This window comes from Anaerococcus sp. HMSC065G05, from assembly GCF_001812365.1.
GTDB lineage: Bacteria > Bacillota > Clostridia > Tissierellales > Peptoniphilaceae > Anaerococcus > Anaerococcus vaginalis.
In genome coordinates, this window is the sequence record NZ_KV808688.1 from 18,385 (window position 1) to 61,690 (window position 43,306).

Consider the following 43,306-nt stretch of genomic DNA (forward strand, 5'->3'; position numbering starts at 1 on the left):
AAGTCTTATCTATAATCCATCTATAATATTAGCGGATGAACCAACAGGTAATTTGGACAGGAAAAATTCCAAGGAAATTATAGAAATTTTTAAATACTTCAATAGAAGCTTAAAACAGACGATTATCCTAATCACACATGACGAAGAAATAGCCTTGCAAGCAAATCGCATTGTTACAATAGTCGATGGAAAAATTGTAGGAGATGAAAGAAATGAATAAAAAGAATTTCCCTATTTTTATTTCCTTATTTATTGTAAGTCTGTTTTTCACTGTAATTTTTTATTACGGATATAGAAATATGAGAGCAAACTATGGTTATTACATGTCCTCAAGCTTTTATCATGGGGAGATTAAAGAAGAACTTTCAAATGAAGATGTTGAAAAGTTAAAATCCATTGAAGATATAGACTTGGTCGGAAAAATGTCTCTTAATCCTGATAATGGAAAACTTGCTGACGACTTAGTCGTTATAAACTACCAAGACCAAGCAATCAATAAGATGAGAGAGTATTCGAGACTTACCCACGGCAGATTTGCTGAAAAGGAAGACGAAATTGTACTATCTGAAAGCCTAGTAAAGAAAAATAAACTTAAAATAGGCGACAAACTAGAACTTGATTTGGGCAAAAGGTTTCTAAATGGCGAAGAGATAGGTCCCACAAGTGCAAATACTGACAGAGAAAAATTTGAGAGCCAAGGTTCTAAAAGCTTTACTTTAGTTGGTGTTTACGGAGATGTCTACAACAAGTACAGTAAACTGAATTTTGCTCTAGGGTTACAAGATAAAATGCCTATATTTAGAACATTTATAAAGTTTAATTCTTTCGAAGAAGCTTACAAAAATAAAGATAAGATGCAAAATGAAATAAACAAAATACTTGGTAAAGATGTTCATTTAGAATTTTCTAAAAGTCTTATAAACTATTATGGAGTAGAAAACGAACCCTTACAAAATATAATGAGCCAGGCTGTTCTTGTTCTATCAGTTCTTGGATGTATAGCAATCTTTGTATTTTTTATAAAAAATATATTTTGGGTTTGGGGACTAAGGAAGATTAGAGAGCTTTCTATTTATAAGTCTATAGGATCTACCAATGGACAAATTTATTTCTTACTTCTAAAGGAAGGACTTATTATAACTGCAATTCCAATACTTTTAGGACATACTGCAGGATTTTTCTTTATGTATTGTTTGTATAAAAACATAACAATAGGCGAAGGAGTAAGTGCCTTTGAAGTAATGAAATTTAATCCCTTATTAAGTTTGGCAATACTTGTAGTTTCCTTTGTGATTGTAGCACTAGCTATTAAATCCCCTGCGAAAAAGATTTCTAAAATAAACATTATAGACGGCATAAGAGGAAATATAGACTTTTCAAAGTCTAAGAAGAAAAGAGCAAAAGATTTTTGGAAGGAATTAAAACTCAACAACTTGGCATCAATAAAATCACAACGATATATTTCTGCAATAGGGATAATTATAATTTCGGTTTTTATAATTATCATAGGCATCTCAACATACTACAGAAATTTTTCGCATTACGATGCTGGCTATAATTTTTCCGTGGACTATTTTAGTGAAAATAACCAAGTCCCAAAAATATTAAAAGAAATTGTAGATAAAATTCCTAACGAAAAGTCTTATATTTCAAAAGATAAGTATGTTCAAGTAGAAAACAATAACGAATTCTCAAAAGAAGCAAAGGCAGTTGGATTAGATGAGGAAGCGAAAAAGAATATAAAAAAATATAAGGCAAAGGGTATGGATGGGTTTATCATCGCCTTAGAAGAAAAAGACTTAAAAGAACTTGGAGGAAAGAAGGGCGAATTTGTCCTCTACAATACAATTCAAGAAGATTCCTCTATTCCAATAGCAAAGGCAAAGAGAATTCCATATTTTGAAAACCCACAGACTTTAGACATTAACTTTGAAAATGATTATAATAAGACTATTAAAATTTCAAAGACTATAACAGATTTGGGAAAATATAAGTCGAGAACAATGCCCTTTGATGTAAAAGTTTATACAGATTTTGACACTTATTTTAAACTGATGGAAGAGTCCGGCGATGAAAAATATTCAGAGTATGCCTATACTTTAAATATGAAGGTAAAAGATTCTGATACCAAAGATGTAAAAGAATATGTAGAGGCCATGATTAGAAGTAAAATCTCACCAGAAGATCGCTTTAATATCACAACAGGTGAGCAGACCGCAAAAAATGAATATAATGATTTGAAAAGTCTAATAAAAATTGTAATAGGAATTGCATCAATCATCTTTGTACTAAATATCACCAATGGATACTCATCCATTAATTTAAGTCTCATGAGCAGAAAAAAAGAAATCGGAAGTCTCTACTCATGTGGTATGGATGTGGATGAGTTAAAGAGTATTTATCAAAAAGAATTTATTGGAGAGCAGGTAAAATCCTTTATAATTTCTATTATGGTGAGCTTAGGAGTTATGTTTATAATATCGATAATCGCTTCTGATTTAAGAATGAGTACTTTAATAAAATATTATGACTATAAAAGTTTCTTAGGATTCTCACTAGTCGTCTATGGTATTAATCTAATCATCTATCATTTTTCTTTAAAGAGAATTTTAGACAGACCGACTATAGATTTAATTCGAACAATATAATTTCAAAAAAAGAGGATTATATGAAGAAAAAATCAGTAATAAATTATATGTAGTCGGAATCGCAATTTTTGCTCTTTCTTACCTACTTCCAGTCGATATATTTGAAAGCTATACCAGTATAAGACCAACTGGACTCACATCAATGTTTGTCTGCCCAATTATTGGACTAATAGGTTTAATATTTGGGGTAAAGGAAAAGGACAGATTATTTATAGTGTTGAATATTATGTTAATCTTATTACTGCCTATAGCCATATTTGTAGGTCATCTATATAAGTAATATAACTAAAACAAGAAAATAATAACCTAAACAGCTCTTTTATGGGCTGCTTTTTCTGTGCTTAAGAATGATATAATAGATCATAAGATGAATACTAATTGGACATATTCCCACATACGAGTCTTTTGGAAAAATATCAAAATTCATCCTAACTGACAACTCAATCCATATCGAGTGCGTATGTCTGCTGTCAAAAGTAAAGAATTAAAACGAATAAATATCGAGAGTAGCGTATTTATGGGCTATTTTGAGACCAGGTAAAATCTCAGGAAAGTTTGTATTTCCAATAGAGCATTGAAGACTGCGTGTGTTATTATGTTTTTACTAAAGTTACAAATCGGAGTCTGTTTTACGTAGTTATTTTTGCCATTTAGGCTTAAATATAAATATTAATTTTAAGGAGAGTGCTTTTTGATCAAGTACAACACAATGGAGATTGTAGCGTAACCGGGAGGTTGCAGATACAGTCAAATACAACCTCCCGCAGGAATGCAGTTGAAGTTAACAACATTAAGGAGGAAATAAAGAATGAATAAAAATAACATTACAATACGTTTGGAGAAAAAAGAAGAATACCGTGAAGTAGAAAACCTTATAAGAGAATCATTTTGGAATGTGTACCGTCCAGGTTGTCTGGAGCATTTTGTTCTGAATCAATTGCGAAATAATTCTGACTTCATTGCAGAATTGGATTATGTGATGGAGCTTAATGGTAAGCTGATCGGACAGAACATTTTCATGAAAGCGGTGATTAAGGCTGATGATGGAAGGGATATTCCAATCGTAACCATGGGGCCTATCTGCATCACACCCGAGCTTAAGAGGAAGGGATATGGCAAGATATTGCTGGACTATTGTCTTGATAAGGCTTATAAGATGGGATTTGGTGCAGTATGCTTTGAAGGTAACGTTGACTTTTATGGAAAGAGTGGATTCACTTATGCTAGCAAATTCGGTATTCGTTATCATGGACTTCCAGAGGGTGAAGATACATCGTTCTTTCTTTGCAAGGAGTTGATTCCGGGTTATTTAGATGGCATAACTGGAGAGTATGAAACACCTGCAGGATATTTTGTAGATGAAGCAGAAGCTGAAGAGTTTGATAAGGGTTTTCCATAAAAAGAGAAACTTAAGCAACCGGGACAACTTTTCTAAACGAAAAAGATTTATGATGGTGGGGAGATAAAATCTCCCTGTCTAAAATCGGTAAATTCAAGTTTGCAAAGATGCAAACCTAGCATAACTTACCTATGAAAAGTGGAGATTTAGATAACTTGGCAATGACACATGGTATCAATGTTATTGTCTCAAGCCGTGTTGAGAGTTTAGTATTGATGTCAAAGGTTAAAGAAAAATAACTGCAAAATTTAAGTAGTACTAAGATTTTTAGGAAATCTGTAAAATTTGACATCGGGCTAATTGAAGGCTTCTTGGGAATTTACCCACGGATAGGTCAACCGAGAAATCGCTAGGGTTGAGTTTCTAGATAGATATCGATGAGTTGTGGCTGTGAGATAGATATTGCAGAAATTTCAAATTTGAGATGAAAAAATTATTATTAGAAAATATCAAACACATTTAAGAATTAAGAAAATATATTAAGGCAGGACTTTGTTCCTGCCTTTTTATCTTATCGTCTTTTTTTAATGGAACCTAGGAGGCCTCTTGCGATTTCACGACCAATGGTTCTCGTAATGGTGCCGAGCATGGAGTCGATGCCCTTATCGAAGTAAGTCTTTTGGCTTCGGTTGGATTTCTGTGCTTTTTCGAATTCTTTTTTTTTGAGCATCAAGTTCTTTCTGTCTTTCGGCGTCTATTTTTTCTTTTTCAGCTTCCGATTTTTCTTTTTCAATTCTTTCTAAAAGAATTTCGTAGGCGGATTCTCTGTCAATTGCTTCCTTGTACTTTGTATAAAGTGGAGAAGAATTAACCAAGACTCTATACTCCTCATCGGTTAGTGTTGAAAAGGATGAGTGGGGCGGAAGGATTAGTGCCTTGTCTGCCAAAGTTGGTGCACCACTTTCATCGGCAAATGAAACCAATGCTTCTCCGGTCCTAAGATTTATGATTTCTTCTTTTATATCCATGGATTCATCTTGTCTAAATGTGTCTGCAACAGCGTTTATCGCCTTTAGTTCCTTTGGAGAATAAGCTCTTAGTTGATGTACGATTCTGTTGGAAAGTTGTGATGAAACGGATTCTGGTATGTCGAGAGGATTTTGTGTGATGAAGAAGACGCCCACTCCTTTACTGCGCACGAGACGAACGACTTGGATAATCTTGTCTTGTAAAACTTTTGGCGTGTTGTTAAATAGTAAATGCGCTTCGTCAAAGAAAAATACAAGCTTAGGTTTGTCCAAATCTCCAAGTTCTGGGAAGTTTTCATAGATTTCTGAAAGCAAGTATAGGAGAAGCATGGAGTAGAGAAGTGGATTTGAGATCAATTTTGTAGCATTTAAAATATTTACAACACCCTTACCACTTGGATCTGTTCTAATAAAATCGCCGATGTCTATCGCAGGTTCTCCAAAGAATAAATCTCCGCCAGCATCTTCAATAAACAAAAGCTTTCTAGAAATTGCAGAGAGACTTTGACTAGCCACATTTCCGTAGGTCCTACTAATCTCGTCCTTATTTTCACCGACAAAATTTATCATCTGTTTAAGATCCTTTAAATCGATTAATAGAAGACCCTCACTGTCGGCAACTTTGAAAATAATATTTAAAACTCCAGCCTGCGTATTGTTTAGGTCTAAAATATTTGCGAGCATAAGAGGGCCCATCTCTGAAATAGTAACCCTAAGTGGAATTCCTTTTTCGCCGTAGATATCCCACATATTTACAGGATAATTTTTAAAATCAAAATTAGAGATACCAAGTTCCTCAAGCCTTGAATTTAATTTGTCATTCATCTTGCCAGGCATTGAAATATTTGCAAGATCGCCCTTCACATCCGCAAGAATGGTCGGAACTCCAGCGTCAGAGAGACCTTCCGTAAGCACCTTTAGAGTTACGGTTTTTCCAGTTCCAGTAGCGCCGCTGATTAGTCCGTGTCGATTTATTTTATTTAAAAGAATATAGTTTTCCGTATTCCCATTGCCAATCAAAATTTTGTCCATGAGAACCTCCTTTCATAACTAATTTCATTATAACATAACAAATTAATATATAGAGGAAAACCTGAACATAAATATATCCTGAAAAAGATGGAAAAGAGTTATTATTTATTCATTGAACAAGTAAAGAATTTCAAAATACAGGAAATGAAAATGAAAGATTACCTAGGTTAAGAAGATGGTAAAGAATATATAATTTCATCGTGAGCACGGAGTATTATAACTATTAATTAGCTTATAATCATTTATTTGTGCTAAAATAATTTTAGCCTCATCCAGATTCTCAATGCCAATCCTTCGGATAAGAGTATTTCAATTTGCTTGTTGTGGAATTGACGAGAAGATAATTTTCATTTAAAGAGGAAGAATTCAAGGTGACAAAAATGTTAAACATAAAAAACATGAGTAAAACTTATAATGTTGAAAAACTTACAGAAAATGATATTGAAACCATATACAGATTATGCCAAGGCAATAAGTTATATTATCGTTACTGCCAGGCAGAGATAAGTAGGGAACAAATCCTAAGTGACCTTTACCTAAAACCTGAAGGAGTAAATGAAGATAATAAATATTATTTAGGGTTTTTCGAAGATGAACTATTAGTTGCTGTTTTAGATATTTTAGATGCTTATCTAGACGAAGAAACTTGTTTTATTGGCTTTTTTATGGTAAATATTTTATACCAAGGTCAAGGTATCGGATCTGAAATAATTCAAAGTGTTCTAGCTTATGTTAAAAAAATAGGAAAAATAAAAGTTCGCCTAGGCATTGACAAAGGAAATCCTCAGTCAAAAGCTTTTTGGAAAAAGAATGGCTTTAAACTTATCAAAGAAGTAGAAAGTTTAGGCGGAACAATTCTACTTGCAGAAAAAATACTTTAGTAGGTATTAATTAATTTAGATAAATATATATTATTTTTTTATAGTACTAAGTTTATGTCAAGTCCATAATGTTGTGTAAAATTTACTAGCACAATATTATGGACTTTACTTTCTTATTATAATAAAAAATTAACAAAATATTAATAAAATCATAATATAGATTTAAAAACATTTTGAAATTATATTGTTTAGGAGGGGGAAATTAAAAATAGGGTTAAAATTTCTTTTAAAAGAAAAGTTTGTATCTGTAAATAATTTTGTGTGTCAACCTAAATCCTGAGATTGATGTGTACCCATAAAACTGGACACAAAATTATTTACAGCCCCTCTTCGGACTTCCTTAATTTTTTTATCCATTTTTTAAATCAAATTTATTCAGACCATACAAATATATAAAATCATATAAAATAAATGCATATAAATAGAAAAATTAGTTTAATCACAATAATCGCATTTTAAATTGTGATGTTTACAAGCTAAATTACGGACTTCACTAGGAAGTTTTCCTTTATATCTTTTGTAATAAATGGAAAATTTGCTATGGGATGTGTATCCAACAGATTCTGCAATTTCTTTTATAGGGAGATCCGTATTTAAGAGAAGAGTTTCAGCTACATTCATTCTTTTTCTTTGGGTGTATTCTGTAATACTTTGACCATATTTTTCTTTGAACAAATTTTTTAATTTTGTTCCGCTCATTTTAGATATTTTTTCAAGGGTTTCTTGATTTACATTCATAGCGAAATGATCATCCAAGAATCTTACTACATCTTCAAGTGCTTTATTATCATCAGATTCAATTTTATATTTTTTTCTATTTAAGTATGTGTCAATCACTATACTTATCCACTCATTTGCCTTTGCATTAAAGAAAAATTCTGCAGCGGGGGTATCCATCTTACAATTTAATATTTCCAGTGCCACTTTTTCTAAAGACTTTGTAAGTACAATTTGATTCGTTTCAAGTAAAGATGAATAAAATGATTCTGGGTTAATATTAATAGATGATAGATGTTTTTCTAAGAGCTCTCTTTTAAATCCAATAGATACAGCAAGATAATAGCAGTTCTCATGTAATAAAAATACAAAATCATCTCTTATATTATCAAAATCAAGAGTGCATAAGGAGTTTGCGGTCAAAGTTTGATAAGGACTAAATCTCTCCCCGTTTGCACTGACAATGTAACTTGAATAAATTGAAACATAGTCTGCCATACTATAGGTACTATTTTGTATAACTTCTTCTCTGATATAAAAATCATGGACATCAATAATAAATTCATCTCCTTCATAAAACCAATATAGACCATCTGCATAAGTTGAATCCTCTTTTTTCCAACAAAAAGTGTGCCCTGCACTTGAATACTTATTATTATTTTTACATTCATCTACTTTCATATAATCTTTTACAAAATCATAGTAACTCATAATTCACATATCCCTTTTAGACAATATTCCAATTAGCTTTATTAATTCAAAACTATTGTATTATTAATTATAGCCGATGTATAATAGAAAAGCAATGATAGTTATTATCAACTAAGAAAATTTATATCTAAAAGGAACATCAAAGAAAGGAGATATGATTATGAAGATTTACAAAAAACTATTTGCTTATGTACAGGATAAAAAATATCTTGGGGTTTTAGCTATAGTTTTTTCTGCTATATCTGCTGCACTTACAGTATATGGATATTATTTAATCTACAAATTTCTAGATAAGTTAATAATTAATTCAAATTTATCAGGTGCAGAGAGCTTAGCATTAAAATCTGTTATTACACTAACAAGTGGAGCGATATTTTATTTTGTTTCAGGAATGTTTTCTCACGTATTGGGATTTAGGCTTGAAACAAATTTAAGAAAAAGGGGGATTGATGGCTTAGAGAAAGCAAGTTTTAGGTTCTTTGATTTAAATCCATCTGGTCAAATAAGAAAGATCATAGATGATAATGCCGCACAAACACATCAGGTTGTAGCCCACATGATTCCAGATAGCTCTCAGGCAATAGTTACACCCGTGCTTATACTTGCACTTGGCTTTATAGTAAGTATAAGGGTTGGAATCACTTTACTTGCTCTTACAATAATCGGCGGATTAATTTTAGGGGCAATGATGGGCGAGCAAAAATTTATGAAGATATACCAAGAAGCCCTATCTAAACTAAGTGCTGAAACTGTTGAATACGTTAGAGGAATGCAAGTGGTAAAAATATTTAGAGCAAATGTGGAGTCATTTAAAAGCTTTTACAAGGCGATAAAAGATTATTCAAAGTATGCTTATGATTATTCACTATCTTGTAAAAAACCTTATGTTTTGTATCAATGGTTATTTTTTGGTTTAATTGCAATTTTAATTATTCCTATAGTTTATTTTATGACTAGCTTAGGCAGCGCCAAGGTGATTTTACTTGAGCTTATTATGATTTTATTCTTATCAGGAGTTCTATTTGTTTCATTTATGAGGATGATGTGGTACGCTATGTACATTTCTCAAGGCAATTATGCAGTAGATACTTTAGAGGCGCTTTACAAGGATATGCAAAAAGACAAATTAGTGCATGGTAATGTCAATAATTTTAAAAATTATAATATAGACTTTGACAATGTTAGCTTTGCTTACAATGATAAGGCTGTTATTGAAAATTTATCCTTTAAATTAGAAGAAGGAAAGTCCTATGCACTAGTCGGTTCATCTGGATCAGGCAAATCAACAGTAGCAAAACTAATATCAGGTTTTTACAATGTTAATGAAGGAAGGATAAAGATAGGTGGGATTCCAATATCTGAATATTCTGACGAAGCCTTAATTAAAGCTATCTCCTTTGTTTTTCAAGACTCAAAATTATTTAAGAAGAGCATTTATGACAATGTTGCTTTAGCGAATAAAGATGCGACAAGGAATGACGTTATGAGAGCTTTAAAATTAGCTGGATGTGATCTAATATTAGACAAATTCCCAGAAAGAGAAAATACTGTAATAGGTTCAAAAGGAGTTTATTTATCTGGCGGAGAAAAACAGAGAATTGCAATCGCCAGAGCAATTTTAAAGGATTCCAAAATTATTATTATGGACGAAGCCTCAGCATCTATTGACCCGGATAACGAGTATGAATTGCAAAAAGCTTTCAAAAATCTTATGAAAGATAAAACAGTTATCATGATTGCTCACAGGCTATCTACAATTAAAGATCTTGATGAAATACTTGTTATGGATGGCGGCAAAATTATAGAAAGAGGTTCTGACGAAGAATTAATGTCAAAAGATACAAGGTATAAGAGGCTACAAGAGATGTTTAACAGTGCGAATGAATGGAGGGTTTCAAATGAAAGAGTTTTATAAAAAAAGATTTGCTCTTACAGATAAAGGATCAAGAAATTTAAGTAAAGCAACACTGGCTTCATTTTTCATTTATTGTATAAACATGCTTCCAGCGATGTTACTAATGATTTTTGCTCAGGAAGTTTTGGAAAATATGGGTAAAAGCAAGGTATTTTATATAGTATTCTCAGTTTTAACTTTGATAGCAATGTATATTTTGCTTTCTGTAGAATACGATAAATTATATAGCACAACATATCAAGAAAGTGCGGATTTAAGAATAAGGACAGCAGAGAATTTGTCAAAACTACCTCTATCATACTTTTCTAAACATGATATTTCAGATCTATCGCAAACAATAATGTCTGATATTGAAGGTATAGAACATGCAATGAGCCATTCAATACCAAAAGTGGGCGGCATGGCACTCTTCTTCCCACTAATATCCATTATGATGCTAGTGGGCAATGTCAAGATGGGTTTAGCTGTAATTATTCCAACAATATTAAGCTTTATATTCATACCACTATCTAAAAAACATTCAGTTAAGGGACAAAAAAGATATTATGACGTCTTAAGAGAAAACTCAGAAAGCTTTCAAGAAAATATAGAGATGCAAATGGAGATTAAAGCATACGGCTTATCAGAGGAAATGAAAGAAAAACTGTATGAAAAAATGGATAAAAGTGAAAAAGTGCACTTAAAGACGGAATTAGTAAATATTTTAACTATGTCAATATCTTCAATATTTAGCTTTATTTCCCTTGCTGTAGTAATATTTGTTGGCGTAAATCTAATTATTAATAAAGAGATAAGTGCTCTCTACCTTGTAGGATATTTACTAGCAGCTATGAAGATAAAAGACTCTCTAGATGCATCTAAAGAAGGAATGATGGAGATATTTTATTTATCGCCAAAAATTGAAAGACTAAAAGAAATTCAAAATCAAGATTTACAAGAAGGCGATGACTATAATTTGAAAAAATTTGATATTGATCTAAAAAATGTTGAATTTACTTACAAGAAAGATGCAAAAGTTTTAAATGGTGTAAGCTTTAAAGCTAAGCAGGGAGAGGTCACTGCTTTAGTTGGAGCAAGTGGCTGCGGCAAAACAACTATCTTGAAACTTATATCAAGACTTTATGATTATGATGAGGGACAAATCTTAATCGATGGCAAAGATATAAAAGATATATCAACAGACTCTCTTTTTGAAAAGGTGTCAATAGTTTTCCAAGATGTGGTTCTCTTTAATCAAAGCGTCATGGAAAATATTAGACTTGGTAAGCAAGATGCAAGTGATGAAGAAGTAAAAAGAGCAGCAAAACTTGCAAACTGCACAGATTTTATAGAAAAAATGGATAAGGGTTTCGATACAGTTATCGGTGAAAACGGTGCTGAGCTATCAGGTGGAGAAAGACAAAGGTTATCAATAGCCAGAGCCTTCTTAAAAGATGCACCGATATTGATCTTAGATGAGATAGCAGCAAGTCTTGATGTTGACAACGAGAAAAAAATTCAAGAGTCTTTAAATAATTTGATTAAAGATAAAACAGTTGTCATCATTTCACATAGAATGAAATCCATAGAAAATGCTGACAAGATAGTAGTTCTTGAAAATGGAAAAGTAGAAAGCGAAGGCAAACATGAAGAGCTTTTACAAAAATCAAAAGTTTACAAAAATTTAATAGAAAAGACAAAAATGGCAGAAGAATTTATTTATTAGGAGGACTACAATGGATAATAAAAAATTAAAAGTGAAAGATTTAGTAAGTATCGGTGTTTTTGCTGTAATATATTTCGCCTTGATGTTTGGTGTTGGTATGATGGGAATGATTCCGATATTGTTTTTAATATACCCGACAGTATTAGCCATAGTTGCAGGAACTGTAGTTATGTTATTTATGACTAAGGTACAAAAACCATGGGCATTATTTATTTTCGGTATGATATCACCACTTGTGATGTTTGCAGCTGGTCATACCTACGTAGTTTTAGTTCTATCGCTTATAGTAATGATAATAGCAGAGTTAATTAGAAAGATTGGAAACTATAATTCATTTAAATACAATATGCTTTCTTATGCAATCTTCAGCACATGGATATGTAGCTCTTTAATGCAAATGCTTTTAGCAAAAGAAAAATATATGGAGATGTCTTTGATGATGATGGGAAAAGATTATGTTGATGTATTAGAAAAGTTAATAACTTATCCTCACATGGCTTTAGTAGCCTTAGGTGCTTTCTTAGGAGGAATTCTTGGAGCATATATAGGCAAGGCTCTATTGAAGAAACACTTTGAAAAAGCAGGCATTGTATAATGCCTACTTTTTCTTCAAATGCTCCCTTTAATCCAAATCCAATCAGTAAAATATTAGTAGTATTCCTTACAGGGTTAACAGTAATGAATGGAATAAATATCTGTTTTGAATTTGCGATTATTTGTATATTTTTAATATTGTTTTATTTGAATGGGTACAAAAAAACACTTTTTAAATGGATAGTTTTATGTTTAGTGCTATATTCTTTGCCTAATTTTATGACTCTATCTACATTAAACCCAATACTTAAAATGTTTTTAAGTATACCTATTGTCTTTAGAATGTTTTTATTGCCATTTATGGCAGCAAGCTTAATGATAAAGACCTCTGATGTAGGTACAATAATTTCATCGATGGATAAGCTTAAAATTTCAAAAAATCTTTCCATACCTATTGCAGTTATGTTTAGATTTTTCCCATCTTTTAAAGAGGAGAAGAAAAACATCAAAATGGCTATGAGAGTAAGGGGGATAAATTTTAAAAATCCAATCAAATATCTTGAATATGTTTCAGTGCCACTACTAATTATATCTTCGAACATAGCAGATGACATTGCAAAAGCGGCAGAAACAAAGGCAATAGAAAATCCAATTGCCAAGACCAGATATATCCGTGTAAAGATACAGCTAATTGATTTTGTTTATGTTTTAGCAGTTGCTGGACTTATTGTGGGAGGCTTAATATGGTAAAAATAAAAAATTTAAGTCTTGATTATGGCAAAGAGCATATATTAGATGATATATCACTATCCATAGCAGAGGGAGAGTGCGTGCTATTTACAGGAAAAAGCGGAAGCGGTAAGTCATCTTTAATAAACTCAATCAATGGATTAGCTGTAAGATATGATAATGCAGAGACAAAGGGCGAAATAATTATTGCTGGTAAAAATATAAAAGAGTTGGAGCTTTATCAAATCTCAATGATTGTCTCAACTGTTTTTCAAAATCCTAAGACATATTTCTTTAATGTTAATACGACATTAGAGTTATTATTTTATTTGGAAAATATAGGTCTTACAAGGGAAGAAATGGACAAGCGATTGAATGAAATGCTTGAAATTTTTCCAATAAAAAATCTTCTTGATAGAGATATATTTAGACTTTCAGGAGGAGAAAAGCAAATCCTATGTATCGCAGCTTGTTATATAGCTGGTACGAAAATAATTGTCATGGATGAACCCTCATCGAATTTAGATATTAAAAGCATAGACGTCTTGACAAATATGCTTAAAATACTAAAAAACAAGGGCATAAGCATAATTATAGCAGAGCATAGAATTTATTACTTGATGGACATAATTGACTATGTATTTTTAATAGATAAAGGAAAGCTTAAAGAAGCTTATAGTAGAAGTGAATTTCTAGAGTTAGATACAAGACAATTAAAGAACTTAGGTCTAAGGGGCAAAAAGCTTAGTAAGTTAGAAGTTCCATATTTAAAAGATGGTGGAGAGTATCAGATAAAAGAGCTTAGCTACAAATTTACTGATGATGAGTGCTTGAGTATAAAAGACATCTCATTTAAGCTTGGAAATATTTATGGCATAATAGGATACAACGGACTAGGAAAATCAACGCTCTTAAGATGTTTAATAGGTCTTGAGAAAAAATCGAAAGAAGAAATTTATTTTAAAGGAGAGAAGCTATCTAAAAAAGGAAGACTCAAAAACTCTTCACTTGTTATGCAAGACGTAAATCATCAATTATTCACAGATGAAGTATTCAAAGAACTTAGTCTAGGAGTAAAGAATTTTGATGAAGAAAAGGCGAAAAGCATCTTAAAAGATTTAGGCCTGGACGAATTTATTGAAAGACACCCAATGAGCTTATCAGGAGGACAAAAGCAAAGACTTGCAATAGCGTCCATAATGTGTAAAGACTCTACTTTTGTTTACTATGATGAGCCAACTAGTGGCATGGATTATGCTAATATGATAAAAATATCTGAACTGATTAAAAAATATAGAAATAAAGATAAAATAATTTTTATTGTATCCCATGATATAGAATTTTTAAATGAAGTGGCAGATGAGATTTTTAAATTGTAAAAGAAAGTCGAGTCTGTAAATGATTAAATATTGTGTACAGTTTTATGGGTACAATTCAAAAAGCAAGTGCTATGTCAATTTTTTCTTAAGTTAATATGCACTTACTGTTCTTACTAATATACAAAATAAAGATATATAATGGAAAATATAAAAGAAAAAAGGATGTAGTTATGAGCTGTCCCACAATAAAAGTTAGACCTAAAAACTAACTTGAGAAGGTCGGTTTTTATGGCAAAATATAGCACAGAATTTAAAATGAAAGTAGTAAAAAAATATTAAGAATCTAGAAACTCATATAAATATTATATACCTAATAAAAATTTAATAAGAAGATGGATCAATGACTTTAAAAAGGGAATTAAAGCACTAAAATCTAAAAGAAAACAAAAATAACAAATTATATTCATCAGCAAAATTAACTATTGAAGAAGTTAATTTATTAAATGAAGAACAATTAAAAGAAAAGATAAAGAAATTATATTTAAACACATACTTATATATAACAGTGAAATATTAAGCTATAAAATATCAAAAAAACCAAAACTAAAGCTAATTCACCAATAAAATATAGAAAGAAGAATATAGAATAAAAAAATACTGTACCTATGGGTGGGAAAAGAAAACTAAATACTGAATATTGTACTAAGATAATTTACTTAATATTATGGACTCTATCTGAATATTTATCTACTAATAAATTATTTAAAAATTTAATAGGAATTTGGAAATAACTCTTGGATTTTAGGAATCAAAGGGTTATTTTTGATGATAATATTTAACGTTCAAAATTATTTGACAGTATAGTAAATTTAAGTTACAATAAAGAAAATAAGTTATGGAGGTGTATTTTGAAAGAAGTTCATGTTTTAAATTCATTAGAAGAAATTAATATTGTAAGCGATCCTTTAAGGCTTAAAATAATTATGACTTTAGGAACAAGTTCAAAAAATGCCCAAGATTTATCAGATGCTCTTGGGGTTAGTAGGTCAAAAATTCACTATCACTTAAAAATTTTAGAACAAAATAATATTATAGAAGTAGTTGATACGGAACTTATTAATGGAATAACTCAAAAATATTTTTTGCCAGTGGCCAAGGCTTTTATTCCTAATAGTGAAATATTTAATAAAAATTTAGAAGAGAAGGTATTTTCTTTTAAAATTTCTGGAAAATCTTATGAATCATTTGAAAATGAATTAAATGATTTAATAAAAAAATATAGTGAAGATGAAGATACACAAGAAAGTTTTCAAGTACAAATTTATAAATTATCTTAAAACCAGTAAGTTAATCCTTACTGGTAAAAAAATACACAACTGTCAAATAAATCAAAACGTTAAATATAAGGAGAATGTTAAAAATGATTAAAAATAAAGATTTTTATGTCCTGCTCTTGGGGCGACTAATAACAAATTTTGGAGATAGCCTATATGCGATTGCATCAACTCTTCTAGTTTACAAAATGAGTGGGTCTACAATTTATTCGGGCCTTACTCTTTTTCTTACCTCATCAACGGCGATTGTTCAATTACTATTAAGCCCAATTTTGGATAAAATTAATATGAAAAAGTTTTTGATTTTATCTCAATTTTTTCAAGCAATTTTGATTTTAATTATTCCATTTTTGTATAAATTTGGGAAATTAAATGTCTATCATATTATGGTAATAATGCCAATAATTTCATTGATTAATCAACTTGTTTATCCAGGTCAAATATCTCTACTTCCAAAAATTTTATCTGAAAAAGAACTTGTTACAGGAAATTCTTTGATGACTATGGCTTATCAAGGATCAAATGCAATTTTTGATACTTTTGCAGGTGTTATAATTTCACTGTGTGGTTTTATGACAGCTTTTTTTGCTGATTCCATAAGTTTTATTTTGACCGGGATTTTATTTTGTTTTTTATCAAAAAAACTTAGCTATTTCCAAAAAAGAGAAGAAAAATCAAAAGAAAATCTAATAAAAAATCACTTCAAATCTCTTAAAGATGGACTAAATTTGTTTAAAGATTCAAGAATTTTTGCCCTAGTTTTTGGAATAGTTTTTATTAACTTTTCTGCTACATCAATAAGTGCGGTTTTACCTGCTTTTGCAAAAAATGAAATATTTTATAGTTTAATGCTTGCAGGAATGGGAGCAGGTCTTTTACTTGGGTCTTTATTTGCAGGATTTCCAAAACTAAAAGAAATTTCTCTTGGAAAATTATATATTTATGGAATGATGATTGTAGCTTTAGCTTGGATACTTTTTTCTAATTTTCAAAATAATATAAAAGTAGGAGTAGTTTTGTATGGGCTTGGTTGGTTTGTTGTAGGAGTCGTAAATGTTTATGCTCAAACTATGGTTCAAATAATAGTTCCAAATGAAAAAATCGGCTCTGCTATGGGAGCTATGGTAGGAATTTCTACTTTTATGGCACCATTAGGAGCCTTATTAGGAGGCTATCTTGGAGAATATTTTTCAAGTTCAAAGGCTATATTTATTGGATCTTTTATTATATTTTTAGTAGCTATCTTTTGGGCTTTAAATAAAAATATTAGAAAATTGCCTTCAGTTAATGAATTTAACAAAGTTTTAGAAAAAATTAATTAAAAGCAAAGCCTTATTTTCATACTGATATAATGACATTCTATTTACTATGCGCGAATTTAATAATATAATGAATCAAAAGAGATAAGAACGTGGCTACAACTAATTTAAACAGAAGGACAGATAAATATAAAAAAAAGTAGCTTATAAAACTTACTAATAGGTTTAAAAATATCTAAAAATTTTCAAAAACAAGAAAAAATGAGTATGTACGGATAATTGGCTCTATGCTTTTTTGAATAGGGTGTGGAAGTAAATATGCCAATGAGAAGAAAAAAATAGAAAGTTAAGGAGAAGGTTATGTGGTTAATTTTTGGAATAGGTGCCATAATATTTGCAGTATTAAATGTGATTGCAACAATAAAAAATAAAAATGCACAAGGATATAGATTTTTGAGTTTGTCTTTAACAGCTTTAACAGTATGCGCATTATATTTTGATGGAGCTAGTCGTGTAATCAAAGAAGACTGGGCATCTCTTATGGACATTATGCCTACAATGAGCAAAGCATTATGGGTTCTAGTTATATTGTCTATAGCTATAAACTCTGTATCTATTTTAAAAAGAAATGACTAAAGGAAAATTGATTTTAAACCAATAATGATTTTACAAAAATAATATTTTGAAATTTTGGATTAACGATAAAAAATAAGGATAAAATATGAAAAAAATTATACTAGGATTGGTAACTGTTATATTAATATCTCTATTTAGTGGCTGTGGTCTAAAAAGAGATGAAGATAATCCTTTGTCAGGAAAAGATACTGACCAAAGAATTCTTATGTGTTTGAATAAAGCTTATCCAGAACATAATTTTAAAGTTGTCAAATCATTTGATAGACAAAAAAATGAGGGAATGTTTGAAGATGATAAGGGTATAAAGTTTAAGGTTAGGGATTTGATATATGATAATATATATCACTTTGCCTGCAATGATGAATACCTTGCTACGATTTTGAAAAAAGAAGATTTTTTTGATAAAGCAAAACAAATTATAGAAGATAAATACGGTCAAAAATTTATATATGATGAAAGCGTTATGGCTATAGAAATAATTTATGATGAGAATAACAAAATAACAATAGATAAGATAAGTCAAATGATTATTGAAGTTTTAAATATAGCAAAAATTCCAAAACTTATATATCCAGACAATCAAGAATTTTCAACAGGAGTTGTTAATTATTACACATTGCCAGCCCTAGGTGTTATTCAATGTTATCTTGAAAAAAATCAAATTGGAGAAACAGAATTATTTTATTTTTCTGATAGTTCTATTGATAAATCTTTGATTAAAGAAAAAATAGATAAATTGTATGAATCTGTGGATGAGTAAATAGAAGAATAACCTATATTTTAGATAGGAAACTGATAGAAAAGCTGTAAATAAAAAATATATTTGAAAGGAAGTATTTACAATGGGACTTGATGTATATGCTGGGACTTTAATTCGATATTATATGAATAATTGGAAAACTGTTATTCAACAATTTGCTGAAGATAATGGATTGAAATATGAAACTATAAGAGTTCAAGATGAAAATGGAGAAGATGACGAAGAGCTTTCTTTAGAAGAAACTAAAGAAATTGTTCTTGAATGGAAAGAAGCTATTGAAAAAGGTTTAGAAATAAATTCTAAATCGATATGGAATGAGGATTACGATACTACTCCTTATTATACAGACAAGCCAGATTGGGATGCCTTAAACGCATTATTAATTTACATTGCTTCAAAATATACTCACAAAGACTTGCCAAAAACAATGGAAAAAAATATTGATATTTATAAAGATCCTATTGTATCAGAATTTCTTCAAACAAAAGATTTTCGCCTATCCTTATTTGATGGAAATGGTTGGTGGCTACCTATTGATAGGGACATAATGTTTGATTATTATTTGCCAAATTCAGAAAAAAGTGTTTTAGCAACAAGCCGTTTGCTTCTTGATGAATTGAATGTATATAATTCTTTTGAATGGAAGGCTGATAGAGATACTATAATATCATGGAGCAAAACAGAAGGCTATCCTATCGATAAAATTTATAGCAAAGAAAATGGATTAGAAAAAGTTTATGAAAAGCAAATTTATAATACTGAGTCTTTAGCAAAATTTGCCTTTTCCATTTTGTGGCAAGCAGCAGAATTTTCGCTTGAACATGGAGTTGTTATAATTTTTGATTATTAGATTATAAATAAGTGTGTAAATTTATTTATGAATTAGATAATTCAATAAGCATTTTAAAAGATATGGCTTGCGGCGGATTTTCTGAAACAAAACTATGGATTAAACAAAATAAAAATTCCTTATATATTAATGTAGAAAATAATTTAAAAGCAAATTTAAAATTTAGACCTTATAAATCTATAGTTTTACAAAAAATATCAAAATAAAATTTTAAGAAGTACCATTCTAAATTCTTATAAAGACTTAGGAATGGTACTTTTTTTATAAGAAGATTTTTATTTTAAAATCTAGAAATATTTTTATGTTATTTTTAAAAATTAAAAATAAGCTTATAATTAAAATGATATTTTTCTATTTTCTTTTTCGAAAAAAGATGATAGAATATTTTTAATAATATATCTAATTATTCAACTAAAACAATCTGAGTTTTTAGATAAGTATTATTGAAAAATTTTTTTAAGGAGGTTTTTTATGAAAAAAACTAATTGGAAGGGACGTTTTTTTAGTCTTTTATTAGCTTTTGCATTGTTATTGCCAACAATATTATCTACAAGTGTAAAAGCGGCGCCTGAAAATGACAAAAATGATGGACAAATTAAGCATGTAACTGAAATTTCATTTACAATTTACAATTATGCAATAGGTAAAGATTCAAATTCTATCCAAGTTAATTGTCAAACTGATGGAGTAAGACCAACAAATTATGAAATTTTGGTATACGATAAGGACAAAGATGAATTTGTACAAGTTAAGGGAAAGTTGCAAAAAGATATTCAGTATAGGCTAAAAATCAATTTTTCGCCAAAAGATGGATATGATTTTGAAGGATTGACAAAAGAAAAAATCAAATTGGGGGCTATTGGTTCAGCTTTAAAGTATAAGGCGGATAAAAAAGAAGCATTATTTGATATGCCAACATTAACTGTAACTCCTGAATTTAAAACTTTAAAATTTGAAACTAACGGCGGAAGTACAATTAATTCAGTTGCAAAAACACAGGATAGTACAATTGAACTTGACCAATATAAACCTACGAAAGACGGTTTTACATTTGACGGCTGGTATAAGGATAAAGAATTAAAAGAAAAAATCACTCAAGTAAAACTTAGTGAAGATATGACAGTCTATGCTAAGTGGAAAGCAACTCAACTACCACCTGTTAAAATGTTTGCTTTGAATTTTATTACAAATGGAGGTTCAGCTCTAGATACAATTAAATTCCAAGAAGGAAAAGTAGTTGATTTAGAAAAATATGTATCAGAAAAAGAGGGATATATTTTTGATGGTTGGTATTTAGATGAAGAACTTACTAATAAGGCTAGTCAAATAAAAATTGAAAAAGATACATCGGTTTATGCTAAGTGGACAAAAAAAGAACAACCACCAAAACCTGTAAATTATTTTACCTTAACATTTGATACTGATAAAGCAGAAGAAATAAAACCAATAACAAAAGAAGAAAATTCAATAATTGATTTAAATCAATATTTGCCAAAAAAAGAAGGTTATATCTTTGATGGCTGGTATAAGGATAAAGAATTAAAAGAAAAAATTACCCAAGTAAAACTTACAAAAGATATGACAGTTTATGCTAAATGGATTGCAAAAATACCTCCTGTTGTTACTGAAGAATTTACAATTACAATAGATCCTAACGGAGGAAATTGGAATGGCGATACAAAAGCAAAAGTTATGAAAATTAAAAAAGGCGATTATATCACACTTCCACAAGCACCTAGCAAAAAAGGTTATACATTTTTGTATTGGAAAGGTTCAAACTACAAACCAGGAGATAAATATAAAGTAGAAAAAGATCATACTTTTGTAGCTCAATGGAAAAAGAATGAAATAAAAATTAATACAAACAATAATTCAAAAACAAAAGCAAAAAATTCTCCAAAAACAGGAGTTAATTCAATTGCTTTTATAAGTGTAATATTAATACTTATTTCAAGTTTAGGGATTTTTGTAATAGGAAAAAAACAAAAAATAAATAAATAATTATTTTAAAATAACAAAAATTTTTGGAGATAGGATGAAAATTCTATCTCTTTTTTTAAAGATTTTTTTATTGACAAAAATATTTTTCAAAAATTTAATCGTTCTAAAAAAAATACTTTTTATTATTCTTGAAATCAAATCAAAACTTAGTATAGTAAGATTAAGGTCAAAGATGGTCAGAAAATGATGGAGGTTTTATGAAATATCAAGATTATTACGAAATATTAGGTGTAGATAAAAAAGCAAATGCTGAAGAAATTAAGAAAGCTTATAGAAAGCTTGCAAAAAAATACCACCCTGACCTTCATCCTGATGATAAAGAAGCCAGCAAAAAATTTGCGAAAATAAATGAAGCTTACGAAGTTTTGTCTGATGAAAATAAGAGAAAACAATACGATATGTTTGGACAAAGTGGAAACTTTAGTCAAGGTCAAAATTTTGACCCATCTCAATATGGTTTTTCAGATATATTTTCAAATTTTGGAGCTGGAAATGGATCTTATACCTACACAAGTAGTACAGGAGGCTCCTCTGGATTTTCAGATTTTTTTGAAACTTTGTTTGGTGGAGGAAGATCATCTTCAAGAACTTCTTCAACAAATTTTGGAGGATTCGGTTCAAGCTTTAAAAATGGTTTTACCAAAAATAAAAAATCAAAAATTAAAGCCAAGGTTAATATATCACTAGATGAAGCAATGAGTGGCGTATCTAGAACGCTAAAAATTAAAGATAAAGAAACAAATTCTATTAAAGAAATAAATATAAATGTTCCAAGTGGAATGACAAGTGGCAAAAAATTAAAAATTGATGGTTCAAAATATAATTTGAATGCTGATATTTATGTGACAGTAGAGATTGAGGAAGATTCAACTTACAGGCTTGATGGTCTAGATATTATTAAAAAGGAAAGAATTTCTCCTTGGGATGCCTTTTTTGGCGAAAAAATTACTGTCGACAGTCCAAATGGAAAATTTAAAATAAATATTCCAGAAAAAATTGAAGCTGGAAACAAAATTAGGATTAAAGGTAAGGGCTATAAGGATTTAAAAGGAAAAATTGGAGATCTTTATATAGAAATTCTTATCGACAATCCAAAAAATTTAAGTGAAGATCAAATTGACCTATATAAAAAATTAAAGGAAATAAATTAGGGGGATATGATTATGGATTTTAACAAATTTACTCAAAAATCAACAGAAGCTATTAATGAAGCAAGTCAATTAGCAATCAAAAATGCCAACCCAGAAGTTGGCATTATCCACCTAGCTTACGCTTTGATAGAAGATTCAGATTCTTTCGTAAGCCAAGTTTTGTCTAATATGGACTTGTACAAAAAAGTACTTAACAAGATGGAAGAAAAAATGGAAAATTTGCCAAGCCAATCAGGTTCAGCAAATATTTATCCAAATACAATTTTTCAAAGAGTTTTATTAAAAAGTGAAGATTGTGCAAAGAAAATGGGAGATTCTTTTATCTCAACAGAACACATTTTCTTAACTATTTTGAATGAAAATACCGAATTAAGCGATTATTTTAAGGAGATTGGTTTAAGCGCTAAAAATTTCTCAAATGAGCTTAAAAAGGTCAGAAAAGGTCAAAAAATTACTAACGATAATCCAGAAGAAACAAACAATCCTTTGGAAAAATATGGTAGAAATTTGACCAAAGAAGCAAGAGAAGGAAAAATCGATCCAGTTATTGGACGTGATAGTGAAATTAGAAATTGCCAAAGAATTCTTTCAAGAAGAAAGAAAAATAATCCTGTTTTGATTGGTAAACCTGGTGTTGGTAAAACTGCAATCGTCGAAGGTCTTGCTCAAAGAATTGTAAATAAAGATGTACCAGAACCACTTCAAGGAAGAACAATTTTTGCTCTTGATATGGCAAGCTTAGTTGCAGGTGCAAAATACAGGGGACAATTTGAAGAAAGATTGAAATCAGTAATTGATGAAGTAAAAAAATCTGATGGACAAATAATTATGTTTATTGACGAGCTTCACACAATTGTTGGAGCTGGTAAAACAGAAGGATCAATGGATGCTTCAAATATAATGAAACCAATGCTTGCGCGTGGAGAGATAAAAGTAATTGGTGCAACAACTTTAAATGAATACAGAGAAAATATTGAAAAAGATGGAGCACTTGAAAGAAGATTCCAAAAAGTTTTGGTAGATGAGCCAAGTGTAGAAGATACAATTTCAATTTTAAGGGGAATCAAAGATAAATATGAAATTTATCATGGAATAAGAATTCAAGATCAAGCAGTAATTGCAGCAGCTGAGCTATCAAATAGATATATAACTGATAGATTTTTGCCAGATAAGGCAATAGATTTGATGGACGAAGCTTGCGCAACTGTAAGAACTGAAATTGATACAATGCCAGAATATTTGGATGAAGAAAAAAGAAGAATTTTACAAGTCCAAATTGAAATTGCAGCGTTAAAAAAAGAAGATGACGAAAAGAGTAAGAAAAGATTAGAAACATTAGAAAAAGAATTGGCAGATGCTAATGAAAGATACAAAGCTGATTTTAATAAGTGGAAAAGCCAAAAAGATTCAATAAATTCTGTAAAAGATATAAAAGAAGAAATTGACAAGGTAAAAGTTGAAATCGAAAAAGCTGAGAGAAATTACGATTTTGAAAAATTATCTGAGCTTAAATATGGAAAACTTACAGAACTTGAAAATAAATTAAAAGAAAAGGAAAAAGACCAAAAAGATAATTCTTCTATAAAAGAAGAAGTGACAGATGAAGACATAGCAGATGTAGTTTCAAATTGGACAAATATTCCAGTAAATAAACTTGTAGAAAGTGAAAGAAGTAAAATTTTGGGACTTTCAGACAAGTTGCACGAAAGAGTTATTGGACAAGATGAAGCCGTTGATAGTGTATCAGATGCAATTATCAGGGCAAGATCTGGACTAAAAGATATAAATAAACCAATCGGTTCATTTATTTTCCTTGGACCAACAGGAGTTGGTAAAACAGAGCTTGCAAAATCACTTGCAGAAGCTATGTTTGATAGCGAAAAAAATATGATTAGGATTGATATGTCAGAATATATGGAAAAATATTCTGTGTCAAGATTAATCGGTGCAGCTCCAGGTTATGTTGGCTACGAAGAAGGCGGTCAATTGACAGAAGCTGTAAGAAGAAATCCTTATTCAGTAATTTTGTTTGATGAAATTGAAAAAGCTCATCCAGATGTTTTTAATATTTTACTACAAGTTTTGGATGACGGAAGACTTACAGATAGTCAAGGAAGAACTGTTAATTTTAAAAATACAATTATAATTATGACTTCAAATATTGGTTCAACTTATTTGATAGATGGACTAAAAGAAGATGGAAGTATTGATGAAGAAAATAGAAAACTTGTCGATTCATCTTTAAGAAATTCTTTTAAACCAGAATTTTTAAACAGAATTGATGATATTGTTATGTTTAAACCATTAACATCAGATCAAATATATAAAATTATTGATCTACAAATTGCAGATATTTCAAAAAGACTTGAAAGTCGTGAAATTACAATTGAACTTAGCAAGAAGGCTCACGAATATATTTTAGATAAATCCTACGACGTAGAATATGGTGCAAGACCAATTAAAAGATTCTTGCAAGCAAATATTGAAACAAATCTAGGAAGAAAAATTATTGAAGGAAATGTAATGGAAGGCGATCATGTCATAATAGATTTAGATAAAAATAATGAATTAGAATATCAAGTTAAAAATTAAGAATAAATATAAAAAGAGAAAATTTCTTTTTGAGATTTTCTCTTTTTATTTTGTTTAAATTACCAGAAAAAATATTTTTTTTAAATAAAATTTTCAATTATATTTATTCAACGAAGTATTTTAAAGCCCAAATAATTGAAAAAAATATGCAGGCAAAAAAACCTAAAACACACAAGATATTGTGGCTCTTGTTTTAATATATCTATATATGGTATACTATAAGAGTATTAAAAAAGGAGTGCAAAATGGTTAAAGTTGTTAAAAGAAATGGTCAAAAGGTGGATTTTGACAAAGAAAAAATAAAAATAGCTATAGAAAAAGCTATGAATTCTCCAAATGGTGTTTATATAGAAAATCAAGCAGAAGAAATTGCAGATGAAATTGAAAAAAGAGCAGAAAATAAAAGAGAAATTTCAATTTATCAAATCGAAGATCAAGTTTATTATAAATTAATCGATAAAAAAAATCCTGCAACAGCAAAATCATACGAAGCTTACAGGTCAGTCCATGCTTATAAAAGAGAAGCAAATACAACAGATGATGATATAATAGGTCTACTTGAAAGAACAAATATTGATGTAATGGATGAAAATTCCAATAAAAATCCATTGATTGCATCAACTCAAAGAGATTTGATAGCAGGAGAAGTGTCAAAAGATTTGGCAAAAAGAAAATTAATTGACGCAGACCTTGTAGAAGCTCACGAAGATGGAGCAATACATATTCACGATCTTGATTATTTGATTCAACCAATTTTTAATTGCTGTTTGGTAAATATGAAAGATATGTTAGATAACGGAACAGTTATAAATGGAAAGACAATTGAAACGCCCAAATCTTTTCAAGTAGCTTGTAATGTTATGACTCAAATTATTGCCCAAATCGCCTCAAATCAATATGGTGGTCAATCAATAAATATTTCATGTCTTTCAAAATATTTGGAAGTTTCCTATAATAAAAATTATAAGTTAGCAAAAGAAATTTTATCAAATGATGATGAGATAAAGGCAATGGCTAAAAAATTAACTCAAAGAGATTTGGAATCTGGAATTCAAACTATCCAATACCAAATCAATACTCTTATGACATCAAACGGCCAAGCACCTTTTGTTACCTTGTTCATGCACACAGACGAAAATGATCCATACTTGGACCAAACTGTAAGAATAATTGAAGAAATTTTAAAACAAAGATTACAAGGAATAAAAAACGAAGCAGGAGTTTATGTAACACCAGCTTTTCCAAAATTAATCTATGTTTTGGATGAAAATAATATAAAAAAAGAAAGCAAATATTACTACTTAACAGAATTATCTATAAAATGTACAGCAAAAAGAATGTATCCTGATTATATTTCAGCCAAAAAAATGAGAGAAAATTACGAAGGAAATGTATTTTCTCCAATGGGATGCAGGGCATTTTTGCCACCATACAAGGATGAAAATGGAAATTATAAATTTGATGGCAGATTTAATATTGGAGTTTGCACAATCAATCTCCCACAAATTGGAATTCTTGCAAAAAATGATGAAGAAAAATTCTTTGAAATTTTAAATAAGAGAATGGATCTTGTAAAAAGAGTTGGAATTTTAAGATATGAACATTTAAAAAATGTAACAAGCGATTCATCTCCAATTCATTTCCAACACGGAGCAATAGCAAGACTTAAACCTCATCAAAGAATAGAACCACTTTTAAAAAATGCTTACGCAACAGTTACCATTGGATACATTGGAATATATGAAGCATGTAAACTTGTAAAAGGAGTAAGTCATACAAGTAAAGAGGGAAAAGAATTCGCCCTTAAAATAATGGACTTATTAAATAAGAAAAAACAAGAATGGATAAAAGAAACAGGACTTCAATTTGCAGTTTATGGAACTCCAGCAGAAAATCTTACAAATAGGTTTGCCTCAATCGATAGAAAAAGATTTGGAGATATTAAAGATGTAACCGACAAGGGTTATTACACAAATTCTTTCCATGTTGATGTAAGAGAAAATATATCAGCTTTTGAAAAATTTGATTTTGAATCAGAATTTCAAGACCTATCATCAGGAGGATGTATTTCCTATGTAGAAATTCCAAATATGGCAAACAATTTAAAGGCTCTTGGAACAATCGTTGAATATATTTATAACCATATCCAATACGCAGAATTTAATACAAAATCAGATTATTGTGCAGAATGCGGTTATGATGGAGAAATGCTTTTAGATGAAGATAACGAATGGTATTGTCCACAATGTGGCAATAAAGACAGGGCAAAACTAACAGTCGTAAGAAGAACTTGCGGATATTTGGGAGAAAATTTCTGGAACGAAGGAAGAACAAAAGAAATAAAAGCAAGAGTTTTGCATATATAATAAAAAGTCTACGGTAGTAGACTTTTTTTATGGAGGATTTATGAGATACGGGCAAATTAGAAAATATGATGTGGCAAATGGGCCTGGGATTAGGACTTCATTTTTTGTCACAGGCTGTCATGCAAATTGCAAAAATTGTTTTAATAAAGAATATATGAACCCAAATTTTGGAAATTTGTGGACAGATGAACAAACTCAAGAGATAATTTCCTATTTAAAAAAAGATGAGATAGAAGGTCTTACTATTTTGGGAGGAGAACCTTTCGAATCGACAGAAGATTTGATTCAAATTGTAAAAAAAATTAGGGAAGAATCAGACAAGTCGATTTGGATTTTTTCGGGATTTTTATATGAAATTTTGGTAAATATTGAAAATGCAAAAAAACTTTTGTCTATGTGCGATGTATTGGTCGATGGACTTTTTATTGAAGAATTAAAAGATTTGAGATTGAAATTTAAAGGCTCATCAAATCAAAGAACAATTGATATTAAAAAATCTTTAGAAAATGGAAAAGTAATCCTCTTAGATGGGTATAATTAAAATAGAAATCAATTTAGGAGGATTAAATGGAAATAAATAAAAAAAGAAAGGTACTTGGTGGAGTTGTTATTGCAATAATTGCAATCATTGCTTTAGCAGTAATATTTTTGATTCCATCATACAATGGACTTGTAAAACAAAAAGAACAACTTGACGAATCATATGCACAAGTTCAAAATGTTGTTCAAAGAAGAGCAGATTTGATACCAAACCTTGTAAATACTGTAAAAGGATATTCAAAACACGAAAAAGATACCCTAACAGAAGTAACAAATGCAAGATCAGGAATAAAAAATGCAAAAGGCCCAAAAGAATTAGCAGAGGCAAATGAACAAATGTCCCAAGCGATTAGAAGTATCAATGTAGTTGCTGAGGCCTATCCAGATTTAAAGGCTGATAAGCAATTTACCCAACTAATGGATGAGCTTGCTGGAACAGAAAATAGAATTTCAGTAGAAAGAAAAAATTATAACTCAGAAGTAAAAGCATACAATACAAAAGTCAAATCATTTCCAACAAGTATTTTTGCAAAAATGATGGGATTTGATAAGGCAGAATATTTTGAAGCCGACGCATCAGCCCAAGATGCCCCAAAAGTGAATTTCGGTAGCTAGGTAGATTATGAGAAAAAGAAAGAATATAATAGTAACTATTTTATTTGCCTTTATTCTTCTTTTTCTACCTCAAAAATCTTTTGCAGATGATTTGCCACAATCGCCAAATACTTATTACTATGACGAACTCAATTTAATAAACCAAGAAACCAAAGACCATCTTACAAAAGTAAACAAAGAACTTGAACAAAAAACAGGAGCTCAAGTAATTTATGTTTCCCTAAAAGATGTAGAAGATCAGCCAATGCAAGTTGGAACAGATCTTTTAAATAAATGGAAAATTGGAGATAAAGAAAAAAATAATGGAGTTTTGATTTTAATTTCCCAAAGAAAAGGCCAAGATAAAAAAGATATTTCTATTATCACAGGCTATGGAATAGAGGGAAGATTAAACGATGGTAAAGTTGGAAGAATAATCGATGAATATATGCTAGATTATATGAGAGATGGAGATTTTTCCAAAGGAATTACAGAAGGATTCAATGCAATTGTTTCACAAATTGCAGAAGAATACCAAGTAGAATTGACTGGCGATTATGACGAATATGCTGATAGGCTAAGAGAAGATGAAGACGACGAAATAGATTTAAGAACATTAATAATAATATTTATAATTTTTATGATATTCTCAAGATTTTTCGCAAGGCGAGGAGGCTTTAGAAACGGAGGATATGGAGGCTTCGGCGGTGGCTTCGGAGGATTTTCAGGAGGATCTTTTGGAGGATTTTCTGGAAGCTCTGGAGGATTTTCTGGAGGAGGTTTCTCTGGTGGAGGAGGCTCATCTGGTGGCGGCGGAGCTAGCAGAGGAATATAAAATAAGTAAGCAAATAGATATCTATTTGCTTATTTTTTTGCAAATTTTTAATAATTTTAAAATTTTTAAATTCAAAATATCTAATTATTTTATTTCTTAATAAAATTCTTATATTTTAAATATTTTTACTTGACTTTATATATATATATATAATGGTGACATACAAATAATAATATTAAGGAGTGAATTATGAAAAATAATAAAAAACTTGTAATGGGTTCAGTTGTAGCCCTAGCACTATCAGTTGGTGTACTTGCACCTAACTTAACAAAAGCTGAAGAAACAGCTACACCAAATACAACAACTATGACTGATAAAACAAATGATGCACCTGGAAAAACAGATGCACAAAAAATCAGTGAAGCACAAGCTAAAGCTAAAAAACAATTAGATGACGCAGGAGTACCATTCGAAGCACAAAAAGATGTTCTTGCTTATCCAAATAATGTTTATAATATTGAACAAAAAACTAAAGAAATCTTAGCTGAAAAGAAGAAAAATGATGAAGAACTAGCTAAAACAGATTTAGGAAAAGCAAAATTAGCTGCTAAAGCTGAACTAAAAAAAGAAGGTTATCAATTAGGTTTATATGATAAAGCTATAAACGATGCTACAAGCCTATATGATATTGAAAAAGTAAAAGAAGATTTAAGAAAAAATAAAAGTCTAAAAACAATAGATCAATACAATAAAGAAGAAGCAGATAAAAAAGCAGAAGAAGATGCAGCAAAAAAACCATTAGCAGATGCAAAAGCAAAAGCATTAGCTGAACTTAAAGCAGCAGGACTTGGTAACGAGAAAAATGAGTACGTTAAAAGAGTTAATGAAGCTACAACAGTTTATGATGTAGAACAAGCAAAAGAAGCTGGAATCGAATGGGCAAAAGAAAACCTAACAACAATTGACGATTGGAATGAAAAAGAAAACGCAAAAACAAGAAGATTGACAATTGATGAATGGCTAAAATTACAAGAAGAAAAAGAAAAAGGTGAAAAACCAGGCGAAAAAGATCCAGAAAAGCCAGGCGAAAAAGACCCAGAAAAACCAGAAGACGATAAGAAACCAAAAGTAACAATAGACGAATGGCTACTAATCAATGCTAAAAAAGACGCAATAGAAGAATTAAAAGCAGCTGGAATAACAAGTGACTTCTATTTCAATTTAATCAACAAAGCAAAAACAATTGAAGGCGTAGAAGCATTGAAAAATGAAATCTTGAAAGCTCACGCAGAAAAACCAGGTGAAGAAGATCCAGAAAAACCAGGTGAAAAACCAGAAGAAACAAAAAATGGATTTGATACAGAAAGAGAAGCTAGAATAGCAGCTGAAAAAGCATTAGAAAATGATCCAGTAAATAAGTCATACACAATAACACAAGGAGCAGATGGAAGATATTACTTCAGATTATTCTACAAAGAAGAAGGAAAGAAACCAGAAGAAGGCAAAAAGCCAGAAGAAGGTAAAAAACCTGAGGAAGGTAAAAAACCAGAAGAAGGTAAAAAGCCAGAAGAAGGTAAAAAACCTGAGGAAGGTAAAAAACCAGAAGAAGGAAAGAAACCAGAAGAAGGTAAAAAACCAGAAAACAAGAAAAAAACACAACCATCAAAAGTTGTAAACAACAAAGCTAACAACGTTCAAACAGGTGTAGCAGGACTTACAGGCGTTGTAGCAACACTTGCAGCATCAGCAGTAGCACTTTTCAAATCAAAAAGAAAATAATTTATTATAAATAAAAAGTAAAGTATCTCTCTCAAGAAAATATCCTGAGAGGGATATTTTTTTGTGAATCTTAATAATTTTTATTTTACTGATAGTTTCAAAATTCAAAATATTTAATGAAAAATGATATAATAAACTAAGGTGATTTAATGTATATAAAAACTTCTGTTAGAAAACTTATAGAATTTGTTATGAGAAGTGGGGATATTGATAATTCCTTTAGGGACAATAATAGGATGGTCGAAGGAATCAAGGCCCATCAAAAAATTCAAAAATCTTATGATAAAAATTACCAAGCTGAATTCTATCTTAAAAACATTACTAAAATTGATGATATGGAATTTCACGTTGAGGGTAGGGCTGATGGTCTTTTGAAAAAGAAAGGCAAAATAATTATTGACGAAATAAAATCTACCACAAGAAATCTAGACAAATTGGATGATTCAAATAAACTACACTGGGCTCAAGCTTTTTGCTATGGGTATTTTTATGGTGTAAAAAATGATTTGAAAAATATTACTATAAGGCTAACTTATGTATCATTAGATGATTATAAGACAAAAACTTTTGAAAAGGAAAAAAGTCTTGACGAGCTTTATGAATTTTACATAAATTTATTAAAAGAATATATTAATTTCTCAAAAATTTTATCTAAAAACCTTGAAAAAAGAAATATCAGTGCAAATAATTTGACTTTTCCCTATGATGGTTACAGAAAAGGGCAAAGGAAGATGGCTGTTGCTGTTTATAGGGCGATTCTTGATAAGAAAAATTTGTTTGTAGATGCTCCGACTGGAACTGGAAAGACTATTTCAACAATTTTTCCTGCTGTAAAATCTTTGGGAGAAGGCTTGACCGACAAAATTTTCTACCTAACTTCAAAAAATACAACGGCAAAAGAAGCTCTAAAATCTTTGTATTTGTTGAAAGAAAAAAATTTATCGATCAAGGCAGTTTCTATTACAAGCAAAGAGAAAATTTGCTTAAATGATGAAATTTCTTGCAACCCTGAATCTTGCCCTTTTGCAAGGGGGCATTTTGATAGGGTAAATGATGGACTAAAAGATATTTTGGAAAATGAGGACATAATGGACTATGACATCATCACTTCTTATTCGGAAAAACACAGGCTTTGTCCCCTAGAGTTTGAGCTTGATATCTCCTTGTACTGCGACATAATAATTTGTGATTATAATTATGTTTTTGATCCAAATGTTTATTTGAGAAGATTTTTTGATGATAGTCTTGATGAATATTTGTTTTTAATTGATGAGGCTCACAATCTATTGGAAAGGTCAAGAAAGATGTTCTCCCATAATTTTGTTGATTCTGATTTTATGGAATTAAGAAAATCTATGGATATAAAAAAGGATTTGAAAATTATAAAATCAATTGATTCAATTTTGGATGAATTTGAAAAGATGTATAAAAATTATGGGAAAAAATTGTTTTATTATTCGACTGATAATAATGATGATTTTGACAAAAAACTCATGGCTTTATCAAAAAAATTGGAAAAAGTTTTGATAAAGGATAAAAAAAGAGAAGATTATGATAAAATAGAAGATATGTTTTTTGAAATAAACCATCATCTAAAAATTTCTGATAATTTTAGGGAGGGTTTTTATCAAACATTGACCTATGATGAAAATTCTATGGAAAAAATTTATGAAATCAAGTGCATTGATCCTTCAAAAGTTTTAAAAGAGAAATATAAACTTGCAAGGGCAAGCATATTTTTTTCTGCAACTCTTTCTCCAATGGATTTTTATAGAAAAATGCTTGGAGCAGATGATAGTTTGAAAGTTCATTTGGATTTGCCCTTTGATAAGAAAAATTTTGCCATTTTTGCAAGCCCAATTTCTACTAGGTATAAAGATAGAAATAATAACTTAATGGATATAGCTGACCTTATCCACGAATTTATCAGTGCAAAAAAAGGAAATTATTTTATATTTTTCCCTTCATTTTCATATCTAACGGATGTTTATGAATATTACAAGGATAATTTTAATGACGAAATTTTAGTTCAAGAAAGGTCCATGTCCCCGATAGAAAGACACAAATTTTTGCAAAATTTCACTTACGAAAGCCAAAAAACTGCATTTTTGGTTTTGGGTGGAATTTTTTCTGAGGGAGTTGATTTGAAAGGCGATAGGCTAATTGGCTCAATGGTAATTTCAGTTGGAATGCCGGGAGTAAGCGACGAGAGAAATTTAATAAAAAATCATTTTGACGAAATTTCTCACAATGGTTTTGATTATTCATACACCTATCCGGGCTTAAATAAAATTTTCCAAGCAGCAGGAAGGCTAATCAGAGGAGAAAAAGACAAGGGAATAATTTATTTGGTAGATGATAGGTTTTTGTGGGATAAGTACAGAAGGCTTTATCCTAGACATTGGTCAAATATAAGAGAAGTAAAAAATAAAAAAGAATTAAAAATCTTGATTGAAAGATTTTGGAATAGAGGAGAATAAATGAGAGAAAAACCAATAAAAGATGTAGAAATAATAGATATGTCTTATCCAAATATTTCTATAGGAAAAATTGACGAAGAAAAGACTGTCCAATTTAAGGGCGGACTTTTGGGACAAAATGTAAGAGTAAAAATAACCAAAAACAGGGGCAAGAATAAAAAAGGAAAATTTATGGAAGTTTTGGAAGAATCCAAAATAGAAAATGCCAAAGAATTTTGCCCTCATGCAGGAATTTGTGGTGGTTGTTCTTACCAAAAAATGGGATATGAAACAGAGCTTTTATTAAAGCATGATATGATAAAAAAACTTTTGAAAAATTCTCATATTGATATTGCAGATCTTTCAATCATTAGAAGTCCAAAAATAAAAGAATACAGAAATAAAATGGAATACACTTTTGGGGATTCTTACAAGGACGGGCCACTTGTTTTGGGACTTCACAGGCAAAATAGATTTTATGAAATTGTCGATACAGACGGGTGTAATATAGTTGATAGCGATTTTGAAACAATAAGAAAACATGTACAAAAATATTTTAGAGAAAAAAATACAAGTTTTTATCACAAAAAAGCTCATACAGGACTTTTGCGCAATTTAATAGTAAGAAAAGCACTTCACACTGGAGAAATAATGGTAGTCCTTGTGACAAGCTCAGACAAATCTTTTGATCCAATGAGAAGAGATTTATTTGCCCATAATCTTTTAAATGCAAAAACCAAGGGGAGAATTGTTTCAATTTATCATGTGATTAACGATAGTTTGTCAGATGCAGTAAAAGTAGATTCAATCGAACTTTTATTTGGAAAAAAATATATAGAAGAAAAAATGAACGATTTAAAATTTCAAATTTCCCCATTTTCATTTTTCCAACCAAATGTATATACAGCAGAAAAAATCTATCAAAAAGCAATAGAATTATCAAATGTAGATAAAAACAAAAACGTCCTAGATTTATATTCAGGAACAGGAACTATAACTCAACTATTTGCAAAATCCGCAAATAAAGCTATGGGAATAGAAATAATAGAAGAAGCAGTAGAAAAAGCCTTCGATAATGCAAAAGAAAATGAAATAGAAAATATAAACTTTATAGCAGGAGATGTTTTAGAAAAAATAGACCTAGTAAAAGGAAAATACGACATAGTAGTAATAGACCCACCAAGAGAAGGCATTCACCCAAAAGCAATCAAAAAAATAATAGACATAGCTCCAGAAGAATTTGTCTACATATCCTGCAACCCAAAAACCCAAGTAAGAGACCTAGAAATCTTCATAAAAAGCGGCTACAAAATAAAAAAATACCAAGCCTTCGACCAATTCCCTAGGTCAAGGCATGTGGAGACTATAGCGTTGATACAAAAGATGTAAATTTAGAAATCCTGCATTTTAAGCAGTTTTATAAGCATTTTGTATTTGAAAAAGATGAAGAAGGATACGTCAAAAAGACTCAAAAAAATTACATGTATGTAAGAGTAGTTTTGCAACTGGTATGAGGAGACACAAAAATATAATTAACCCATTTTGTACTTTCTACAAGAGTAGCTTAAAAGGCTGCTCTTTTTTATTAAAGGGAGTAATATTTCGTTACATCCTTTTTCAAAAAATGGAAAACTCATAAGCAACTTTACATATTCGCTTTTATAACATATAATAAAAGCGTAAACGAGAGGAGGCAGACTATGGATACGCTTAAAGAATATATACAAGAAAATTTAGTAATCACCAACAAAGAAGCAGAAGAACTTGGATATACTAGGCATAATTTATCAGAATTAACAAAAATCGGACAATTAGAAAGATTAAGACCGGGACTATATCAATTAAAAGGAAAAGTTATAGACGATTTTATTTTAATATCATCAAATAGTAATCGAATTATATTTTCCCATCAAACAGCCCTCTACCTTCACGACCTATCCGATAGGACTCCAAATGTATTTCATATATCTGTACCCCAAGGCTACAATGCCAGCCATATCAAAAAGAGGTACGAAGATCTACAAGTTCACTATGTAAAAAAAGATTTATACGAAATAGGAAAGACAGAAATAAAATCACCACAAGGCAATCTCATACCAGTTTATGATATTGAAAGAACGGTTTGCGATATCATAATTGACAGAGAAAAAATAGATAAGCAAATTTTCACAGAAGCAATAAAAAGATACTTTAAATCACCAAATAAAAACCTAAGACGATTAATAAAATACGGTAGACTATTTAAAATAGAAGATGAAATTAGAAAATACATGGAGGTATTATCATGATTAATATCGAGAGTATAAAGGGCAAGATAAGAAGTCTTGCAGAGAAGAAAAATCTGAAGTCGCAAGAAGTTTTGCAAATATATTTTTTTGAAAGATTTTTAGAAAGGCTATCTAAATCAAATTACAAAAATAATTTTGTAATAAAAGGAGGATTCTTAATATCTTCCTTAATTGGAATTGAAAATAGAACAACTATGGACATGGATACAACCATTAAAGGCATAGCACTAAAAGAAGAAAAAATAAAAGAAATAATAGAAGAAATTATAAATATCAATGTAGATGATGGAATAAGATTTGAAATAAAGGACATTAGTTATATTAGAGAAGAGGATGAGTACGAGAACTTTAGAATTTCACTAATAGCAAATGTTGGAAAAACTAAAAATCCAATGAAACTAGACCTAACAACAGGAGATGCAATAACACCAAAAGAGATAGAATACACCTATCCATGTATATTTACCAAAGAAGATATAAAAATAATGGCATATCCATTAGAAACAATTCTCGCAGAAAAATATGAAACCATAATCAGAAGAAATATAACAACAACACGAATGAGAGACTTTTACGACCTGTATACCCCCTACAAATTAAAAAAAGATGAGATAGATTATAAAATTTTAAAAGAAGCAATAGAAAGAACTTCCGACAAAAGAGGAAGTCAGGAGATAATCAAAGACTATGAGGAAATAATCAAGGACATAAAAGAAGATTCATACCTAAGATCCTTGTGGGATGTATATCTCAGTGAAAATAAGTATATTGGAGATCAGAAGTTTGATAAGGTTGTTGGTGTAGTGAGAATTATTTCAAATAGAATTAATTAGATGTAATATTCCAGACACTGTTTGGAAATTATAGACAAGAAAATATTAAGTATGAGAAGTAGATTAATCTACTTCTTTTTAAAAACTTAAATGCATTTTAATGAGAACGTTTTTATATTAAACCGACATTTAATGGTATAATATAATAAATATTAATTTTCAATGTAGGGTATATAGAGAATTTTTAGTTATAAAAGATTATTCAAAAACTAATAGAATTAATATTACAAAAAGAACTTGATGAAAATAGCAAAATTTGTAAAAGTTTATTTTATAAAATGAAGAATGGGCAAAATGTGACTACGGATGTTTTGCTTAGGATTTGCAATGCTTTGGATTGTGATATTGAAGATATTATGGAGTGCGTAATTATTGAAGATGTAAGGAGAATGGGAGTCTAAGTTTACAGTCATAGATTTATTTTCAGGAGCTAGAGGGATTATCTAAGGGATTTTTAGACGCTGTTATTTATGTCGATAACATAGATATATTTGTAGCAATAAATGAATGAGGCGGAAAATGGAAGATAAAAAGTTAAAGTTTATTGACCTTTTTGCTGGCTAGGAGGTAAACACATGTGGAAAGATAGTGAAACGGAACTTGATTTTCTGGATTATGATTATTTAATACAAACGGTTCAAAGTATTATTACAGATGATACTCTTTTGCCTGCCAGTATTGGAGTATATGGCGATTGGGGAAGTGGAAAGTCAAGTCTGATGTATATGTGTAAAGAATGTTTGATTAAAGAAGATGATAAAATAAAGTGCTTGGTATTTAATGGTTGGTTATTTGAAAATTACGAAGATGCAAAAACGGCGATATTAGGCACTATTCTTGATGAGATAAGCAAAGAAAAAAACTTAACTGACGAGGCTAAAGGTATTATTAAAGGTCTATATAAAAGTGTTGATAAGTTTAAATTGGTAAAGGGTGTATTAAAGTATGGGACTGATTTTCTAGTGACAGGGGGAATTGGTTCTTTACTTGGTATTACAATAAACCAAGCTTTAAAAAGCACTCAAGAAAAAATAGAAGTTACCAATTTAGAAAAAATTCAATCTAATATTGAAAATGAATTAAACAATAAAGAATTACGTGAAGATATTAAAAAGTTTCAAAAAGAATTTGCGTCTTTATTGGAAAAAACGAAAATCAGCCGTTTAGTTGTTTTTATAGATGAATTGGATAGATGTAGACCAGATACTATTTTAGAAACGCTTGAAGCGATAAAGTTATTTCTTTTTGAGGGAAAAGTCGCTTTTGTTATAGGCGCTGACGAGCGTCATATTTCGTATGCAGTTAAAAGTAAATTTAAAGATATTGAAGGTATTCAGATTGATATTGGAAAAGAATATCTTGAAAAATTGATACAGTATCCCATCCGCATTCCACAATTAAATGCAGAGGAGGTAGAAATTTACATTGCTTGCTTGCTTTTGCAATCAGAATTACCAGAAGACGATTTTCAAAAGGCTCTATCATGGATAGTTGAGAAGAAAAAAGAGGATTTCGAGAGGTTTAAGATTGAATCAGTTATAACTTTATTTTCTGATAAAGAAGATGGTTACTCAAATATTGTAGAATCACTTTCTATTGCAAATCAATTAGCATTTGTTTTATCTAATGGATTGCATGGAAACCCTCGTCAGTGTAAACGATTCTTGAATTCCATGTATATGAGATTGCAAATGGCTTCTTACAAGAATAAGCAGCTGGATAGAAAAATTCTTGCAAAGATAATGATGTTGGAATATATAAAACCTAGAATTTTTAATAAAATAGCCGAGATGGCAGCAGATAATAGTTTAAGTAAGGAATTAGAATTGTTTGAGAATGGTACTCCTGAAAAAACCGATAAGTTGAAAATTTGGAAGGAAGATAATTGGTTTTTAAATTGGTGTAAAATAAATCCAAAATTATCTGAGGAAAATCTTAATACGTATTTTTACTTTACGAGAACTTCATTGGATGAAAAAATTAGTCGTATATCATCTTTTCTTTCGCCAGCAGCACAAGAAATATTGGAACAACTACTTTCAAAATCAGATGTTAAAATTCAACAAGCTATTAAATCTGTTGCAAATATATCAGACTCTGATGCGGCTGCAATTCTTGAAGCCATGTATTCTTCCATGATAGCTGAAACAACAATATCCAAAGAACTGATGAAATCATTTTTGCTATTTGCGCAGCAAAGAACAGAACTAACCAATGATACTCTTAGTTATTTACAATCGTTTAGTGGATCGCAAATTAATCTCGGTTGTATAAGTTATATAGCTGATTATGCAGATAAAATGAGTAAGAAAGTAGAAATTTTAGAGATAGCATCTCAATGGGATAAGAATAAGTCTGGATTACAAAATAGCATAGAGAAGCTATTAGAAAAATAGTATAAAAGGAGGGTGATTATGGGAACATCAAGTATTTTCAATGGAAGGAATGATAGAAATCCCTTATTGCCAGAAGATTATAACCCTAATCAAGATGAAGGCACTGATGTAACGAAACCAGTCAAATGGAAAACTGTTAAGTCAGATATGTCAAAGTATATCAATAGTGGAGGTACGTACGGTTCTGCAAAGCATATTGCACGCCAGTATGTTAGAGCGGCTGGTGGATCCAGAAACATGGCTTCACAGGCATACTCTGGAAGAAAAGCCGGAGGAAATCTTGGGAATCTTTTTAATGGAATTTTTACTAATGGCGTAAAAGTAACATTTAAGAATCTTGGTATTGAATATGAAGGTAAATCTGTAGAGGAGATTTTTTCTGGGTTAGTAGATGTAATTGCACCAAATTCAAGCACTAAAGAAGATATCGTGGCAAAGGAAGCTACACAAGCAGCTCTGTCTAAAGTATTTGATTATGTTGAAAATAATTCGATGGATATAGACTGTCTTAATAATATGTCATTTGAATTAATGCATGAAGCTTTAAAGGAATATGTTGGTGCATATATTTGGATTACTATGATGAAGGATTTAGGCAGTCGATTAGAAATGTATATAACTAATGCGGATGATTCATATGCTATGGAATGTGAATTTAAAGATATGATTATGGGAATTGTAGATGTTGAGTTTAATAAGCAAGGTAATATAATAAACAAAAATATTTCATCTACAATTAGAGATATGCATGAATGCTGTTTGAAAGTTATGGAGGGAATCTTATGAAAATAGTTTGTCGCATAAATAAAAAAGATACTTTTAAAGTTGATGAACAAGCAACAAATGTTGATTTTTTCGACTTCAATTCTTTTTCGTATACATTTTGGAAGAATAAAAATAAGTTACCTTATTGGTATAGTCAACAAGCGTTAGATTTGCTTTACATTTCTATGGCTGTTTTTTCGGCAGATAGATTATGTTTAAGAAAAAATGCACATGATGGATGGAGTAGAGAGTTTTCGGTATTTATGCCTATTTTAGAATATGATATGTGGCAAAATGCAAAATCAACACTTGAGGAAATGTTGAATTTTTTAAGTGGAGATAAATGGACTTTTATTTTTAGAAGAAGAGAGCAATCTGAAGAGGAAAAGATAAACTACGATAAATGGGAAAAATCAAAACAAAAAATAAAAAACTATGATCAAATTTGTATGTTTTCAGGTGGAATGGATTCGCTCATTGGTGCAATTGATTTGTTGGAAAGTAATAGTGATAAAACTTTATTTGTGAGTCATTATGGTGGGGGGAAAGGAACAAAGGAATTTCAAGATATTCTTAAAGAAAAGTTTATTAATCAATATTCATTAGAATCAAGAGATTTTCATCAGTATTATGCAAAGGTTGTATCAGGTGTTGAAGACACTACAAGAACACGTTCTTTTATGTTTTTCTCTCATGCATTAGCAGTTGCATCTTGTTTGAGAAAGCAAGTTCATCTGATTATACCAGAGAATGGATTTATTTCACTAAATATTCCTAGTACATTTTCTCGAATAGGTACTAGTAGCACGAGAACAACACACCCGCATTATATGAGTTTGTTTCAAAAGTTGTTAGATTTAATTGAACTCAAAGTAAAGCTAGTTAATCCATATCAATTCAAAACAAAAGGTGAAATGCTATTGGATTGTAAAAATCAGCCTTTTGTTAAAAAAAATTTAGAGAATACAATGTCTTGTTCACATCCAGATAATGGTAGAATGCAAAAGGAAAAGGAAGCTCGACATTGTGGTTACTGTTTGCCTTGTGTAATAAGACAAGCAGCTGTTATGCGTGCAGGTATTGTAGATAAAAGTTCTTATAGGGATAATAAATTCATTGGAGGTAATGTTTCTAGAACCTGTTTAAATTCTTATCGTTTAGGGTTAAGAAAATTTAATCCTAAGTACGCTTTTATGACCATTCAATCTAGTGGAGCAATAAAAGATAATATTGAAGATTATACGAATTTGTATATTAGAGGTATGGAGGAATTAAAAACATATTTGGAGGAATTGGATGACTGATTTTTATATGGATATGCATATGCACTTTGATTTATATAAAAATAAATATGAAGTTTTGAAATATATTGAGGATAAGAAGTCTTATACGATTGCAGTTACTAATTTACCAGATTTATATAAGAAATATTATGCAGAGAACTGGAATTATAAATATATAAGATTAGCATTGGGATTTCATCCAGAACTGGCGGCACAATATAATGACCAAATTAGAACCTTTAAAAAATTCTTTCAAACAACAAGTTATATTGGAGAGGTTGGCTTGGATTATTCTGTAAAAAATATTAGAAATATAGAAAAACAAAAAGAAGTATTTAAACAGATTATTGATTTATGTAAGTCTGATAAAAAAAAGATAATAAGTGTTCATACAAGAAAAGCAGAAAGGGACTGCCTAAAGATTCTTGATGGATTTGAGGGAAGAGTAATATTGCATTGGTACACTGGTAATTTAAGAGATTTAAAAATTGCAATATCTAGAGGATATTTTTTCTCTATAAATCAACAGATGATAAAGAGTCAAAACGGAAAAAATATTATTAATATGATTCCGATTGATAGAATAGTCATTGAAAGCGATGCTCCATTCACGGATGGACTTCATACAACTTATAATATCTCTTTTATGAATGATATTATTGAATATTTACATATTAGTAAAGAGTTAGATAAACAATTTATTTATGCAAAATTACAAGAGAATTTTAGAAAAATTCTCTTGTAATTTATAATGAAATCAGTTACCTCTCTATCTCCTTACCCATATATTTCTCATAATTTTTTCTGATTTGAAAAAGGTCTTTCATATCGGATTTGGTAGAAGAATACTCTTGCATAAGGGTATTCTTTTTTCTTGCAATTTATCAAGTCTATCTAAAATATCCTTTGAATTTGGCAGCTTTGAATGGGACTTTTTTAGTTCTGAAAGGGCATTTTCGTATAGGGCAATCTGAGCTTTGTACTCTTCAAAAAATGTCTTGTCAGACGGATTTGCCTTATATTCCCTGTAGTACGCCCTGTATTTTTTAACAGTATGAACCTGTTCCATAGTAGCAGAAAGCTCCTGTATTTCCTTATCAATAACCTTGATTTTATCCTGTAAATTTTGCCTTTCATCGGCTGATTTTTGGATGTACTCATCAAGTTGCTTAACGGATTTAATACCTTGTTCTCTGAGAAAGATAACAGACTCAGCCATTGTATTAAGGTTATGTTTGGTTGCCCAATATTCATAGCCTTTGCTTTCTTTTACCTTCACATTAGTGTTCATATCAATAACATTGCCAATGCGTTTTTTGACAGTAGGGGTTTTAATAGACGATATTTCTGCAATGTGTTCTTTTAACCTTTCTTCGGTATAATCTTCTCCGATTGTTTTAGATCTTGTAAATCTCGGCTTATCTTTCGGTTTAAAAGCAATGTGTTTGCCATACTTAATTTCATAGCCAAGATCAGCTATTTTCTTTAGAAAATCGTCCCAATCCTTAGACTATTTTATCAAATGATAAATGTCAAATTGAAGTCTGTTTTTCCAAGAAGTACATGTATTAAATTGCTCATATTCGTACCAAGATTTACCAGCAGTTTTATATTTTCTTTTGTAAGCTTCATAATATTCATCAATGACTGAAAGCTTATTTTTTTTACATAACTCATCACTTTGATACCTGATTTTATGATAAGTTTTTTTATTAGATTGGTAGCACTTACCAGTCTTGTAATTAACATTATTAAAAATAATATGGTTATGGATATGTCCTCTATCTATATGAGTTGCAAGAACAAATTCATAATCTTCTTTTAAAATTCTCTTGCATAATTCCATTCCAATTTCGTGAGCTTTTATAGGATCAACCTCTCCTGGCAGAAAAGATTGAATTAAATGTCTAGCCAAAACTATTCCTTTAGTATCATTGTCTTCTCGTGTTTTCATAAACTGAATATGGGCAGTAGATGGGTGTCATTTGAATGAAGATACCAAGACCTTTTCATCAGTTTTTTCACTCTTAGGAATGTAGTCTATTGCCAAATTTAGAGTTGATTTTATAGGATGTATTTTTGTAATT

Annotated in this window: 32 protein-coding genes and 4 pseudogenes; 33 read left to right on the forward strand and 3 right to left on the reverse strand. The window is 30.1% G+C overall.

All coding sequences use genetic code 11. The features are described from left to right. The 4 genes and pseudogenes from HMPREF2852_RS09925 to HMPREF2852_RS00735 all read left to right on the forward strand — a co-directional run. A pseudogene (locus tag HMPREF2852_RS09925) lies at window positions 1-220 on the forward strand (ABC transporter ATP-binding protein); the annotation flags it as partial. Further along, window positions 213-2,648: an ABC transporter permease gene (locus HMPREF2852_RS00730; RefSeq protein ID WP_070605121.1), complete on the forward strand. Its 2,436-nt coding sequence runs from the start codon at window positions 213-215 to the stop codon at window positions 2,646-2,648. The pseudogene HMPREF2852_RS09925 and the gene HMPREF2852_RS00730, both read left to right, overlap by 8 nt. A gap of 31 nt (window positions 2,649-2,679) precedes the next feature. Further along, window positions 2,680-2,928: a hypothetical protein gene (locus HMPREF2852_RS09930; RefSeq protein WP_083306951.1), complete on the forward strand. Its 249-nt coding sequence runs from the start codon at window positions 2,680-2,682 to the stop codon at window positions 2,926-2,928. 528 nt (window positions 2,929-3,456) lie between these two features. Continuing rightward, on the forward strand, window positions 3,457-4,047 hold the full coding sequence (locus tag HMPREF2852_RS00735) for a GNAT family N-acetyltransferase (protein ID WP_070605124.1): 591 nt from the start codon (window positions 3,457-3,459) through the stop codon (window positions 4,045-4,047). A gap of 511 nt (window positions 4,048-4,558) precedes the next feature. On the opposite strand, the pseudogene HMPREF2852_RS00740 reads toward HMPREF2852_RS00735, so the two are convergent. Next, a pseudogene (locus HMPREF2852_RS00740) lies at window positions 4,559-6,047 on the reverse strand (helicase HerA-like domain-containing protein). A 380-nt stretch (window positions 6,048-6,427) separates the two neighbouring features. Between HMPREF2852_RS00740 and HMPREF2852_RS00745 the strand changes: the two are divergent. Next, on the forward strand, window positions 6,428-6,928 hold the full coding sequence (locus tag HMPREF2852_RS00745; protein ID WP_070605126.1) for a GNAT family N-acetyltransferase: 501 nt from the start codon (window positions 6,428-6,430) through the stop codon (window positions 6,926-6,928). A gap of 435 nt (window positions 6,929-7,363) precedes the next feature. Here the strand turns inward: HMPREF2852_RS00745 and HMPREF2852_RS00750 are convergent, their stop codons facing one another. After that, complete coding sequence (locus tag HMPREF2852_RS00750; RefSeq protein WP_070605129.1) at window positions 7,364-8,356, reverse strand: helix-turn-helix domain-containing protein; 993 nt, start codon at window positions 8,354-8,356, stop codon at window positions 7,364-7,366. Window positions 8,357-8,516: 160 nt separating this feature from the next. Between HMPREF2852_RS00750 and HMPREF2852_RS00755 the strand changes: the two genes are divergently transcribed. The 28 genes and pseudogenes from HMPREF2852_RS00755 (at window position 8,517) to qatD (ending at window position 41,964) form a co-directional block, all read left to right on the forward strand. After that, window positions 8,517-10,271: an ABC transporter ATP-binding protein gene (locus HMPREF2852_RS00755; protein WP_070605132.1), complete on the forward strand. Its 1,755-nt coding sequence runs from the start codon at window positions 8,517-8,519 to the stop codon at window positions 10,269-10,271. After that, window positions 10,255-11,976 carry an ABC transporter ATP-binding protein gene (locus HMPREF2852_RS00760; RefSeq protein WP_070605138.1) on the forward strand — a complete coding sequence of 574 codons (1,722 nt, stop codon included), beginning with the start codon at window positions 10,255-10,257 and terminating at the stop codon, window positions 11,974-11,976. Before HMPREF2852_RS00755 ends, HMPREF2852_RS00760 begins: the two co-directional genes overlap by 17 nt. A 10-nt stretch (window positions 11,977-11,986) precedes the next feature. Further along, on the forward strand, window positions 11,987-12,571 hold the full coding sequence (locus tag HMPREF2852_RS00765; protein ID WP_070605141.1) for an MptD family putative ECF transporter S component: 585 nt from the start codon (window positions 11,987-11,989) through the stop codon (window positions 12,569-12,571). Further along, a complete protein-coding gene (locus HMPREF2852_RS00770) occupies window positions 12,571-13,260 on the forward strand; it encodes an energy-coupling factor transporter transmembrane component T (RefSeq protein ID WP_070605144.1) in 690 nt (229 codons plus the stop codon). The genes HMPREF2852_RS00765 and HMPREF2852_RS00770 overlap by 1 nt, the downstream gene beginning before the upstream one ends. Next, window positions 13,254-14,618, forward strand: coding sequence for an ABC transporter ATP-binding protein (locus HMPREF2852_RS00775; RefSeq protein WP_070605147.1), 1,365 nt, complete (start codon window positions 13,254-13,256; stop codon window positions 14,616-14,618). The genes HMPREF2852_RS00770 and HMPREF2852_RS00775 overlap by 7 nt, the downstream gene beginning before the upstream one ends. 848 nt (window positions 14,619-15,466) lie before the next feature. After that, on the forward strand, window positions 15,467-15,895 hold the full coding sequence (locus tag HMPREF2852_RS00780; RefSeq protein WP_070605150.1) for an ArsR/SmtB family transcription factor: 429 nt from the start codon (window positions 15,467-15,469) through the stop codon (window positions 15,893-15,895). Between the two features lie 74 nt (window positions 15,896-15,969). After that, window positions 15,970-17,214: an MFS transporter gene (locus tag HMPREF2852_RS00785; protein WP_070605153.1), complete on the forward strand. Its 1,245-nt coding sequence runs from the start codon at window positions 15,970-15,972 to the stop codon at window positions 17,212-17,214. 297 nt (window positions 17,215-17,511) lie between these two features. After that, window positions 17,512-17,787 (forward strand): hypothetical protein, encoded by a 276-nt coding sequence (locus tag HMPREF2852_RS00790; RefSeq protein ID WP_070605156.1) that lies wholly within the window; start codon window positions 17,512-17,514, stop codon window positions 17,785-17,787. 85 nt (window positions 17,788-17,872) lie between these two features. Continuing rightward, the gene (locus tag HMPREF2852_RS00795) at window positions 17,873-18,547 is read left to right on the forward strand and encodes an LptM family lipoprotein (protein ID WP_070605159.1); all 675 of its coding nucleotides are present in this window, start codon (window positions 17,873-17,875) and stop codon (window positions 18,545-18,547) included. 82 nt (window positions 18,548-18,629) lie between these two features. Further along, complete coding sequence (locus HMPREF2852_RS00800) at window positions 18,630-19,397, forward strand: hypothetical protein (protein WP_070605163.1); 768 nt, start codon at window positions 18,630-18,632, stop codon at window positions 19,395-19,397. 11 nt (window positions 19,398-19,408) lie between these two features. Continuing rightward, the gene (locus HMPREF2852_RS00805; protein WP_070605166.1) at window positions 19,409-19,603 is read left to right on the forward strand and encodes a hypothetical protein; all 195 of its coding nucleotides are present in this window, start codon (window positions 19,409-19,411) and stop codon (window positions 19,601-19,603) included. Window positions 19,604-19,868: 265 nt separating this feature from the next. Further along, window positions 19,869-21,398, forward strand: coding sequence for an InlB B-repeat-containing protein (locus HMPREF2852_RS00810; protein ID WP_070605169.1), 1,530 nt, complete (start codon window positions 19,869-19,871; stop codon window positions 21,396-21,398). 197 nt (window positions 21,399-21,595) lie between these two features. Beyond that, the gene (locus tag HMPREF2852_RS00815; RefSeq protein WP_070605171.1) at window positions 21,596-22,549 is read left to right on the forward strand and encodes a DnaJ C-terminal domain-containing protein; all 954 of its coding nucleotides are present in this window, start codon (window positions 21,596-21,598) and stop codon (window positions 22,547-22,549) included. Window positions 22,550-22,561: 12 nt separating this feature from the next. Beyond that, on the forward strand, window positions 22,562-25,141 hold the full coding sequence (clpB, locus tag HMPREF2852_RS00820) for an ATP-dependent chaperone ClpB (RefSeq protein WP_019117906.1): 2,580 nt from the start codon (window positions 22,562-22,564) through the stop codon (window positions 25,139-25,141). Between the two features lie 245 nt (window positions 25,142-25,386). Beyond that, the gene (gene nrdD, locus HMPREF2852_RS00825) at window positions 25,387-27,507 is read left to right on the forward strand and encodes an anaerobic ribonucleoside-triphosphate reductase (protein ID WP_070605176.1); all 2,121 of its coding nucleotides are present in this window, start codon (window positions 25,387-25,389) and stop codon (window positions 27,505-27,507) included. Between the two features lie 40 nt (window positions 27,508-27,547). Next, complete coding sequence (gene nrdG / locus HMPREF2852_RS00830) at window positions 27,548-28,048, forward strand: anaerobic ribonucleoside-triphosphate reductase activating protein (protein ID WP_070605179.1); 501 nt, start codon at window positions 27,548-27,550, stop codon at window positions 28,046-28,048. Window positions 28,049-28,074: 26 nt separating this feature from the next. Beyond that, the gene (locus HMPREF2852_RS00835; protein ID WP_070605181.1) at window positions 28,075-28,662 is read left to right on the forward strand and encodes a LemA family protein; all 588 of its coding nucleotides are present in this window, start codon (window positions 28,075-28,077) and stop codon (window positions 28,660-28,662) included. Window positions 28,663-28,669: 7 nt separating this feature from the next. Beyond that, window positions 28,670-29,476 (forward strand): TPM domain-containing protein, encoded by an 807-nt coding sequence (locus tag HMPREF2852_RS00840; RefSeq protein WP_070605184.1) that lies wholly within the window; start codon window positions 28,670-28,672, stop codon window positions 29,474-29,476. Window positions 29,477-29,665: 189 nt separating this feature from the next. After that, window positions 29,666-31,195, forward strand: coding sequence for an albumin-binding GA domain-containing protein (locus HMPREF2852_RS09760; protein ID WP_070605187.1), 1,530 nt, complete (start codon window positions 29,666-29,668; stop codon window positions 31,193-31,195). Between the two features lie 149 nt (window positions 31,196-31,344). Further along, window positions 31,345-33,675: an ATP-dependent DNA helicase gene (locus HMPREF2852_RS00850; RefSeq protein WP_070605190.1), complete on the forward strand. Its 2,331-nt coding sequence runs from the start codon at window positions 31,345-31,347 to the stop codon at window positions 33,673-33,675. Beyond that, window positions 33,676-35,043, forward strand: a complete 1,368-nt coding sequence (rlmD, locus tag HMPREF2852_RS00855) for a 23S rRNA (uracil(1939)-C(5))-methyltransferase RlmD (RefSeq protein ID WP_070605193.1) — start codon at window positions 33,676-33,678, stop codon at window positions 35,041-35,043. 311 nt (window positions 35,044-35,354) lie between these two features. After that, window positions 35,355-35,942, forward strand: coding sequence for a type IV toxin-antitoxin system AbiEi family antitoxin domain-containing protein (locus HMPREF2852_RS00860; RefSeq protein WP_070605196.1), 588 nt, complete (start codon window positions 35,355-35,357; stop codon window positions 35,940-35,942). Continuing rightward, window positions 35,939-36,775: a nucleotidyl transferase AbiEii/AbiGii toxin family protein gene (locus HMPREF2852_RS00865; RefSeq protein ID WP_070605199.1), complete on the forward strand. Its 837-nt coding sequence runs from the start codon at window positions 35,939-35,941 to the stop codon at window positions 36,773-36,775. The genes HMPREF2852_RS00860 and HMPREF2852_RS00865 overlap by 4 nt, the downstream gene beginning before the upstream one ends. 180 nt (window positions 36,776-36,955) lie before the next feature. Beyond that, window positions 36,956-37,176: pseudogene (locus HMPREF2852_RS10210) on the forward strand (helix-turn-helix domain-containing protein). A 174-nt stretch (window positions 37,177-37,350) separates the two neighbouring features. Next, the gene (locus HMPREF2852_RS00870) at window positions 37,351-39,171 is read left to right on the forward strand and encodes a KAP family P-loop NTPase fold protein (RefSeq protein WP_070605204.1); all 1,821 of its coding nucleotides are present in this window, start codon (window positions 37,351-37,353) and stop codon (window positions 39,169-39,171) included. Between the two features lie 18 nt (window positions 39,172-39,189). After that, a complete protein-coding gene (locus HMPREF2852_RS00875) occupies window positions 39,190-39,957 on the forward strand; it encodes a hypothetical protein (RefSeq protein ID WP_070605206.1) in 768 nt (255 codons plus the stop codon). Then, window positions 39,954-41,240 (forward strand): Qat anti-phage system QueC-like protein QatC, encoded by a 1,287-nt coding sequence (gene qatC, locus HMPREF2852_RS00880; protein ID WP_070605209.1) that lies wholly within the window; start codon window positions 39,954-39,956, stop codon window positions 41,238-41,240. Before HMPREF2852_RS00875 ends, qatC begins: the two co-directional genes overlap by 4 nt. Continuing rightward, window positions 41,233-41,964, forward strand: coding sequence for a Qat anti-phage system TatD family nuclease QatD (qatD, locus tag HMPREF2852_RS00885; protein ID WP_070605212.1), 732 nt, complete (start codon window positions 41,233-41,235; stop codon window positions 41,962-41,964). The genes qatC and qatD overlap by 8 nt, the downstream gene beginning before the upstream one ends. Before the next feature lie 16 nt (window positions 41,965-41,980). On the opposite strand, the pseudogene HMPREF2852_RS00890 reads toward qatD, so the two are convergent. Continuing rightward, window positions 41,981-43,305: pseudogene (locus HMPREF2852_RS00890) on the reverse strand (relaxase/mobilization nuclease domain-containing protein). Window position 43,306: the final 1 nt, after the last annotated feature.

Excerpts from the sequence above, each read along its gene's own strand:
- HMPREF2852_RS00835 (WP_070605181.1), top strand. The coding sequence starts at position 28,075 with ATGGAAATAAATAAAAAAAGAAAGGTACTTGGTGGAGTTGTTATTGCA.
- HMPREF2852_RS00750 (WP_070605129.1), bottom strand. The coding sequence starts at position 8,356 with ATGAGTTACTATGATTTTGTAAAAGATTATATGAAAGTAGATGAATGT.
- HMPREF2852_RS00735 (WP_070605124.1), top strand. The coding sequence starts at position 3,457 with ATGAATAAAAATAACATTACAATACGTTTGGAGAAAAAAGAAGAATAC.
- HMPREF2852_RS00875 (WP_070605206.1), top strand. The coding sequence starts at position 39,190 with ATGGGAACATCAAGTATTTTCAATGGAAGGAATGATAGAAATCCCTTA.
- HMPREF2852_RS09760 (WP_070605187.1), top strand. The coding sequence starts at position 29,666 with ATGAAAAATAATAAAAAACTTGTAATGGGTTCAGTTGTAGCCCTAGCA.
- HMPREF2852_RS00790 (WP_070605156.1), top strand. The coding sequence starts at position 17,512 with ATGTGGTTAATTTTTGGAATAGGTGCCATAATATTTGCAGTATTAAAT.
- HMPREF2852_RS00755 (WP_070605132.1), top strand. The coding sequence starts at position 8,517 with ATGAAGATTTACAAAAAACTATTTGCTTATGTACAGGATAAAAAATAT.
- HMPREF2852_RS00870 (WP_070605204.1), top strand. The coding sequence starts at position 37,351 with ATGTGGAAAGATAGTGAAACGGAACTTGATTTTCTGGATTATGATTAT.
- HMPREF2852_RS00815 (WP_070605171.1), top strand. The coding sequence starts at position 21,596 with ATGAAATATCAAGATTATTACGAAATATTAGGTGTAGATAAAAAAGCA.
- clpB (WP_019117906.1), top strand. The coding sequence starts at position 22,562 with ATGGATTTTAACAAATTTACTCAAAAATCAACAGAAGCTATTAATGAA.
- HMPREF2852_RS00785 (WP_070605153.1), top strand. The coding sequence starts at position 15,970 with ATGTTAAAAATGATTAAAAATAAAGATTTTTATGTCCTGCTCTTGGGG.
- HMPREF2852_RS00730 (WP_070605121.1), top strand. The coding sequence starts at position 213 with ATGAATAAAAAGAATTTCCCTATTTTTATTTCCTTATTTATTGTAAGT.
- HMPREF2852_RS00765 (WP_070605141.1), top strand. The coding sequence starts at position 11,987 with ATGGATAATAAAAAATTAAAAGTGAAAGATTTAGTAAGTATCGGTGTT.
- rlmD (WP_070605193.1), top strand. The coding sequence starts at position 33,676 with ATGAGAGAAAAACCAATAAAAGATGTAGAAATAATAGATATGTCTTAT.
- nrdD (WP_070605176.1), top strand. The coding sequence starts at position 25,387 with ATGGTTAAAGTTGTTAAAAGAAATGGTCAAAAGGTGGATTTTGACAAA.
- HMPREF2852_RS00840 (WP_070605184.1), top strand. The coding sequence starts at position 28,670 with ATGAGAAAAAGAAAGAATATAATAGTAACTATTTTATTTGCCTTTATT.
- qatC (WP_070605209.1), top strand. The coding sequence starts at position 39,954 with ATGAAAATAGTTTGTCGCATAAATAAAAAAGATACTTTTAAAGTTGAT.
- HMPREF2852_RS00760 (WP_070605138.1), top strand. The coding sequence starts at position 10,255 with ATGAAAGAGTTTTATAAAAAAAGATTTGCTCTTACAGATAAAGGATCA.
- HMPREF2852_RS00745 (WP_070605126.1), top strand. The coding sequence starts at position 6,428 with ATGTTAAACATAAAAAACATGAGTAAAACTTATAATGTTGAAAAACTT.
- nrdG (WP_070605179.1), top strand. The coding sequence starts at position 27,548 with ATGAGATACGGGCAAATTAGAAAATATGATGTGGCAAATGGGCCTGGG.
- HMPREF2852_RS00850 (WP_070605190.1), top strand. The coding sequence starts at position 31,345 with ATGTATATAAAAACTTCTGTTAGAAAACTTATAGAATTTGTTATGAGA.
- HMPREF2852_RS00770 (WP_070605144.1), top strand. The coding sequence starts at position 12,571 with ATGCCTACTTTTTCTTCAAATGCTCCCTTTAATCCAAATCCAATCAGT.
- HMPREF2852_RS00800 (WP_070605163.1), top strand. The coding sequence starts at position 18,630 with ATGGGACTTGATGTATATGCTGGGACTTTAATTCGATATTATATGAAT.
- HMPREF2852_RS00860 (WP_070605196.1), top strand. The coding sequence starts at position 35,355 with ATGGATACGCTTAAAGAATATATACAAGAAAATTTAGTAATCACCAAC.
- qatD (WP_070605212.1), top strand. The coding sequence starts at position 41,233 with ATGACTGATTTTTATATGGATATGCATATGCACTTTGATTTATATAAA.
- HMPREF2852_RS00795 (WP_070605159.1), top strand. The coding sequence starts at position 17,873 with ATGAAAAAAATTATACTAGGATTGGTAACTGTTATATTAATATCTCTA.
- HMPREF2852_RS00865 (WP_070605199.1), top strand. The coding sequence starts at position 35,939 with ATGATTAATATCGAGAGTATAAAGGGCAAGATAAGAAGTCTTGCAGAG.
- HMPREF2852_RS00775 (WP_070605147.1), top strand. The coding sequence starts at position 13,254 with ATGGTAAAAATAAAAAATTTAAGTCTTGATTATGGCAAAGAGCATATA.
- HMPREF2852_RS00810 (WP_070605169.1), top strand. The coding sequence starts at position 19,869 with ATGAAAAAAACTAATTGGAAGGGACGTTTTTTTAGTCTTTTATTAGCT.